At 45.0% G+C, this 49257-nt stretch carries 41 protein-coding genes, 1 tRNA gene and 1 riboswitch; of the genes, 19 read left to right on the forward strand and 23 right to left on the reverse strand.

Annotated features, from left to right (window positions below; translation table 11 throughout):
- The first annotated feature begins 136 nt into the window (after positions 1 to 136).
- The 5 genes from QUA25_RS21470 to QUA25_RS21490 all read left to right on the forward strand — a co-directional run bounded on the left by QUA25_RS21470 (position 137) and on the right by QUA25_RS21490 (position 4067).
- On the forward strand, positions 137 to 526 hold the full coding sequence (locus tag QUA25_RS21470; protein WP_333041167.1) for an ABC transporter substrate-binding protein: 390 nt from the start codon (positions 137 to 139) through the stop codon (positions 524 to 526).
- A 207-nt stretch (positions 527 to 733) separates the two neighbouring features.
- Positions 734 to 1312, forward strand: coding sequence for a Uma2 family endonuclease (locus tag QUA25_RS21475; RefSeq protein ID WP_333041168.1), 579 nt, complete (start codon positions 734 to 736; stop codon positions 1310 to 1312).
- Positions 1313 to 1350: 38 nt separating this feature from the next.
- A riboswitch (cobalamin riboswitch) is annotated at positions 1351 to 1495 on the forward strand.
- Positions 1496 to 1656: 161 nt separating this feature from the next.
- Positions 1657 to 2097 carry a hypothetical protein gene (locus QUA25_RS21480; RefSeq protein ID WP_333041169.1) on the forward strand — a complete coding sequence of 147 codons (441 nt, stop codon included), beginning with the start codon at positions 1657 to 1659 and terminating at the stop codon, positions 2095 to 2097.
- A gap of 19 nt (positions 2098 to 2116) precedes the next feature.
- Positions 2117 to 2983 (forward strand): methyltransferase domain-containing protein, encoded by an 867-nt coding sequence (locus QUA25_RS21485; protein ID WP_333041170.1) that lies wholly within the window; start codon positions 2117 to 2119, stop codon positions 2981 to 2983.
- Positions 2984 to 3218: 235 nt separating this feature from the next.
- The gene (locus tag QUA25_RS21490) at positions 3219 to 4067 is read left to right on the forward strand and encodes an ABC transporter ATP-binding protein (protein ID WP_333041171.1); all 849 of its coding nucleotides are present in this window, start codon (positions 3219 to 3221) and stop codon (positions 4065 to 4067) included.
- A gap of 155 nt (positions 4068 to 4222) precedes the next feature.
- Here QUA25_RS21490 and QUA25_RS21495 read toward each other — a convergent pair whose 3' ends face one another.
- Complete coding sequence (locus QUA25_RS21495; protein WP_333041172.1) at positions 4223 to 4924, reverse strand: diacylglycerol/polyprenol kinase family protein; 702 nt, start codon at positions 4922 to 4924, stop codon at positions 4223 to 4225.
- A gap of 175 nt (positions 4925 to 5099) precedes the next feature.
- Here QUA25_RS21495 and QUA25_RS21500 point away from each other — a divergent pair, with 175 nt between their 5' ends.
- From QUA25_RS21500 to QUA25_RS21515, 4 genes are read left to right on the forward strand one after another with little or no spacing between them, the layout of a single operon-like run.
- Positions 5100 to 5291, forward strand: coding sequence for a hypothetical protein (locus QUA25_RS21500; protein WP_333041173.1), 192 nt, complete (start codon positions 5100 to 5102; stop codon positions 5289 to 5291).
- The gene (locus tag QUA25_RS21505; protein WP_333041174.1) at positions 5284 to 5628 is read left to right on the forward strand and encodes a type II toxin-antitoxin system PemK/MazF family toxin; all 345 of its coding nucleotides are present in this window, start codon (positions 5284 to 5286) and stop codon (positions 5626 to 5628) included. Before QUA25_RS21500 ends, QUA25_RS21505 begins: the two co-directional genes overlap by 8 nt.
- A 44-nt stretch (positions 5629 to 5672) precedes the next feature.
- Positions 5673 to 5954 carry an antibiotic biosynthesis monooxygenase gene (locus QUA25_RS21510; protein WP_333041175.1) on the forward strand — a complete coding sequence of 94 codons (282 nt, stop codon included), beginning with the start codon at positions 5673 to 5675 and terminating at the stop codon, positions 5952 to 5954.
- A 53-nt stretch (positions 5955 to 6007) separates the two neighbouring features.
- Complete coding sequence (locus QUA25_RS21515; RefSeq protein WP_333041176.1) at positions 6008 to 6514, forward strand: DinB family protein; 507 nt, start codon at positions 6008 to 6010, stop codon at positions 6512 to 6514.
- A 232-nt stretch (positions 6515 to 6746) separates the two neighbouring features.
- On the opposite strand, the gene QUA25_RS21520 is transcribed toward QUA25_RS21515, so the two are convergent.
- Positions 6747 to 7712, reverse strand: a complete 966-nt coding sequence (locus QUA25_RS21520; protein WP_333041177.1) for a glycosyltransferase — start codon at positions 7710 to 7712, stop codon at positions 6747 to 6749.
- 147 nt (positions 7713 to 7859) lie between these two features.
- On the reverse strand, positions 7860 to 8330 hold the full coding sequence (locus QUA25_RS21525; RefSeq protein WP_333041178.1) for a tetratricopeptide repeat protein: 471 nt from the start codon (positions 8328 to 8330) through the stop codon (positions 7860 to 7862).
- 76 nt (positions 8331 to 8406) lie between these two features.
- Between QUA25_RS21525 and QUA25_RS21530 the strand changes: the two genes are divergently transcribed.
- Both QUA25_RS21530 and QUA25_RS21535 read left to right on the forward strand, forming a co-directional pair.
- Positions 8407 to 9750 carry a glycosyltransferase family 4 protein gene (locus QUA25_RS21530; protein WP_333041179.1) on the forward strand — a complete coding sequence of 448 codons (1344 nt, stop codon included), beginning with the start codon at positions 8407 to 8409 and terminating at the stop codon, positions 9748 to 9750.
- Between the two features lie 37 nt (positions 9751 to 9787).
- Positions 9788 to 11707 (forward strand): hypothetical protein, encoded by a 1920-nt coding sequence (locus tag QUA25_RS21535; protein WP_333041180.1) that lies wholly within the window; start codon positions 9788 to 9790, stop codon positions 11705 to 11707.
- Between the two features lie 304 nt (positions 11708 to 12011).
- Here QUA25_RS21535 and QUA25_RS21540 read toward each other — a convergent pair whose 3' ends face one another.
- Both QUA25_RS21540 and upp read right to left on the reverse strand, forming a co-directional pair.
- Positions 12012 to 12158 carry a hypothetical protein gene (locus QUA25_RS21540; RefSeq protein ID WP_333041181.1) on the reverse strand — a complete coding sequence of 49 codons (147 nt, stop codon included), beginning with the start codon at positions 12156 to 12158 and terminating at the stop codon, positions 12012 to 12014.
- A gap of 319 nt (positions 12159 to 12477) precedes the next feature.
- Positions 12478 to 13113 carry a uracil phosphoribosyltransferase gene (upp, locus tag QUA25_RS21545; protein WP_333041182.1) on the reverse strand — a complete coding sequence of 212 codons (636 nt, stop codon included), beginning with the start codon at positions 13111 to 13113 and terminating at the stop codon, positions 12478 to 12480.
- Between the two features lie 601 nt (positions 13114 to 13714).
- Between upp and QUA25_RS21550 the strand changes: the two genes are divergently transcribed.
- The gene (locus tag QUA25_RS21550; RefSeq protein ID WP_333041183.1) at positions 13715 to 14287 is read left to right on the forward strand and encodes a DUF4360 domain-containing protein; all 573 of its coding nucleotides are present in this window, start codon (positions 13715 to 13717) and stop codon (positions 14285 to 14287) included.
- A gap of 35 nt (positions 14288 to 14322) precedes the next feature.
- On the opposite strand, the gene QUA25_RS21555 is transcribed toward QUA25_RS21550, so the two are convergent.
- The 4 genes from QUA25_RS21555 to QUA25_RS21570 all read right to left on the reverse strand — a co-directional run bounded on the left by QUA25_RS21555 (position 14323) and on the right by QUA25_RS21570 (position 18206).
- Positions 14323 to 14568 (reverse strand): hypothetical protein, encoded by a 246-nt coding sequence (locus tag QUA25_RS21555; protein ID WP_445242245.1) that lies wholly within the window; start codon positions 14566 to 14568, stop codon positions 14323 to 14325.
- On the reverse strand, positions 14543 to 15790 hold the full coding sequence (locus QUA25_RS21560; RefSeq protein WP_333041184.1) for a URC4/urg3 family protein: 1248 nt from the start codon (positions 15788 to 15790) through the stop codon (positions 14543 to 14545). Before QUA25_RS21560 ends, QUA25_RS21555 begins: the two co-directional genes overlap by 26 nt.
- Complete coding sequence (locus tag QUA25_RS21565) at positions 15787 to 16869, reverse strand: adenylate/guanylate cyclase domain-containing protein (RefSeq protein ID WP_333041185.1); 1083 nt, start codon at positions 16867 to 16869, stop codon at positions 15787 to 15789. The genes QUA25_RS21560 and QUA25_RS21565 overlap by 4 nt, the downstream gene beginning before the upstream one ends.
- 89 nt (positions 16870 to 16958) lie before the next feature.
- Entirely contained in the window at positions 16959 to 18206 is a 1248-nt protein-coding gene (locus QUA25_RS21570) for a GTP cyclohydrolase II (RefSeq protein WP_333041186.1), read from the reverse strand.
- 412 nt (positions 18207 to 18618) lie between these two features.
- Between QUA25_RS21570 and QUA25_RS21575 the strand changes: the two genes are divergently transcribed.
- Entirely contained in the window at positions 18619 to 19953 is a 1335-nt protein-coding gene (locus tag QUA25_RS21575; RefSeq protein WP_333041187.1) for a cytosine deaminase, read from the forward strand.
- A gap of 312 nt (positions 19954 to 20265) precedes the next feature.
- A complete protein-coding gene (gene queC / locus QUA25_RS21580; RefSeq protein WP_333041188.1) occupies positions 20266 to 20940 on the forward strand; it encodes a 7-cyano-7-deazaguanine synthase QueC in 675 nt (224 codons plus the stop codon).
- 140 nt (positions 20941 to 21080) lie between these two features.
- On the opposite strand, the gene QUA25_RS21585 is transcribed toward queC, so the two are convergent.
- Together QUA25_RS21585 and QUA25_RS21590 are read right to left on the reverse strand one after the other, a co-directional pair.
- On the reverse strand, positions 21081 to 22559 hold the full coding sequence (locus QUA25_RS21585) for a hemolysin family protein (RefSeq protein ID WP_333041189.1): 1479 nt from the start codon (positions 22557 to 22559) through the stop codon (positions 21081 to 21083).
- A gap of 68 nt (positions 22560 to 22627) precedes the next feature.
- Positions 22628 to 23317 carry a hypothetical protein gene (locus QUA25_RS21590; RefSeq protein WP_333041190.1) on the reverse strand — a complete coding sequence of 230 codons (690 nt, stop codon included), beginning with the start codon at positions 23315 to 23317 and terminating at the stop codon, positions 22628 to 22630.
- A 184-nt stretch (positions 23318 to 23501) separates the two neighbouring features.
- Between QUA25_RS21590 and QUA25_RS21595 the strand changes: the two genes are divergently transcribed.
- Positions 23502 to 23574 (forward strand) — tRNA-Ile (locus QUA25_RS21595).
- A gap of 365 nt (positions 23575 to 23939) precedes the next feature.
- Here the strand turns inward: QUA25_RS21595 and pyrR are convergent.
- From pyrR to QUA25_RS21615, 4 genes are all read right to left on the reverse strand, one after another.
- Entirely contained in the window at positions 23940 to 24473 is a 534-nt protein-coding gene (gene pyrR / locus QUA25_RS21600) for a bifunctional pyr operon transcriptional regulator/uracil phosphoribosyltransferase PyrR (protein ID WP_333041191.1), read from the reverse strand.
- A 266-nt stretch (positions 24474 to 24739) separates the two neighbouring features.
- Positions 24740 to 25819 (reverse strand): adenosylcobinamide-phosphate synthase CbiB, encoded by a 1080-nt coding sequence (gene cbiB, locus QUA25_RS21605; RefSeq protein WP_333041205.1) that lies wholly within the window; start codon positions 25817 to 25819, stop codon positions 24740 to 24742.
- Between the two features lie 108 nt (positions 25820 to 25927).
- On the reverse strand, positions 25928 to 26329 hold the full coding sequence (locus QUA25_RS21610) for a GFA family protein (protein ID WP_333041192.1): 402 nt from the start codon (positions 26327 to 26329) through the stop codon (positions 25928 to 25930).
- A 37-nt stretch (positions 26330 to 26366) separates the two neighbouring features.
- Positions 26367 to 26810 carry an Rrf2 family transcriptional regulator gene (locus tag QUA25_RS21615; RefSeq protein WP_333041193.1) on the reverse strand — a complete coding sequence of 148 codons (444 nt, stop codon included), beginning with the start codon at positions 26808 to 26810 and terminating at the stop codon, positions 26367 to 26369.
- Positions 26811 to 27075: 265 nt separating this feature from the next.
- Between QUA25_RS21615 and QUA25_RS21620 the strand changes: the two genes are divergently transcribed.
- A complete protein-coding gene (locus QUA25_RS21620) occupies positions 27076 to 27468 on the forward strand; it encodes an AbrB family transcriptional regulator (protein WP_333041194.1) in 393 nt (130 codons plus the stop codon).
- 659 nt (positions 27469 to 28127) lie between these two features.
- A complete protein-coding gene (locus QUA25_RS21625) occupies positions 28128 to 31793 on the forward strand; it encodes a PAS domain S-box protein (RefSeq protein ID WP_333041195.1) in 3666 nt (1221 codons plus the stop codon).
- A 552-nt stretch (positions 31794 to 32345) separates the two neighbouring features.
- On the opposite strand, the gene QUA25_RS21630 is transcribed toward QUA25_RS21625, so the two are convergent.
- A complete protein-coding gene (locus tag QUA25_RS21630) occupies positions 32346 to 33449 on the reverse strand; it encodes a site-2 protease family protein (RefSeq protein WP_333041196.1) in 1104 nt (367 codons plus the stop codon).
- 511 nt (positions 33450 to 33960) lie between these two features.
- Here QUA25_RS21630 and QUA25_RS21635 point away from each other — a divergent pair.
- A complete protein-coding gene (locus QUA25_RS21635; protein WP_333041197.1) occupies positions 33961 to 35037 on the forward strand; it encodes a DUF3616 domain-containing protein in 1077 nt (358 codons plus the stop codon).
- 140 nt (positions 35038 to 35177) lie between these two features.
- Here QUA25_RS21635 and QUA25_RS21640 read toward each other — a convergent pair whose 3' ends face one another.
- Complete coding sequence (locus tag QUA25_RS21640; RefSeq protein WP_333041198.1) at positions 35178 to 36815, reverse strand: AAA family ATPase; 1638 nt, start codon at positions 36813 to 36815, stop codon at positions 35178 to 35180.
- Between the two features lie 187 nt (positions 36816 to 37002).
- The gene (locus tag QUA25_RS21645; protein WP_333041199.1) at positions 37003 to 37287 is read right to left on the reverse strand and encodes a DUF2470 domain-containing protein; all 285 of its coding nucleotides are present in this window, start codon (positions 37285 to 37287) and stop codon (positions 37003 to 37005) included.
- Between the two features lie 304 nt (positions 37288 to 37591).
- Between QUA25_RS21645 and QUA25_RS21650 the strand changes: the two genes are divergently transcribed.
- The gene (locus QUA25_RS21650; RefSeq protein WP_333041200.1) at positions 37592 to 37909 is read left to right on the forward strand and encodes a transcriptional regulator; all 318 of its coding nucleotides are present in this window, start codon (positions 37592 to 37594) and stop codon (positions 37907 to 37909) included.
- A 206-nt stretch (positions 37910 to 38115) separates the two neighbouring features.
- Here QUA25_RS21650 and QUA25_RS21655 read toward each other — a convergent pair whose 3' ends face one another.
- The 5 genes from QUA25_RS21655 to QUA25_RS21675 form a co-directional block, all read right to left on the reverse strand.
- A complete protein-coding gene (locus tag QUA25_RS21655; RefSeq protein ID WP_333041201.1) occupies positions 38116 to 40278 on the reverse strand; it encodes a flotillin family protein in 2163 nt (720 codons plus the stop codon).
- A 142-nt stretch (positions 40279 to 40420) separates the two neighbouring features.
- Positions 40421 to 41050 (reverse strand): response regulator transcription factor, encoded by a 630-nt coding sequence (locus QUA25_RS21660; protein WP_333041206.1) that lies wholly within the window; start codon positions 41048 to 41050, stop codon positions 40421 to 40423.
- An 86-nt stretch (positions 41051 to 41136) separates the two neighbouring features.
- Positions 41137 to 42168 (reverse strand): response regulator, encoded by a 1032-nt coding sequence (locus QUA25_RS21665; RefSeq protein ID WP_333041202.1) that lies wholly within the window; start codon positions 42166 to 42168, stop codon positions 41137 to 41139.
- Positions 42165 to 48794 carry an AAA family ATPase gene (locus QUA25_RS21670; RefSeq protein ID WP_333041207.1) on the reverse strand — a complete coding sequence of 2210 codons (6630 nt, stop codon included), beginning with the start codon at positions 48792 to 48794 and terminating at the stop codon, positions 42165 to 42167. The genes QUA25_RS21665 and QUA25_RS21670 overlap by 4 nt, the downstream gene beginning before the upstream one ends.
- Before the next feature lie 129 nt (positions 48795 to 48923).
- The gene (locus tag QUA25_RS21675) at positions 48924 to 49070 is read right to left on the reverse strand and encodes a hypothetical protein (protein ID WP_333041203.1); all 147 of its coding nucleotides are present in this window, start codon (positions 49068 to 49070) and stop codon (positions 48924 to 48926) included.
- Positions 49071 to 49257 lie beyond the last annotated feature (187 nt).

The raw sequence follows: 49257 nt of genomic DNA on the forward strand, positions 1-49257 counted from the left end.
TTTGGCTGGCATACATTCTAACTAATGAGCGCTTATTTTATATTTATATTATACAATCTAGCTGCGTATCAGCTTAGCACCCCACGTCGATCGCATTGACCGTGCGATTTCTCTGGCTCGCATCAATCGAGGCAAATTGCCACTCTACGGCAGCACTACGCTCTACACCTTTCAAACTTTAAAAGACGGACAAAAAGACGTTGACGGGCTTGTTTTGCCCGTTCCCTGGCATCCTGACACTAATCCCGGTAGCCGTTTCCCAGAAAATGCCCGCCAGCGTTGGGGAGGCATTGTGAATTGGCGAACAGCAACGAGTTTTGACGCGACTCAAGCTGTGATCGCTGGCTTGCGGCAAAGCAATACGCGGGAAGGATTGCAACAAGCACTCAGAAATGCGAATTTTTCGACAGCAGGATCGAGCGAGGATGTGAAGTTTTTGCCGACGGGCGATCGGGCTGGTAAGCCGATTTTAGTGCAAGTTAAACAAGGAGGAAGCACTGGCTATAACTTTGTGCCGCTGCGGTAAGTTTGTTAAGTGCGATCGGGCTCACATCTTGCACATTCTCAATCAGCCTTTCAGGGGCGGGCAGAATGCCCACCCCACAATAAAATTCCCTCTTTGTGGAACAGGCGTCTTGCCTGTTTCTTAGCATGATTAAAATCTATTTTTCTGTTGAATTAGCCAAATTTTTAAGATAAAATGAAATGAGTAGATTAAAGGAGAGCGTTGTGTATGATCGCGCCCGTTGAAACCAAAACCTACACCGCTGAGGAATATCTAGAATTAGAAATCAATTCTCAGGATCGGCATGAATTTATCAATGGGGAGATTGTTCTGATGGCTGGCGGCACACCGGATCACAATGAAATTACCACTAATTTAGTTGTTGCGCTGAAACTGGCGTTAAAAGGGAAACCATATCGGACTTTCAGTTCGGATCAGCGGCTGTGGATTCCCCAGCTTAATAATTATACTTACCCGGATGTGATGGTGGTTGCGAAACCGATCGAGCTGCAATCTGGACGGACGGATACAATTACTAATCCTGTGTTCATTGCTGAGGTGCTATCTAAAGGTACTAAAGCTTATGACCGCGATGAAAAGTTTGCTGCCTATCGGAGTATTCCTAGCTTTCAGGAATATTTATTAATCGACCAATATCGACTACGGGTGGAGCAATATTCTAAAACAGATGCGAATAAGTGGATTTTTTCGGAATATAGCTGTATGGGCGATCGGCTGAGTTTAACATCTGTTGCTGTGGAAATTTTGCTGGCCGATTTGTATGAAAATATTGAGTTTGGTGAATAGGCGGACGCTTTTTTGTCAAATATCGCAAATAGTGGTAATATCCCCGTATATTGATCGGCTCTGATGGAGAACAGCCATCAGACGCAAGGGGGAAAGTTCGGTGCGAATCCGGCGCTGTCCCGCAACTGTAATGAGATCGTTGGAGCTCTGAGTCAGGATGCCCGCCGATTTGTTTACCTGTTGTTTTTCATCTGCGAGGTATGGATGATGGTGAGTTTATTATTTTTTTTATTATTGGATTGGGTTTTTTTAACCGCAGATATCAGCAGATAAACACAGATGAACGCTGATGTAATTTGATCTGGGTTCTGAAGCGTATTTTATTTTAATGGAAATGAAAACAAATGCGAATCGAAGATAGTGTTTGGCAGGGTAGTTTTGGCTACTGGCAAAACTTGTTTATTCATCAGAATATTTTGTCGATCGGACATACTGCTTGGAATGGCTTTTTGCATCGAGGACGAGGCTTGGTTGCTTGCAAAATCAATACTCCCATTAACGGCTCGGTGAATTGGAGCGTAGATACTATCAAGTACGATCTGCAATTTATTTCCGACTTGGAGGCAACCGTTTATTTGCAGCAACTAGAAATAGAGGAGAACACTGTTTCAAATTTGCTCCAAATCATTGATAGCTACGAACCCAAGGCAGCAATTATATTTTTGTCGAGCGCCAACGGTCAGATTGATATAAATTTGTTGCAAAACTTGGCAATTTCTCCTGTTGAGTGCTATGAACAAGTATGCAAGCGCTGGGAAGAATTTCAACTCTCCCCTAAATCCTAAAACTTACTAAATTTTCCGAATGTCGCAGCCAAAATCCATCGAAATTTCCAAGGTAACTCGCTACCAAAATGCAGCGCTTAATTACTATTTGGGCCTGACAGATTCGCCCTACCTTCACTACGGCTATTGGGAAACCCTACCTGTGCCCGCTGACGAACTAACGATCGCACGATTGCGCCTGGCTCAGCAAGCTTATACTGTAAAACTGTTGGATGCGATCCCCAAAGGCACTCATACGATACTGGATGTGGGCTGCGGAATTGGCGGAAATGCGGCTTATTTGCTCGATCGAGGTTTTGCAGTGGAAGGGCTCGCACCCGATCCGTTTCAACAGCAGCGCTTTCTTAAGTGTACGGGCGATCGGGCAATCTTTCACCTCACGAGGTTTGAAGACTTCAAAGCAACCCATTTCTACGATCTTATTCTCTTTAGCGAAAGTAGCCAGTATATGTCGGCTGTTGATATTGCTAACGGTGCCGCCAAAATCCTCAATCAGGGCGGTTACGTTTTGCTGGCTGATATGCTGCGATCTGATGCTAATTATAAAGAGGGAATGTTCTCTAATTGTCATGTTGTTACGGAACTTCATGCAGCATTAAAGCAGGCTGGATTCACTTTAGTAAAAAGTGAGGATATTTCCGCTCATATTTTGCCGACTATCGATTTATATGTCGATACTTTTCGCAGGTATGGACTGAATACGATGATTTATGTTGCAGATTTAATTGCGATAACAGTTCCGCCCGTCCACAAATTCCTGCGCTGGATATTTCGCCGCTGGTTCAAGAAGCTGGTGGTTGAAGGATTGGAAGCGGGCAAACTTTTTGAGCAACATCTCTGTTATGAAATGCAACTTTGGCAGTTGTCAAAATCAGATCGAGGCTGACACAAATATAGCAATCCTAAATCATTTGTGAATTTCTTACTCCCTCCTTATCAAGGGGAGGGTTGGGGTGGGGTAAAAAGTTGACGACTGCTGCAAGGATTGCTATACAATGGAAATCGGTAATCGGTAATTGGTAATCATTCATCGGTAATCGGTAATTGGAGGCATAGCCTCCGGGTATTTATTCCCAGGCAGAGCCTGGGAACAAGGCTATAAAAAATAAAAAATAACGAATATGTCTGAATGGATTCTCGAATTCGCTGGCACTTCCTACTCCTATCCCTGCGGTTCGCGAGTGGCAATTCAGGGTTTAAATCTAAAAGTCCCCGCTGGGAAACGGTGCGGGCTAATCGGTCAAAATGGATGTGGCAAAACTACCTTTTTTTTGTTAGCAAATGGCTTATATCAACCGCAACAGGGAATTATTAGCTGGCAAGGTGAACCCTTTCGCTACGATCGCAAATCTTTGATGCAACTGCGCCAACAAATCGGACTCGTCTTTCAAAATCCCGAACATCAATTAGTAGCTTCGACGGTAGAAGAAGATATTTCCTATGGATTGTACAATTTAGGCTTAAGAGAATCCGAAATTGCTCAACAGGTGCAGCAAGCGATCGAGCAATTCGATCTAAGCGAACTCGCCCGCGAACCAATTCACAATCTCAGTTTGGGCCAGAAAAAGCGGGTTTCCATCGCCGATATCATGGTTCTCAAGCCCAAACTACTCCTGCTAGATGAACCTACCGCTTATCTCGACCCGCGTCACACCCGACAACTGATCGGTTTACTTCAACAAATTCACAGCGCCGGAACCACTATCCTTTTAGCAAGTCACGACCTCGATTTCATCTACCGCTGGGCTGATTGGGTTTTTGTAATGGATCGGGGAAAATTGATTTTAGAAGGAACACCGGAAACCGTTTTTGCTCAGCGGGATGTCTTGGAACAATTGCAGCTTGGCGTACCGCTGGCGATCGAGCTTATGGAGCAAATCAGGGCGATTTTTCCAACAGAAGATCGCTCAAAAATCCCTGCTTTCGAGCAATGGCAACAACAAATTTTACAAGCACGTCGGCTGCTTTAACGAGACTTAGACCATTGATAATTGGCGTTGCTGATTCACGGGATGACTCACCTGTGATCGGAAGTTACAAAACTCACCCGATTTCGTTTATAGCAATTGCGAAATATTGAATTCATACCTGTATCCAGCAACGTCCCCGTGGGGGTAAGTTCAGATTACACATTACCAATTATCAAAAATTGATTTAGGAAAAAGGCGATCGCCCCACTGCCGATGGGCACGGTCAGATTGTCAATTCCCAGCTTGGAAACCGACTCCAAAGTAGCAGCAGCCAAAGCTACAACAGCAGACACAGCCCAAGTTTGCCAAATATTGCCTTGAACCGCCAGCAAAATCAAACTGCTAACAGCAAAACTCACCAAATACATAGTTGCAGAACCTTCCCAACTCTTCTGGATTCCCCAAACTCGATAAATATGTTTGCCGTATCTCTGGCCGATGACAGCAGCCAATCCATCGCCCCAAGCCATGACTAAAATGCCTAAAGCAGCGTACTCCTGATGCTGTAGCGGCCAAAACCAAGCTACGAGAACGCTGATACTAACAGCATAGAAAAAAGTCCCCAAACTCTTCCGGTTGATACTGTTAAGACTGGGCAAAATCGGAACTTGGTAAGAAATTAGGGCGATCGCGCCTGCTAAAACCCCCGCCGAAATCCCCACCCAACCGGGTATTTCCAGCCACCAAGCCAGCAAAATCACGTTCCCAGTACCGATGTGAACCACCTTCCGCGATACCTCAGCATCGACAGAAGTAAAGCGATTTAAGCCCTCAGCTACCAGTAAAATCAAACCCAACCAGACTCCCACGAGGGAAATTTGCAACCACACAGTCGGAATTTCAGAAAATATAGACACGATATTTAGGAAAAACTTATTAACATCAGGCACTCTTTACTACTTTAAACGTAAAGCGCGATCGAGGTTATAACCCCGCAGGCTTAAAGTGCTGCGGGGAGCTGGGTGTTATGTCTTTTTAGATGGGTCTATTTAAAACCTGTGCTATGCTATAAGCAAGTCTAGGGAAAAAGCTATGACTATTTTAGTAGAAGAACTTTTGAATACCTTTGAGCGATTAACAGACTCAGAGCGGTTAGATTTGGTATTGGAAATTTTGAAACGGACTGTTTATTTAGACTTTCCTCCCCTTTCTGATGAGGATTTAGTTCTGAATGCTGAGGGACTTTTTCTAGAGTTAGATGAGGAAGAATCCCTATATGAATAGCCCCGATCGTGGTGATATCTGGTTAGTCGATCTAGGTTATATTGCGAAAGTCAGACCATGTTTGGTCGTGAGCATTCCTGCTCTAAATCAAGACAGGGCATTAGCGACTCTAGTGCCACATACAACAAGTGTACGCGGCTCAAGATTTGAGGTGAAAGTCAAAAATAAGTTCCTCCGAGAAGGAGTATTTGACGTACAAAATATGATTACCATCCCTCATGCAAAGCTTCTACGCAAATTGGGAAGTCTGACATCCGAGAAAATGCTCGAAGTAGAAGAGGTAATACTCTTGTGGTTGAGATTTAAAGAGGAAAATGCTGAGGAAAAAGAGGAGTAAACCGAACCCTTGAAGTTTTGAAATTATCAGAGAATCTGACTGCTATGCAATATGTATTAATTATTCATGAAGTAGAAAATTATGAAGCTTGGAAACAGGTATTCGATCGTGCTGAAAGCATCCGAAAAGAAGCTGGCGAGCGCTCCTATCAGCTCTTGAAGTATGACAACGATCCGAACAAAATTGTTCATTTCTCCGCGTGGACATCAATCGCAGATGCTAGGGCGTTTTTTGAGTCGCCTAGACTGGTTAAAATTAGAGAAGAAGCAGGAGTTAAAGCTCCTGAGTTTATTTATCTAGACCCATTAGAGTCAGGAGTATTGTGAAAGACCTATTTGTATAATGTAAGTTGTTCAAACTATGTGATTGTGTTTTGAGTATGTACGACGGTAGCTACTACCAGCTAATGGCTGAGTACAATTGCTGGATGAATCAAAATCTATATTCGGTCTGCTCGGCAATTCCTGATGAACAGCGCAAACAGGATATGGGTGCCTTTTTTAAGTCGATTCATGGCACTTTGAATCACTTACTGTATGGGGACAAAGCATGGATGGGTCGTTTCACTCTTCACCCATTTTCTGGTACCGTTATCGGTCAAGAACTTTATGCTGACTTTGAGGTTTTGAGAGCAGAACGGGAGACAACGGATCGGCAAATTATAGAATGGTCTAGACACCTTAATTCTGAGTGGTTGAGTCAACCGTTTGAGTACACAAGCAATGTAGATGGTAAATGCCGCGTGCTACCGACTTGGGTTCTGGTGACACATATGTTCAATCATCAAACTCACCATAGAGGGCAAATTACCACACTACTGAAACAACTTGGCTACGACCCAGGCGTTACAGATATTCCGTGGCTACCCGCTATATCAATCGGATAATTTCTGCTTGTAAACCGACACGCCAGAACACTCGGCGGTTAAAACCTCATCTACACTTGCCTCTCGTCCCAGCAGAGGGGGACTCAAGAAAATCAAGAATTTAAACCTGTTTCGGTGGGTTTTGTCTGTATAAACGTGATTTTAATCCCCGACTTTTCAACCCTTGCCTTGTGAGTTTTGTGTGTATAGACGCGGTTTCAACCGCCACGTATTCTGTAGAAATCCTCCGCCTTCACAACTCCCGTTTCATCAACTTTCGCACAAACTCAAAGGCTTTTGGACGCAACTCGACGGGCAGCAACGACAATCCCAAACCCGCCCACATTTTCGCCTCAGAAACTGACTTTCCAGCCCGCACCATCAGGCGCCCTTTTGCAGTTTCACCCACCTCAATCAGTCGCAAACCTAGCGCTAATTGAGTTTCGGCAATCCTTTTGAGCCTGACTGTTTCCAACTTCTCCGACTCAAACTCGTAGCCGATCAAATAGCACAATTTATCGCTTAAATACGGAATTGCCCGATCGACTCCTTGCTGTCCTGCATGAACTCGATACTCCATCAACAGCTCCGGCAAGTAATAGCACTTTTTGCCAGCAATCGCAAGTCTCACAAACAAATCGTTATCTTCGCAATTTTGCAAATTCGGTCGCAGAAATCCTACTTCTTCCAGGGCGCGGCGCCGAAACAAAGTTGCCCCTATTTGCAAACTCTGTCTCAGAAAAACTGTGGAGAGCAAATCTTCAATAATTCCAGCCGACAACTCGGTGCGGCCCCACCGCTGCGAATTGAGTTTCGTCTGGTTTTCGTCAATATAATTGTTAATGTCAATCACCCAGTGATCTGTACTGACAAAATCGATGCTGGGGTCTTTATCTAAAATAGCAGATGTCCGCTCTAGAAATTGCGCGCTCAGGCGATCGTCATCGTCAAACTTAATAAAATACTCACCCCTTGCTGCCGCAAAGCCCGATCGCATATTATTACTCTTGCCAATATTCTGCGGGTGGCGAATGTAGCGAATCCCGCGATCGACAAATTCCGACATCAACAGAGGAGTGCTGTCAGTAGAACCGTCATCACAGATAATTAATTCAAAATCTGTATAAGTTTGATCTAGCACGCTGGCGATCGAACAAGCCAGTAGATGCACTCGATTGCAAGTAGGAATGCAAACGCTAATTTTGGGTACTTTAGACAATTTTAGATTTGAGATTTAAGATTGCAAAAAAATTCTGAAACCATTGATTTTCTTCCTTCTTCCTTCTCCCTGACATCAGTTACATCAGTTACATCCCGTACATTGCTCGTTGCCGAACTTCCTTCTTCCTTCACTCCACAGTTAACTTTAACTCAAACGAGCCGTACATTCGAGAATTAACTTTTGATTCACCAAAGCAAACGGTTGAATTTCCAAAGCGCGACGAAAAGCTTGAATAGCATTTATGTATTCTCCCAAGGCAGCGTAGCACAAACCCAGACCGTGCAACGCCCCAAAATGCACCGGGTTCAGTTTGAGGACGATTTCGCAGTCGTCGATCGACTTTTTATAATTTCCTTGGGTATAGTGAAGTACGGCGCGTCGGTTCCAAGCTTCAGCAAAATCCGGCGCTTCCGCAATCAGTTTCGTCAGCAAATCCAAAGCGTGGTGAACATCGCCTGCATCCAGCGAAACTTGCGATCGCCTGAGAATTTGCATCCCATAGTCACCCTTCTGGTTAAACCAAGTGCGCCAGAGTTCTGTAGTTGCTCGATCGCGCACGCTTTCGTCGGACTTTTTCAAGTCTTCGAGCAGCGCCTTAACAGATAATTCGTCCATAGGTGCGAAGATTGTTAAAAAGATTTTATCAATCAATTTTATCGCGCAAGCGGCAACTTTATTTATTCCACATCCCATGAAGATTTTGATGCTTTCCTCGACTTTTCCCTATCCGCCAAGCCGCGGAGGAACTCAGGTAAGGACGTTTAATTTATTACAATACTTGAGCCAGCGGCATGAGGTAATTCTCGGCACTGTACGATCGCCCGATGTCACCGATGCACAAATCGACACATTGCGCCAGCAAGTCACAGAATTGGCAGTTTTTCCCCATCCGCAGACACCCCCCCAACCCCCCCTTGCGAAGGGGGGGCTAAGACTCCACCAGGAGACTGAGGAAGGATTTTTACCTCCCCCCCTTAATAAGGGGGGAACTGAGGGGGAGTTCTCTAAAATAATAGGAAAATTCCACAGATTCAGTCGATTTTTGCAGTCTGGCACACCTCCGAACGTACTCTCAAGCTACTCCCAAGCAATGCAGAATTGGGCAGACGAATTGGTAATAGCAGGCAAATGCGATGCTGTCACCTGCGAACACAGCGTTAACGAGATTTACGTGCGTCCAGAATGGCGGCAAAAACTGCTGACAGTGGCAAACATTCACAGTTCCGTTTGGGGAACTTGCAGGGAAATGTTAGCAACCGGCACCTCGGAAAAACCCCTGCGCGATCGACTAAATTTACCGCTACTCGCCCGCTACGAAAAACGCTACTGTTCCAAATTCTCCCGCATTGTTGCGACAACATCCACAGACAGAGAGCAACTCCTAGAATTACTGTTGCCTCCGGTTCAGGTGCGAGGAAAACAAGATTTTTTTGTACCTTCCATAGATGTAATTCCTAACGGCGTAGATTTAACCCAATTTCCGTACCGGTCGATCGATCCGGGAGGACACACCTTAATTTTTGCAGGCGCAATGAACAATTTGCCCAATATTGACGCGGCGCGGTTTCTCAGTTTGCAAATACTGCCGCCTTTGCAGCAGCGCTATCCCGATGCTACCCTCACCTTAGTAGGGGCTTCGCCAGTCCCGGAAGTGCTCGCCTTGGGGGAACTTCCGGGAATTCATGTAGTAGGCCGGGTGCAAAGGGTGGCAGAATATTTGCATCAAGCTGCTGTTTGTGTGGTGCCGATGCGGATAGGTTTTGGGATTAAAAATAAAACTTTGGAGGCGATGGCTGCGGGAACCCCCGTGGTTGCGAGCGATCGAGGTTTGGAGGGTTTAGCCGTCGATGGCGGCCCACAACCGAGAAGGGCCTTGCGGGCGAACAAAGTTCAGGAGTATGTTGAGGCGATTACCAATTTGTTTGAAAATCAGCAGCTAAGACAGGATCTCTCTGTCAGCGCGCGATCGCTCGTTGAAAGCCAATACACTTGGGATATCATAGGTCGGCAGTACGATCGGCTATTGCAATTTTAAACCCTAAATTCTAAAATCTAAATTCTAAAATGGGACGATGGAACACAAAATTAACCCCTCAAAAAATCGAGCCTTACCCCCAGAAAATCGAAAAGTTGCTCCTCCTCCGACAAGACGCCGGCGCCAAGCCCGACGCCCCAAAAATCTTCAAGAGTCCCAGCTTCTAATACCTACTCCCCGAACTCGCGCCAGATATCCCTGGAAAAGACTGGTAGCTAATTTGACAGCCCTCAGCGTCTTGGCTGGCTGTGCAGCTTTGATGGGAGGCGGCGCTTGGCTGAGTTATCAGCTAATTGTCGATCCCAATGGCAACAGGTTGATCTCTCAGTTTGTGCCGGAATGGTCGCGCCTGCCTACAGGTAGCAGAGATTCGATCCAAACTCTCGATCAAATCAAAGCCAGCATCCGCAAATTGGGATTCGTAACCGGAGAACCCCTGCCTCTTCCCGTCGATCGATCCCGCGATAATTCTATTTCCGATTTGCTATTGCCGGTGATGGTAGAAAGAAGTGTTAAGGCTTCTACGGTTTGCAAAAATCCTTGCCGTCAAATTGTCGAACTTCGGGTGTACAAGCGGGTGCAGCTTCCCGATCGCAGTTCCGATAAAGAGCAGTATTTTCAGTTAGCAAGTTCTGTGAACGTAGAAGGCCCGGCGGAATCTTTTGTCATTACTTCTTTAGCTGACTCTACATCTGACAATCAAGCCTCGAATCAGTCCCTACCCCTAACAGAACTGCGCCGCTTTGACGGAAAGCCCCCCGCCTCTGGCATTTGGTTTAATGTCAGCGGTCAACTAAAGCGGGGCGACAGGAAAATTCCCTACGGACAAGTCGTTCGCTACAACCCCAGCCAAAATCATTTAATGCCGCTGTTGGAGTGGGCGAGTGCGGCCGGACAACCGCCGAATTGGCAGCAAATTGTTAAGGGGGAAAACCCGCAGTTGGCGATCGACCAAACAGTGGGTTTAGAGCCGCAATTTACGCTTTATCAAATTGGCCCGCGCAAATTTTTGCCGAACCCCGTTCAGTTAACTGCGATTTCTTTAGAAGAAATTGCTTTCAATGACGAGACTTACCAAAATGGGCTGCGACTGGCGAAAAGCGGGCTGTGGTCTCCAGCATTAAATGTCATGCGTGTGGCGAAGGGGAAAGCGGGCAAAAATTGGCCTGCCGTCGCGCAAGCTCAGCTAGAAACGATCGAATTTCACGCTAAAATTACTCGGGCTCAGGCGATCGCATCTTGGGCCAGTCCCGGTCAACAAGTTCTCGCAGAATTGATCGACGGCCGCTGGAGCGAAGCTTTGCAAGTATTTGAAGCCGATCCGAGCAACAGTAACGAAATAGCCACAACCCTCAAAAATGACAGCGGGCGGATCTGGAACCGCATAGACGCCGCCTTGAGAGTGAATGCCGCTGACGCCGATGTCAAGGCTTGGGGCGCCCTGATTGTAGCTTCTCAAGACGGAACTCGCGAGGCGATGAATTGGCTCGACCAGCAATCAGATACTGACAGCGAAACCAGAAGTCGAATTCGGAATTTGGTCAACAAACTTCAGGAAGCAGTTTCTCAAGCTGAAAGTTTAGAAGCCCACAAGAGTCAAATTATGGGTTCTGCTACTTTAATTAACAGTGTCAATCCCGCTGAGTGGCTGGAACCCGAACCGAACAACGAGTTAAAATTGGCGGGAGAACAAGTTTGGTATCAGGTGCAAGTAGCGAGTTTTTACGACGGTAGCCGCTGGGTTAATTCGCCCTTTTCAGACGTAGAAGTGCGCTCTTTTCCTGCTACTCAAGTTAAGTGGCTCTGGGGGCGGCTGGGATTACTGGCTGACCCCAAGATTAAGATTGAGGTAGCGATGGCTAACGGTCAACAAAGAGTTGCTGTGGGAACGGTGAAAGCAGTGCAGGTTCAAGACGGAAGTCTGCGCTTGCTGGCGGCGGTTGACAAGCGATCGTAATCTGCCAGAAAGCATTCGGCAGACAGAACAGTCCCGGAGGCACTCTTGACACGAAGAAACCGGGGTTTTTTACCATTTCTGCCGATTGCAACAGAAGTATTTTCGTAAAAAAACCCGGTTTCCTTCCACCCGTGCGTCCAAAACTAGGAATAAGGAAAATGCTTTCTTCTTCCTCTTGGGCAACTCATCGAGAGGCGCAATCTCAAAACTTTTCCCCTCCCCACTTATCGCTCTTGAACAACAATGCAGACAAAAATTTTGTTAAGTTAATTAACACAAGTTGCACGCAAAAAACCCAGAGCTCTCAAATCGCGCCCTTTTTAGAAAGTGCTGCAATCATCTGGCGTTTCACTGCTTTAGCCCAAAGCTCAAACTCCAAACTGTTGATATTCTGAATTTTCACTTCCTCAACAGGCTGAGTTGCGGCTTCTTTCTGTGCTGTAGTCTCCATTGTTTTTTCCCTCGTCAAAAAATGTTAGTAGTCTATCGCAAACGGTTAGCATCATACATCTATTTTATGAACTAATTCTTGCGATTAATTACACTAAAGGCAGAGATTTTACCCATAAGATGCAGTAAATACATTGAGATAATGCAATTTACGAATTAAACCTAAGAAAATCCTACAACCCTTGCTATATATAGGCTTTCCCTGACATTAAAATCTTACAATTTACATTGTCTGCCACTATCAAACCACTACTTATGTTATAAAACTTACTGTTAAATGAATGTATTGGCATATACAGCAGAAAATAATTTTATTGAATTCACATAGTGCCGTAAAGCCGATCGCCCGCATCTCCCAGTCCGGGTACAATATAGCCGTGTTCGTCCAAACACTCGTCAACTGCCGCCGTATAAATCTGCACGTCAGGGTGTTGTTCGTGAAAGTGCTTAAGTCCCTCCGGTGCCGCCAGCAAGCACAAAAATTTAATAGACTTCGGATTAACTTCTTTAAGCCTATCCACTGCCGCGACTGCTGAATTACCAGTAGCCAACATCGGATCGACAATTAAAACATCTCGCTGTTCGATATCCTGGGGAACTTTGAAATAATATTCGATCGCCATCCGAGTTGTCGGATCGCGGTACAAACCAATATGTCCTACCCTCGCAGACGGAATCAGTTCTAAAATACTATCTAACAGTCCCTGACCGGCACGCATAATCGAAATAATAACAATTTTCTTTTCTGCAGCCAGCACCGGTGCATTCATTTTGGCGATCGGCGTTTCTATTTGTTCGTATTTTAGCGGCAAATCTCGCGTCACTTCATAGGCTAGCAGCATTCCAATCTCTTTCAGCAATTGGCGAAATTTCGCCGTGCTCGTTTGAGTTTGCCGCATGAGAGTTAACTTGTGCTGTATCAAAGGATGGTCAATGACAGTAACTTTAGCACTCATTTTTTTGAATAATTACTTTGCTTTATTCTAACTTATCAGCCATCGAGGCATTCTTGACGCAAAAAAAGCAGGTTTCTGCCGCCCTTGCGTCCTGGACTACTTATCTCAAACCCCTATTGAAAACACAAATACCGCGCGAATAAAATTACTTCTACACTTGCCTTTCATCCGCCCAGCGCGACACTAAGTATGCGAGGTTTGAAAATACACAAATATGTCATTATCTCATTTCCTCTCCTTCCCGCACTCTTCCTAAGAACGCAGATCCGGGCCCAAAAGCCTCCCCACTGGTTTCGCTGTCTCGCGCTCCATCTAAGCCGATTAACACTGATCCGGAGTTTCGCCCCGAAATCTTCCGGAACTTTTACCAACAGATATGAATCTTAAGAAGTATCAACAGAAAACCTATTTTTTCGATTAGTGAACTAATCGAAAAAACCTGAATAGGAACTGCACATGAGGTCATAAGGTTGGCTTGACTGGCTTTTCATCTTTCATCATGAAGGCGGTTATATCCAACTTTAAAACGCATTACCGAAATTCAGTTCCATTTTTTTAGGGTGCTCCTAACACACAACTGAAATTATTAAGGAGAACATCCATGAAGTTTGTAAAACTATTGCTAGCTACGGCATTAATGACTGCTTCTATCAGCCCCGCCTTGGCTAATCCTGCCGTTCAAATTTTAGGTGCAAGCTACGGCGGTAGCGGTTGCCCCGATCGCTCCGCCAGCGTCAGCGTCAGCCCCGACGGTCAAGAACTGACCATCCTATTTGACAAGTTTGCAGCCCTGGGAAATGTCTCAACAGAAAGCCGGAAAAGCTGCAATCTGAGCATTCCCATCAAAGTACCCCAAGGCTACCAAATTTCTATCTACGATGCTGATTACCGCGGCTACGTTGCTCCTAAAACCACAGGCAACCTGCGAGCAGAATACTTTTTCGCTGGAGCCCGCGGCCCTGTTTTTAATCGAAATCTCAGCGGCGAAACTAACTACAATGTTCGAGATAGCTTAGCCACTGTAGCTAATGTTTGGTCTCGCTGCGGTGACAGTGTAAATATGAGAGTAAATGCTGCAATGACAGCCCGCGGTGCCGGCATGGCAACCGTTGACTCCTTCGATTTGGCTCATCGCGGTTTAGTTTATCACGTCAAATATCGCACTTGCCGGTAAGCAGCTTGTTGGGAGTGTAGTGTGAGGTATAGTTTTCAGGTTTGAATTTTGAATTTTAAGTTGGAAGAGGGGATAATTTTCCCTCTTCCTTCTTGCTTCTTCCCTCTTCCCTTTTCCTTCTTCCCTTTTCCTTCTTCCAGACATCCGTTACATCCGTTACATCCGTTATAGAATCCGTTGCCGAACTTCCCTCTTCCCTCTTCCTTCTTCCCTCTTCCTTCTTCCCTCTTCCTTCTTCCTTCTTCCTTCTTCCCCCTAAAACACAGTGCCGTCACTTTCAATCTGAATTGGCGGCCCTCCACCAGCCCTCAATTCGCCCGCAATTTTCCGCCCCGCCGCCCAAGTTCCTCCCTGCAAAATCTTCACCAGCGGCAAGTCTGTCGCACTCAAATGCAGCTTTTCCCGAATAGCTGCAGCAATTTTATCTAAAAGATTCACAGTCAGCGATCGCCATTCCACTATAACTTCCGAACCCGGCAAGTAACTCTGCTCAAAAATAGCCGAATCTTTTGCCCGCAGCAGCCCGATATCCAAACATAAACCGCCGTTGCGGTACTCCGGCAATCCCGTTAACTCATCCAATCCGGCGACTTCTAAACCAAGTTCTTGCAGGGGTTCCAACAGCGAATAAGTCAACCACTGCGATAGTTTGTGAAACGGCACGAATTCATCTCCCAAATTTTCTCCTGTTAAAGCCGGATGCCGCCAAACATCGCCTAAATTAACGCCACCAATTGCATATCTTCCCGGCCAAATTTCCCCAAAACCTGTCAAAACAGCGCTCAATACTTCAGCAGCCTTCACAGTTTTGGCTCCAGAAACCCGACTGTCGAGCAAGTATTTTGCCAAATTGCCGGGACGCGGGTTGGCGCTACCAAATAATAATGGATGTTGGCAAATCGCCTTCCCCAAACGCTGCAATAATTCTAATCGGCCTGTTAAACCAACTAGCGGATTATCTCGACTTACCTGAAATCCCGCAGCTAAGGTTTCGAGTTTTAATTGAGAAAGTCCGCGAGAATCCGCTTGCCAAGTAAAATCTGGATTGCTGGAAAAAATACCTTGACAAAACATCCGCAAGCTGGCTATTGCTAACCCTTCAGAACGGCGGTAAACCTGTCCGGTTTCAGGTTCGCAATACTGCCAATCGGCACCAGCACCGGCATCGATCAAAACGCTGACAATTGCTAAATCAAATTTGATCTTAGCTTTTTCAACCGGTGCAAATTCTGCTAAAGCTGCATCCAATTCGGCGAGTCGCGGCAGGTTGCCAGCTTCAAAATGTCGCCAGCGACTGTGAAAGGGAATGTTAAAATCGGGATACTGTTGGCCCGTTGTGGCAATTACATAATTTGCTGCGTTGTCGAGTTGGGATAAATCGACGCGGAAGTAGCGGAGTTTGTCTAGGCGGGCTAAATCAAAAAGCCGATCGCACTTTTGGCGAATAGCAGCCGGCGTTCTCAGATATTCTACAGTCTCAAGTTCAATATTGTGCAACTTCATACAACCAAACAGCGGTAAACATCGTTTTCTTGAAAAAAGTCAAACTGACTGTAATCTAAAAGATTATCTAAAATCGCATTTTTATCGATTTTTATCAGCTTATATTCCCACTTCGACCCGCTGACTTCGCGTTTTATTTGATCGGAAACTATCACCGAGTTTTTTTCTTTCCCCGGAGATACTATTTTACTTAAATCTTCCAGCCTGTCGGCTATGTGAATATCTTTTCCGTAAGTGCAAGACCTAAATATATATAGATTTCCCTTCGCAACTCCCACCGACAAGCCACAAGGTATTTGATTGGCGTCAATAAAAAGTTTCCAATTCTCGCACAGACTTTCCATTGCCGCTAAGGCTGAGTGAGCTTCCGGGAAAGTCAACAAATGCGAATCACCAACAATACTCCGAATTGTGCCGCCGTATTCTTCGCAAATTGTTTTTTCAAAAGTATCAAAGTTCGTGAGCAAATATTCCACATCTTTGATAGAATTAGATTCTTGATAAGCTATAAAACCCCTCAAATCAGCTTTAATTATGGCTTGATTCTTGATGATTCGCGTTTTGTAACTTTGGTCAACTTTGTATACTTTTTCAGGTTCGCTCATCCCTTTCAAAGAAAACTCGTTGACAAAAGACGTTTGCACTTCTGCTTTGTTGAGCGCGAGCCATGCTGCTTGGGACAAATATATTTCATCCGGCGGAGTTACTGATTCTATGCGCGCTGTTAAATTCACAGTATCGCCAAAGATATCTTTATCTTGATGCAAGACATCTCCTAATGTAATCGACACGCGAATAGCCAATCGTTCGTCGTTCGCCTTGCTAGATTGTTGCGCTCTCAATTCTTGCTGCATTTCTATGGCTGCTACTGCCGCTGCTGTGACGCTGGGGAAAATTATCCAAAATGAATCACCTTCCCCTTTAATTACGCTGCCTTCATTTCTGGCGCTAATATCTGAAACAAAATTTTTATGCTCGTTTAACAAACTACTCAAGTCCGACTGAGATAATTTTTTGACTCTGGCGGTATATCCGCAAATATCTGTTTTTACGATCACACTAGAACGCAAATTAGCCATAACCTACCCTGACTGATCAAAAACCAGCAATAAATTTTATTTAGCAAAGACGCGATTGTTCGCATCTCATCGGTCGCGTCTTTGCCATCTTAATCTCCTAAATCGCGTCCGATCGCTTCTGCAAGAATTGTAGCATCTGGCACCGGGTCTGGCGTGTAGTAGCCGGCGGCTTTTTTGGCGACAATTTCGACTTGTGCGTCTGCAGGAATCCAATCTTCTGGAATGGGAATGCGATCGATTACCTGAATGCCAGAATTGATAATCGCATTGTATTTCATATCGCTCATAGAAACTAAACTGTCAATTCGAGAGATCCCCAACCAGTGCAGCACGTCTGGCATTAGTTCTTGAAACCGCATATCTTGAACTCCCGCAACACATTCAGTGCGCGTAAAATAGGCATCAGCGCGATCGCCGCCTTCCTGCCGTTTTCTGGCATTGTACACCAAAAACTTAGTCACTTCCCCCAAAGCTCTCCCTTCCTTGCGGAAGTAAACTATTACCCCAGAACCGCCTGATTGTGCCGTTTGGATGCAAATTTCCATCCCGTGTACCAAATAAGGGCGACAAGTGCAGATATCGGAACTGAAGACATCTGAACCGTTGCATTCATCATGTACACGTACCGCCAACTGCTTATCCGGGTCAGAAATATTCGCGACATCGCCAATAATATAAACCGTAGTTCCGCCAATTGGCGGCAAGAAAACGTGTAAGTCTGGCCGCGTCACTAAATCCGAGAACATTCCGCCTGTTTGCTCAAACAGGACACGGCGGAGAACGCTTTCTTGAGCCCCAATCCGCCGAGCAATTCCCGGCAAATACCAAACCGGGTCGATCGCAATTTTAGTTACTGCTAAATTGCCACCTGCTTTGACTATTTTGCCATCAATTTGCACTCGCCCCTTAGCGATAGCATCTTGCAATTCCGGCATATTAATGTGAGCTTTAGTGACAGCAATTGTCGGTCGAATATCATATCCTTGCTGGAGAAATGAAGTATAAACTTCGCTGACTAAACCCCCAAAGGGATCGAGAGAAACAATCAAATTGCGATCGCCCCAACTCGGGTGCGGCCCGATGTGTGCGGCCGGAGAGGTGTTGGTAAAATCGGGGCGGTGATCTGCTTGCAATGCCCCGGAAGCCACTGCTAGCGCGCGATAAACAGAGTAGGAACCCGAATGAGTGCCGATCGCATTCCGGTGAGACGATTTGGTGAGGCTACCAATCACAGGCCCCCGTTTCAGCGGATCGATTTCTCCCCAGTAAATTGGATGAGGTTTTGTGCCAGATCTGTCGGGATGGGATGTTAAAACTATATGCTTGGGTTTTGACACAGTTGTTTTTGGCTCTTGCTATGGATGCTGCTGTTAGTTGAAAGTGAAACTGCAATTTGAAGCAGTAATTTATGATAGCAAAAGGATTCAGGCTCTGGAAGTATCCGGCATAGCAAAACTCGTGACGCTGATTTTCGCGCTGTCCTGAAAATATAAAAATTTTGCATAAGTGCTTCAGTGATGAGGGCGGGAGTACCAACAGCAAAGCTACCTATTTAATCGAAGTTTCTCTAACATTTATATTTTTTTGCTGCATGATATTTGTTTAACTAAACGCAGAGGGCGCAGAGGGCGCAGAGAATCTAGAAAAGAGAGAAAAAGGAAAAGAGAGATGTTCACAATTCCTGCAAGGGTTGTTATAGTTACAACTGGTAGCCAGTAATTATCAACAAAATACTAACTCACAAAATTAATGTTGCCAAGTACATCTAATTATTTGCTCAAAAATGGTCGCGTACCCGCGTCTCTTCTAGAGATGAAATCGCTCGCGCCCTCAGCTTCTACTGTGGCGACAACGGGGAGTGAGAACAATTTTTGTTTGGTGGATTTGGAAATTGCAGCAGGGGCGATCGCCCAAATCATCCCAGCAGGTACAAAACCTGTATCCTCCTCTGAAAATATCCCGGTTGTAGATTTGCAGGGCGACTTAATCTGGCCTTGTTTTGTGGATATGCACACCCATTTAGACAAAGGCCACATTTGGGAACGATCGCCCAATCCCGATGGAACTTTTGCCAGCGCGATCGAAGCAGTGTGCGCTGATGCCCAAAAAAACTGGAATGCAGAGGATGTTTACCGGCGAATGGAGTTTGGCATAAAGTGCAGCTACGCCCACGGAACCAAGGCCATCCGCACTCACATCGACAGCGCGGGCGAACAGGGAACCGTTAGTTTAGAAGTATTTGAAGCGCTGCAAGCCGAATGGGGCGATCGGCTGATCTTACAAGCAGCTTCCTTGGTTTCCCTCGACTATTACCTGACACCCGCAGGCGAAAAATTAGCCGATCGCATTGCCCAAATTAGCGGCATTCTCGGCGGCGTCGCCTACATGAATCCCGATTTAGACAAACAACTCGATCGAGTTTTTGCCTTAGCCAAAGAACGAAATTTAAACCTCGACTTCCACACCGACGAAAACGACGATCCAGATTCAGTAACATTGCGGGAAGTCGCAAAAACCGCCATCCGCCATAAATTTGGGGGTCAAATAATCTGCGGACACTGCTGTAGTTTAGCCGTACAACCGTCAGATTTAGTAACAGAAACTCTGGAATTAGTCAAGGAAGCAAATATTGGCATTGTCAGCTTGCCGATGTGCAACCTTTACCTGCAAGACCGAGAATCTCAGCATACACCGCGCTGGCGGGGAGTGACACTGCTGCACGAACTCAAAGCAGCAGGAATTCCCGTTGCAGTTGCTAGCGATAATTGTCGCGATCCGTTTTACGGATTTGGCGACCATGATGTTTTGGAAGTTTTTAATATGGCAGTCCGCATCGCTCATTTAGATAGACCTTATGGAGACTGGCCCTGTGCAGTTACAAAGACTCCAGCCGATTTAATGGGATTGCCGAATTTAGGACGAATTGCAGTGGGTTTACCTGCTGATTTAATTTTGTTTAAGGCGCGGAATTTCAGCGAATTGTTATCTAGATCGCAGGGAGATCGCACAGTTTTGCGGCAGGGCATTAAAATTGATACAACTTTGCCCGATTACCGTGAACTCGATGATTTATTAGCAACTTAAATCTGACATCCTGCATCAATCTCAAGAACAGACAAGATGCCTGTTCCACAAAAGATGAATTTTCTTTCTACTCGTTACTAGGCTCTGCCTGGTAACGTATATCTGGAGGCTCTGCCTCTAATTTTCCTGGCCGTAATGCGAGGCAGAGCCTCTCAATCTCGGTTTCCAGGCAGAGCCTAGGAACCAGTTAATTTTTAGGTAAGCTGTGCAGTGCCTAAGCTACATTTAGATGTTCTACACAACTATTATTATTGTCAATTTGCGACTAATTTGATATAAATATAAAAGCTAATTTTATTGAGGATGTTTTAAGTGAAAGCAGTTATTTTATTGTCGGGAGGGCTGGATTCCTCAACAGTTTTGTATCAAGCCAAAGCCGACGGCTGCGAGTGTTACGCTATTTCCTTTGACTACAAGCAAAGGCATCGGCGGGAGTTGGAATCAGCAAGGGCGATCGCACTTGCTGCAGGCGTTAAGGCACATCAGATAGTAAACTTTGACTTAACACTGTGGGGCGGTTCGGCACTGACGGATAATGAGATGGAATTGCCGATCGATCGCAATCTTGCAGAAATGTCCCAAAACATCCCAATTACCTACGTTCCTGCTAGAAATACGATCTTTCTCAGCTTTGCCCTCGCCTACGCAGAAACTCTAGAAGCCGATCGCATTTACATCGGTGTCAACGCTTTAGATTATTCTGGATATCCCGACTGCCGCCTCGATTACATCCAAGCCATGCAGGAAGTATTTCGGTTAGGAACAAAGCAGGGTCGAGAAGGAAATGCTATTAATATTATCACACCTTTGATCGAACTTAAAAAGACAGAAATTATTCAATTAGGCAACAAATTAGGAGTACCTTGGGAGCAAACTTGGTCTTGCTACGCAGGCGGGGAAAATGCCTGCGGTGTTTGCGATTCTTGTCGGTTGCGGCTGGCGGCTTTTGAGGAATTGGAATTAAAAGATCCGGTGCCTTATGCTTAAACAGTATTCCGACTCGGCGGTTGAAAGCGTTCCTCCATAAACTCTCGTCCCTCTCTAAGAGACTAAAGAATAAACGGGGTTGCTAACTCAGATTTGGTATAAAAAGTTGCGCTATTTCGATCGCCATTTTCATCAAAATCTTAATGAGACAATTTTGCCACACTACTCAACCCGCTATTCTTTCGCCCTTTCCCCACAATTTCCCCATCGGCTGCTGCAATTTCATCTAAAGCTCGATCGCCCGCAGCGTCTTCCAACAAGTGAATTTGAAGTTGATCCAACCGCGGCCCGGACACAGAAACAACCGTAAGTTCCACATTTTCGCCCCGCCAAACTTCCCCAGCAGCAGGCATTCTTTGCAACTGATAACTCAGAAAACCTCCGATTGTCTGATATTCGTCAGTTACTGGCAAATCCAAATTCAATATTTGATTCACATCATCTAAATTTAACTGCGCTTGCACTAAATAAGTGCGATCGTCCAATACTTGCAAAGCAATTTCTTTGCTGTCGGGCGACTCGTAGCTGCGGCCGATAATTTCGGCTATCAAATCCCTCAGCGTGACTAACCCGGAAATGCCGCCAAATTCATCGACTACGATCGCAATTTCTTCCGACGAACTCTGCATCAAAGGCAGCAGTTCCCCCAGCAGCATCATCTCCGGCACAAACCTCACCGAATCCATCCAAGTTACAATTGGCGTGTCGGGAGATAGCAAACCTTCAGCTAGGGGTTTCGCAAGTTGTTTGAAGCCAATAATGCCGATAATGTCGTCTAAAGAATCTCCCGTCACGGGATAGCGGGAATGGTGAGAAATAGCCATTTCGTCGAGCAAAGTTTGAAAGGTTGCTGTCTTGGGAAGTGCAACAATGCTAGGCCTCGGCACCATTACTTCTTCTACCCAAACTTCGCCAAATTCAAACACGTTGTTGAGCAATTCTCGCTTTTCTGCTTCCAAGCCGCTGGATTCGCTGGAAGTAGCTATAATTAGTTGCAGTTCTTCGGGAGTAACCGGGCGATGCCTTAGATCGTATTCGATGCCCGCAAACCGCAAGAGCGATCGAGTAGATTGATTGAGAAACGACACAAAGGGATTGAACAAACGGGCAATCAATAAACTCGGAGGCCCTAAACTTCTGGCTAGCTGTTCGGAATACAGTAACGCTACAGATTTGGGAAAGAGTTCGCCGAGTACGATTTGCAGGTAAGCTAGCAACAAAAAAGTTACTATTGGTATGCTAAAAGAATGAGCGATCGCCGACTTGATGTAAATTGGCAGCGGCAAATAGCCGATCGACATTCGGACTAGCACGGCAATCGTACTTTCCCCAATCCAGCCGAGAGCTAAACTAGAAAGAGTGATTCCCAACTGCATTGTCGAGAGCAATCGCTCAATACTTTGCTGCAAAGATTGCACAGTTAAAGCTGCAACGTCGCCAGCTTCCACTAACTGATTGATGCGCGATCGGCGTACCGTCACCATCGAAAACTCAGCCGCCACAAAAAAAGCATTAATCGCAATCAGCAACAGCACTGACAGCAACCGCGACAGCACCTCTGTCGAACTCATCGCGGGTAAATCAGATATCTCCTGCACTCTCGCCCCTAAAAGTGACACAATGCTCCCTAAAAAAACTTTCTCGATCAAACCTGAGAATCCGTCTGCAGGTTTGGTCTTCTTTTATTTTACTTCGCCACTGGAATGCCAGATATTTGCAACTGAAGTTTTTGACCTGGATAATCTGTCAGCGTCAGTGAAACTTCTTTAGCATTTTCCAGCAAAGCTGTGGGAATACTCACCGTACCGTAATACACCTGCCCGTTGGGGGGCAGTTCCGAGGGCAAATCCTCGGCAGTCGCGCTCAGGGCCCGGCCACGATCGTCAGTGACGTTCAAGAAACTGTAGAGAAACCTCACAGCTTGCGATCCTTCATTTTTCATGCTCACGTCTAGCAGCATGGAATTGTTGCGCTGACTGGCCGCGCTCACTTCCAGAGTTATTCCCCCGTCGCGACTGTTCAGAGGAAACTTGGCGCTAGCATTTTGTGCAGCGGGTTTTTTGGCTGCGGCTGGTTTAGAGCTTGCCTTCTCTGTTTTAGTATTTGCCCCGGCCGTTTTTTCTGGATCGCGACCTTCTACCCGTGCTTTGACGGTTGTGAGAATGTCTTTTTCTTTCAAAATGCTCACTTGGTCTTTGCTAGCCGTCTTTCCAGGCTTGCCACTGCCAGCATTGTTGCTGGGACGAACATCGGGTTGAGTCGTTCCTTGCAAGGCTTCGCGACCTATAGTAAATCCCCAAACAGAACTCGTCACGCCTGCTCCAAACATCAGAGCGAGCAGAATTAGAGTCAGCACTACCGTCGAATTCACTGCCATTGCCTATAAGTTTATGCCGAGTCCTAGAAACTGCTTTGTCCGGTCGATCGGCTCCAGCACATTGGCTAACAGGCGATCGGGACTCAGCAGATCTAAGAATTTTGATTTTTGTTCTCTAGTTCTAGCACGGACTGAGAAATTATGTTATAATTCATTTTGAGTTAGATCAAAGAAATAGATTTAACGGCAGTTGGCCGAGCGGTTTAGGCAGCGAACTCATAATTCGCCCCAGGCAGGTTCAACTCCTGCACTGCCGATTTAAAATTAATCATGACGCTCCGCGCTCTGGCTAAAAACCAGGTTTCTTCCCAGATACCAGTCCTGGACGGATGGGGGCCAGAAACCCGGTTTATACGAAAAATTTGCGACCAGAAACGAAAAATATCCGAATAAACCTGGTTTGTGAGGTCGCAAGTGCGATCGCCAACTAGAAAATTGGTTGAGCGCGAGATCCTGAGCTCGCATTCCACTCGAAAAATTATTATTCTGATGCCAAGGTCAACGATATTAAGCCTTAATCAATTCCACATTATATCTGCTCGCTTCTGAGATGGCGGGCGCTGCGCGGGGACGATCGTACTGCACTCCAAAAATTATTATTCCGATGCCAAGGTCAAGGATATCAACCCTTAATTAACTCCACTCCGTCGCGCCCGTCGATCTCTTGAACGTAAACCTTAACTTGTTCTTCCTTTGCAGTCGGCAACTTTTTACCCGTAAAATCCGGCTGAATCGGTACTTCTCGGTGGCCACGATCAACTAATACCGCCAACCAAATTTTCTCCGGCCGCCCGTAATCGTTGACCGCATTCAAAGCCGCTCGACTCGTTCTGCCTTTATATATAACGTCATCTACCAACACCACGGTTTTGCCCGTCAAATCGAAAGGAATTTCTGTTTTAGCCGGTGTCCGCATCGCAACTCGATCCAAGTCATCTCGGTAAAAGGTAATATCCAAAGCGCCCACGGGTACTTTGACTTGTTCGAGAACTTCAATTTGATCGGCCAAAATTTGAGCTAAAGGCACTCCTCTACTATGAATGCCCAACAGCACTAACTCCGAGGGATTCCCTGATTTTTCGACAATCTGGGAAGCGACGCGGGTGAGAGTGCGCCTCACTTCATCAGGCGATAAAATTTGGATAATTTTAGTCATTGGTTGCTGCGAGCTAATTGTTGGCTGTTGGCATATCGAACAATTTGAGATTTGAGATTTGAGATTTGAGATTGACTTGACAGATGAATCTGGGGGTTTGAACAAAGGTCAAAACTTTTTTTGCTGCTGTAGGTGGCTGATCTGTGTCTTCTGCAGGACTTACCCCGAACGGATGAAAAGCAGATGCTGCGATTGCTTAGCCGAAGGCGAACAATGACAGAAATACGTTATTTATGTCTCCTGGACTGTTCTAGTGAGGTCATAAGTTAGCGGCTCAAACCTAATAAGGTATAAAAAAGCAATGATAGTCCCAACCAAATCAGAAAGCAATACCGAGTTAATTGCAATGCTTGGCAAATTAGCGGCGCTGAGATCGGGTGAACCGGCTCGCCTAACAGCGGTTTGTGTTTGAGAACTCCGCGATAGGAATTAGTACCTCCTAGTTGTACTCCCAAGATGGCGGCGTAAACGCACTCGCTCCAACCGGAATTGGGACTGGCATCTTTAACAGCATCTCTCTGACAAATCTGCCAAATGTAAATCGGTTTGCCAGATATAACGGCTAAAGTAATCACTGTTAGCCGGCAAGGAATCCACGTCAGCACGTCTTCTAGTTTGGCGCTAAACCATCCTAAATCTGTGTATGGCGCTTCTTTGTAGCCGATCGTAGAATCTAATGTGCTGGCTGCTTTGTAAGCGATCGCCAAGGGGACTATAGCACTCGCCCACATCGAGTTAGGATCGATCGGGGCAGCGGTAACACTTAATAATAGATGCGGCAGAGCGAACCCAAGTAAGGCATAAAATAGCGGTGCTGTCACGCCATCGACTGCATTCTCTGTTACAGTTTCTAACAATGCTCGCAGAATTTCTGGCTCGGATAAGTTTTCGGTATCCCGGCCTACGTAAAGGCTCAACCTTTCTCGCGCCTTGACTAAATCTCCAACATTTAAAGGTGCTAGCACATCCTCCGCAGCCGCCCTCAAACTGCGGCATGCAAAACAGCTTGCCAGCAAAATGGTCTGTATGGCAATACCTAAAAGAGGATGCACCCAACTAGCAGCTTGGACGATCGACCAACTGACAGTATAACTGCCTACAATCAGCCCGATCGCTAGTATTGTACCAGCACATCGTAGCAGCAGTTTGTGCCGGTCGCCAGCGGGACGGTCCTCTGCTTCAGGCATTTTGCCTACGGGATTATTCCATATATTAAAGACAAGTCGAGTATAGCGGTCGATCGCCCAACCCATCGCCTGCACGGGATGTGGCCAACCCCAAGGATCGCCGATCGAATAATCCAACACCGCAGCTAAAATCAAAACAGGAAATTCATCCGGCATCATTATATATTTTGTCAAACTTGATAGTCCGTCCGACCAGGAGCGATCGTCCGGGTAGCGCAGGTTTTAACTGCTGCTACCTTTGGGGACTTTAATTTTTTAGCAGCAATTTTAACTGCTGAGATTACTTTCGTCGCGCAGCAAGTGTACGTTCTCCTCCCAATTAACACCGTCAAAGGGTAGAATCTCAAAGTGTTTGATGGCATCGTCGTCAAGACAGCGGACGTTGACATCGAATTGATCGGGATGCGATCGGGGGCGATAGAACGAGTGAATGCCGCAAATTCCGCAGAAAGTATGTTGAGCAGTTCCTGTATTAAATGTATAGGTGGTCAAAACATCTTGGCCACTGAGCAAGGTAAAACGTTCCGGCGGCACAATGAGGTGCAAAAATCCCTTCTTTTTGCAGATAGAGCAGTTGCAATCTGATGCTTCGTGTTTGTCAACGGCGACACGGAAGCGGACAGCTCCGCAGTGACAGCCGCCAAAGTAAGTAACAAGTGTTGCGTCCATGTGTGATTGCTGGCGATCGAATGAATGAACTTACCATTTAAATGATAAAGCTAGTTTCTTCCCCAAGAGCCGCTTGCCAACTGCGGACATCATAGTATAAGTCTTCGAGGGAAATACTGTACAGCGCTTCGGCAAGTTTTTTGTGCAATCGGTTCCACAAACTGAATGTTACCCAGTCCTCTGCTTGCGTCGCGTCGGGGAAATGTCGAGGTAAAGGTTCAATAGTTTCACCTACAGCCTCTAAGATTTGTCCTAAAGAGATTTGAGCGGGCATGCGGGCTAATTGATATCCTCCTTGGGAACCCCGAACAGATTGGACTAAACCGGCTCGTCGCATTTCAATCAGCAATTTTTCTAGATACGGAGCAGGTAACTCCTGTCGCTTCGCTATCGATTTCACCGATGTCGGGCCATAGCGAGGTTGCAAACTTAGATCCAGTAATGCTTTGACACTGTAGTGTCCGCGTGTGGTTAACTTCATGGGATTTTAAGAGCGGGGCAAATATTTAGCTAGCTGATAGCTGATAGCTTATGCTACCGAGTTTAGAGATTGCTCGCACCGGCTGCAGCTACTCCTCAAGAAAGACTGCAGGTTATTAAAAATATTTAGATAATAGTGGTTAACAATTGAGCCGATCGGTGTAATATGGTTTTACGACCAGCTATAAAGCTAAAGTTTCTTGGTCAAACCAAAAACCAACCGAGAAAAAATCCGTACACCAGTTGAATATTTCAGGACTCAGTAAATGGCTAAAAAGAAAAATATCGAACCCCTTGAAGGCGAAGATCTGATCAAAAAGGTCAAAGACCTAGAGAACCTTACCAAGGAAGAAAAAGCTAGAGCCTGTGGCTACTACACCGTTACCAAGAACGGCGTAGAACGGGTCAACATGATGAAATTCCTGAATGCGCTGATTGATGCAGAAGGCATTCAGCTAGACGGGAAGCAAAACGGCAATGGACGCGGCGGACGCTCTGCCAGCTATCGGATTAGCGTTCAATCTAACGGCAACTTACTGATTGGAGCTGCCTACACCAAACAGATGGAACTCCAGCCAGGAGATGAATTTGAAATCTCTCTGGGACGCAAGCACATTCACCTGCGCCAAATTGATCGAGAAGAAGAAGAAGTAGCCTAGGCCTTTACGACTTGCTTTGACTTCTTGCTTGAACAGGTTGGTTTGACTTCAAGCATTGACTGCAAGCAGAGAATTGGCTCTGAAATCTTTCTGTGAGCCTCAAACAGTATGGCTTCTATAGATGGCAATGGCTGGACAAAAGCCACTGCCACTACTTTATATTTTCCGAGAATACCTATTCTAGCCCCTCGCTATATCCGTGTGGACAAGCGGGGGATTTTCCGCGTAGCTGTTAAAGAGAAGTTCTGCCGCCGATTGTGTACGGGATTTAACGGATGTAATGGATGTAATGGATGGATGTTCTGCCACCAATTGTGTACGGGATTTAACGGATGTAATTGATGAACCGAAGAGGTTTGAGGGAAGAATTAGGTTTGGTTGAGCTAGGAAACCCACCAAAGCAAGAAAATGGCAGAGGTATTCTCAGCTAAGAGTGCGTCATACCAGTTGAAAAAAAGAAAGAATGCAACTGTAGCGAAGCTCGAAAGCACGAGCTTGATCATCATTCATTCCCAATTATTTAACCTAAAATCTAAAATCTAAAATTTTATGTGTCTGTGTGGGAGGTGTTTTGAGGGCAAGGAAACACCTCGATCGCCCCTCAGTGAAATTACAGGCTGGAACAGTTAAAGTGTTAGGGAGCAATTAGTCATCAGCCTATGCCGTTGCCCCGATTCGCGAGTAAAACTTCTCAACACCAACCAAAAATCTCCCTGCGTCGCCTTCTAGTGGCCTCTTTTGTGCTGCAAATCGTCGCAGGAGTGGGGATTGTCGGGTATCTGTCCTTTCGCAACGGAGACAAAGCAGTCGAAGAGCTCGCCGAGAAATTGATCGCGGAGACGGGAAAGAGAGTTGAAGAAAAGCTGATTTCTTTTCTCGAACATACCCAGTGGGTAAATCAACTTAACGCTGAAGCGATCGAGCGCGGTGAATTAAACTTACAGTTAGAAAAGTCACAGCCTCGGGGAGAGAAGTTCCTCTGGCAGCAAATGCGATCTTTTAAAAGCATTCAATGGATATCCTTCGGTGCTGAAAAATCAGGAGAATATCTCGGCATTTGGCGCAACCCCACGCATAACAGCTTGCAAATTGTCGCGGCGAACAAGTCTAGCAACTTTCACAGCATTTACTACGCTACAGACGGCAACGGCACTCGCACCGCTAAATTAAAGGCAGAACCCAGAACCTACGATGCCCGTCTCCGCCCCTGGTACAAGGAAGCTGTCGCAGCTAATAAACCGATTTGGACGAGCATTTATCCGGGTTTTACTCCTGGGACTGTTTTTATTGCTGCCAGCCAACCGATTCGCGATCGAAATGGTAAATTGCTGGGAGTTAGTGCCGTAGACTTTTCGCTCTCGGATCTTCAGCAATATCTCCATCGCATCAAGCTTAGCAAAACGGGACAAATTTTCGCGATCGAACGATCGGGCTTGCTGGTTGCCAGTTCGAGTCAAGAATCACCCTTTAGAAAGATGTCTGGAAAGCCGCAACTGCAGCGGGTGAATGTTTTAGACAGCCAAACTCCTGTCATTCGCACTGCAGCTAAATATTTGTACGAAAACTTCGGGGGCTTTGGCGACATTCAGCAGCGGCAGCAACTGCAATTTAGCCGAGACGGGGAGGAATATTTTGTGGAAGTGCTGCCCTTTTCTGATGTTTACGGTTTGAACTGGCTGATTGCGATCGCAGTTCCCGAATCAGATTTCATGGGGCAAATTAACAAAAATACGCGCACTACAATTTTACTTTGTTGGGCGGCGCTGCTGCTATCGACAATTGCTGGAGTGCTGACAGCTAGGTGGGTAACGCTGCCGCTGCTGCGGCTCAACGAAGCAGCTAAAGATATTGCCGTCAGAGAGTTCGATCGCCCTGTTGCTGTCAGTAGGCTTGAGGAAGTCGGCGAATTAGCGCACTCTTTCAACGAGATGGCAGCTCAACTGAAACAGTCTTTTCAAGCTTTGGCAGAAAGTGAAGAAAAATTTGCCAAGCTGGTAGAAAATTTGCCTGTTGGAGTCTCGGCGATGACTCCGGGTGGTGCATTTATTTTCATCAATTCGGCGGGAGAGCAGATATTGGGCAGGGGAGAAATGCCCGATGCCACCGCAGCAGAGCTAGCAGAAGCTTATCAAATTTATATAGCAGGCACTAATCAACTATACCCGGTCGAGCAAATGCCGTTTGTGCGGGCGTTGAGTGGCTTGGAGGTGATTGCTGAAGATGTGGATATTCGCCGAGACGGGAAAAATATTCGTTTGGAAGTGCGAGCGCTGCCGGTGTTTGACGGTGCGGGGAATATCCTTTATGTTCTTACTGTTTTTAAAGATATTACGGCTCGCAAACAGGCAGAGCAAATATTGGCTGACTACAACCGTACCCTCGAAATTGAAGTAGTCGATCGCACGATCGAGCTAGCCTCGATCAATGCCCGCTTGCAGCTCGAAATTGAGGAGCGCAGGCAAGCTGAAAAAATTATCCGTCAAGAGCGCGACTTTAACTTAAAGATTATCGAAAATTCTCCGATTTTTTTTGTGGCGATCGACTCTGAGGGTAAAATCCTGCTGGCGAATAACAGTATGCTGGAAGCTGTGGGCTATACTGCCACAGAAGTTGCAGGCAAAGATTACTTAGCGACATTTGTACCCCCAAGCGATCGAGCCGGATTACATTCGATTTTTACGGGCGTAACAGCGCGGGAGCAAACGGTTAACGAACATCGCATTCTCACTTCGGACGATCGGACTTTGTTAGTCGAGTGGCACGGCACACCGGTGCTAGACGAAGGTGGCCGCCTGGATTTTTTGTTTGGATTTGGGATTGATATTGGCGAGCGCAAACAAGCACAATTAGCCTTGCAAAAAAGCGAAGCTCTGTTTCACAAATTAGCGAACACTGTTCCCGGAGAACTTTACATATTCGTGCAGCATCCCGACGGCTCAGTCAAGATGGAATATATCAGTCCTCTATGCCGAGAAATTCAAGAATTAGAGCCGGAGGAAATCCAGAACAACTCTGCTTTACTCTACGAACAAATACACCCGGACGATCGATCCAGTCACTTCCAGGCAATTGTCAAAAGTGCCACTGATCTCGAACCATTTTCCCACGAGTGGCGGATTGTGACAGCATCGGGAAAACTCAAATGGCTGCAAGGTTATTCTCGACCAGAATTGCGCGAAAATGGAGATATTGTCTGGCACGGCATAATCATTGATACGAGCGATCGCAAACAAGCAGAACAAGAACTCCAACAAGCCAAAGAAGCCGCAGAAGCTGCCAACAAAACTAAAAGCCTTTTTCTCGCCAACATGAGCCACGAATTGCGAACCCCCCTCAACGCCATTCTCGGCTTCGCTCAATTAATGGAACCCAGCGCTAATTTAACTTTGTCGGAGAAAGAAAATATCAAAATTATTCGTCGCAGCGGAGAACACCTGCTTCAACTGATCAATCAAGTCTTAGACTTATCTAAAATAGAAGGTAGGCGGATGGCACTCAACGCCAAAATTTTTGACTTGTACCGCTTGCTGGGGGACGTGCAAAATATGTTTCAAATTACGGCAAAAAATAAAGGATTGCAAGTAATTATTGACTGCTCTTCCGATGTTCCCCAATACGTGCAAACTGATGAGGTTAAGTTGCGACAAGTGTTGATAAATCTATTAGATAATGCGGTTAAATTTACCCAGTATGGTTCAGTTTTAATCACCGTAGGCTCCAAGCAAGAAGGAATCATTAAGCCTGCCGAAAACGAATTTTTAAATAGTGGAGAACCTCAACGAACTCTTTTTATAGGTTTTGAAATAGCCGATACAGGAGTTGGTATTTTCCCGGAAAAATTAGAAAGCATATTTGAATTATTGGTGCAAACTTCATCAGAAAAGAAAGTTCAAACAGGTACGGGTTTAGGATTAAACATCAGCCGCGAGTTCATAAGATTAATGGGGGGCGACATTACTGTCGAGAGCGAAGTGGGACACGGGACAGTCTTCAAGTTTGACATTCAAGTTGTTACCGCAGCGGGTGCTGGTGAAGTCATCAATAAATATGTTGAAGTCAATGATTTATCGCAAAGTTCAAGAATGGTACAAGAAAAAATATCTGATAGTGCTGCAATATTTACGCTGGACTCCAAGCCGAAAGTTCCCCCAGAATGGACGAGCAATCTAAAACAGGCAGTCCGTGAGGCTGACTTCGACTTGATTGCCACAACAATTGAGGAAATCGGCAGCGATAATGATGTTTTTGCGGAAGTTATGATGAATCATCTATATAATTTTGATTATCAAAAAATACTAGATTTGATTGATGAAATTGAGCGTTAGGGGGCGCAATGTGCATCTTCTCCTATAAATTTGCTGAGTTATCGGGTGTGGGTACGCTCACCTTATATCAAATCTGTTAGCATCGGAATTATTCCTATCTCTCTTCTCGACATCTGCGTGAATCTCCGTCAATCTCTTGTCATCTGCGGTACGATAAATTCTCTTTTTTGACCGCAGATACAGGCAGATTAACACAGATTAACGCAGATGAATTAGATGGATTTCGGTTGTACAGTCCGTGGTTGACTGTTGACTGGATGTTACTATTCCGATGCTGCCGGAATTGATATTACCTATAAAGTTGCTGTAGAAAGCATCTCTGCATAGGTACTCCCAGAACAGTTATTTTAGAGACCGCCCCAATAGTCATGAGGTGGCAAAACATCCTCGCTCACAGGTCAATACACTTTGATAATTATTATGCTTGATTTGCTGCTAATAATTTAGTGTTTGACTTGACTTTTGTGAAGCTAGAGTTAACCCCCCCGATCGCCCTTTTGGTAAGGAGAAATCGAGGGGGTTTAACTATTATTTGTCAAGTATCTGAGAAGATCAAGCAGGGTTCGCTTCGGCTCGTCTTTGTAGCAGGCGGGCAATTTCAGCTTTTTCTACAAGTCCGACGAGGACACCGTTTTCGCGAATGACGGGGAGTTCTTGTACTTTTAGCTGTTCCAGAAGGGTGACGACTTCGAGGAGGGATAATTCTGGTTTGACGGTGGTGGAAAATTCGATCGGCTTCAGGAGTTCTTTGACTAAAACTTGGGGCCAAGTTCCGGTAGGAATGGTTTTGAGGTCATCAAGGTCGATCGCACCTACCAATTGTCCGGCATCATCTGTTGCCAGGAACCTGCGCCAGGTTTGAGTGCTACCGATCACGTAGTTGTTGGCAAATTCTCTGAGGGACAAGTCTTGGGAGACGATCGGACTTTCGGGGGTCACAGCATCTGCCGCTGTCAGGCCTGCCAGTTGATTTTGGACTGTGGCATATTGGGCAGATTGACCGGCATTTTGCAGTAAGAACCAACCGATTACTAGATTCCAAATATTGCCGAATACGCCTGTAGCAATGGCAATCCAACCAATTATTTGACCGACGCGGCTAGCAAAAATTACACCTTTGTAAGGGTTGCCAGTAATTTTCCAGACGATCGCTTTGAGGATGTTGCCGCCGTCGAGGGGCAAACCGGGAATTAAGTTAAATAAGGCTAGAACTAAGTTGATGGAAGCTAAAAGTCCGACGATGGCGGCTGCGGGTCCTGTGAGACCAGCACCGATGCCGATCGCTGTTAACAAACCGGATAACAATAAGCTGACCAACGGGCCTGCAATTGCTACCCAAAATGCTTCTGCGGGGGTTTTAGATTCTCTTTCCAAATTAGCCAGTCCGCCAAACAGAAATAGCGAAATTGATTTCACGCCAATTCCCTGTTTAATGGCTACCCAACTGTGTCCTAATTCGTGGGCTAAGACCGAAGCAAATAACAGTAACGCTGTCAAGAATCCCAGCATCCAGGGCGCTACGGGGCCCAATGTGGGAAACAGGGCAGCTAATGCGCCGCCGTACTGCCAGGTTACTAAACCCAGAACTAAAAACCAAGATGCGTTGACAAAGAAGGGAATCCCAAACAGGTTGCCGACGCGAAATGTACCGTTCATAATGGCTACCTCTGATTTTACGAATGAGAGGTTTTTCTCTCTGTCTCCTTATCGTAACGAAAGGTAACGGCGATGTTAATGCTTCAATTAGGGTGTTATCCGTCTGTGAAGGTTCGGTTTGCGGAATAATTACCGCCGACTGCGGTTTGACCCGCTAGGGGTTAAAAATCCTTATCTCAAAACGGAAGTTCTTGCTATGAGGCTTGAGGAGGATATCTGTTTTAGTTTTCTGTTTTAGTTTTCTGTCGGTTTTAACTCAAATCTTGCACCTCTGTCATGAACAGGCTTTCCGGGCTGTTCCACAAAAATTAAATTTTATTGTGGGCCGTTGATCCTAGCCCGCCCATAAAAGCTTTATTGAGAATGGTGCAACATTTCAGTTTTAACTGAATGCAAGCTTTGAGACGGAGAAGGAATTCCCGGCGGACTACTACACCTGTGGCAAGATATCAGTTTCAAGCAGGTTTAACTATAATGACTTACCCTAAGAATAGTTTTGATCCTAATAATTATGCCAGAATCCTTTTTGCTCGGCCGGCTAATGCTGCAATTAAACAGCGAAGTCGCTGATATTATTACAGACTTATCCGCTGTTGCTTTAACTCCTGATGGCCATTTGTGGCTGGGTTCCGATGAAACGACTTCAATCGAGCGTTTGTCGCCTGTCGCGCCTCATATTTTTGGAGAACATCAAAGATTTGCGATCGCAGATTTTATCGATCTACCTGGAGAATGCGAAATCGATATTGAAGGAATTGATTTCAGCAGCGATTATCTTTGGGTGGTGGGTTCTCACAGCACCAAACGCAAAAAAGCTAAAGGCAAAGACCCCGGCAAAGACATTGAAAGATTAGCACAAATCGTGACAGAGGTCAACCGCTATTTACTGGCGCGCATTCCTATGAAAGACGGGATTTTGTGCGAGTCAATTCCCGATTCAGACAATCCCGAAATTCAACTGACAGTGGGATGCCTGCAGCGGACAGAAACAGGCAATTTGCTGACAGACGCGCTCAAAGATGACACCCACCTCGGCTTGTATTTATCTGTGCCGATTCCGAGTAAAGAAAATGGCTTTGATATTGAAGGGTTGGCGGTGCGGGGCGATCGCATTTTTCTTGGTTTGCGGGGGCCGGTGCTGCGGGGTTGGGCGATAATTTTAGAAATAGAAGTTGAAGAGGCAGAAGCGGGAGTTTTAAGGCTTAAGGAAATTGGGAAAGGAGGGAAATTGTACAACAAACATTTTGTTGATTTGAATGGTTTGGGCGTGCGAGAATTGTGCTGGAACGGGGATGATTTGATTGTTTTAGCGGGGCCGACGATGACTTTATCTGGGGCGATGAGGGTTTTTCGGTTAAAGGGGATTTTAGGGCGATCGGGCGACAGTATTAGTGGGCAAGATGGGGGAGATTTGGAGGTATTGTTTGACTTACCTTTTAAGGTTAATACGGACAATGCTGAGGGATTGAGTCTGTTTCCCTATTTGGGGGAGGAGAATTCGCTGTTAGTGGTTTACGATTCGCCGGATGCAGGGAGAATGGTTGAGCAAAATGCTATTTTTGCGGATATTTTGAAATTAGGTTCGTAGTAGTAGGGTGCGTCATAACGGGAGATATTTGGGCTAATTAATCAGCCATGAACTGACGCACCATGCGATTAGGAAGGTGCGTCAGATGTAATTTTTCCGAGAATTAATTAGACACTAACTGACGCAGCCTACAAGTGGGGTTAATTGTCGGCCGCATCCCTCCGCCGCTGGCTGTAGCGTTTCAATTCATCAATTAAGTGAGTATCGTTAGATGCTGTTCTCGCGCCCGCTTCCGCCGCCCAGCGCTTCAAATCTTCAATTTGCGATCGCGCGATCGCAGCTAAAGGTACTGTATCCTCGATCGACCTCAAAATATCCTCCGTCATCAAATCCCGGCGCTGTCCGTTTACAAACGTTCCAAACGCCCGATACAATCCATCTATTACAACTTGCTCGATTTCTGCACCGCTAAAATTCTCAGCGCGTTTCGCCAAAACCCCCAAATCAAACTCCCGCAATCTAGTTGGTCGCAAACGCTGCAAATGCACTTTAAAAATATCTTGCCGTTCCGATTCAGAGGGCAAATTCAAAAAGAAAATTTCATCAAACCTGCCTTTTCTCAGCAACTCTGCGGGCAAAATCCTGACGTTATTTGCAGTTGCGACGATAAACACCGGACTGGTTTTTTCCTGCATCCAAGTAATCAAACTGCCGAATACCCGGCGCGAAGTTCCCGAATCCCCGTCGCTACCGCTGATAATGTTGCCGAAGGCTTTATCTATTTCATCGATCCACAAAACGCAAGGTGCGATCGCCTCTGCTAATTGTATCATTTGCCTGACGCGGCTTTCGCTTTCCCCTACCACGCCGCCGAACAATCTCCCAGTATCCAACCGCAACAGCGGCAAACGCCATTCTGAAGCTATTGTTTTCGCAGATAAAGATTTGCCCGTTCCTTGAATTCCTACTAACAAAACTCCTTTCGGATTGGGTATGCCGTAGCGACGCGCTTCGTCAGTAAAAGCATCTTGCCGCATTTTTACCCACTGTTTCAAATTCTCCAAGCCGCCCACACTTTTTAGGGATTCTCGGGAGTTGAAAAACTCCAAAATGCCCGTTTGGCGAATTGCTTGCTGTTTTTCCTCCAAAACTCCGTCAATATCTGACTCGTTAATTTGCTGTTTGGCGGCCAAAGCTTTAGCCAAAACCCGCCCGATTCTAGCGCGGCTCAAACCCTGACAAGCTTTAACCAACTGTTCCCTTGCTAAACCGCTAACTTGCAACTGTTGCGGCTTTTCCACAACGTGGGAAATTAAACTGTCGATTTCTTGCACGTTGGGCAAAGGAAAATCAATTACTGTTACTTCTTCTTTCAATTCCTCCGGCAATTCCAGCGTGTGAGAAGTAAGAACTATAGTTTTTTTGCTGCGCTTCAATTCCCGCGTTAAATTCCGCAATTCTCGCACTACCGCCGCGCTTTTTTCGCTGTATGGATATTTCAAAACAGGGTGCAAATCCCGCAGAACAAATATGGTATATTCTTCAACAGCAGTTTTGCTGACGCGATCGAGCGCCGCCATTACCGAACCTTTCCCAGAACCGTTATCCTCCCAGCCACGCACAAGATCCCAGAACAACACCCGGCGCGCGGGAGTTACTTGCAGCGCTACTTGGTCAATTACAGCCTCGACCGGTTCCTCCTCCGCGCTGACAATGTACAGCAGCGAATAGCGGGCGCGAATCATCAAATCTAGTCGCTTTACCAGTGCCTCGAAATGGTTATTTTTACTGCCATTGACGACATCTAATTCTTTGGGGTTTGGGTAATTTTCTGTCATTTTAGTAGATATTTTAGAGTAAAATTAAACTTTATTAAATATTTTTTTTGCAGTACGGACTTTAGTCTTTAAAAAAATTAACCTAACTAAAGGTTTTCACTAAGGACTTGAGTCCTTAACAACTATTGAACCAGACTAAAGTCCGTACTGCAAACGTTAAAATTATAACAGAATAGTACGCAATTGACTACTTAGCAACTTTTCGAGCTTGTTTCACCATATCAATGAGAGTGTGGTGAGCATCTTCGGCGTCTTTTAAAGTGCGATCGAAATTTACTCTAACAGGCACTGTTTCGTCGTTGACTTTAGCGGTTAAATCCATGCCGTTGGCATCAATAGCGAGCATTTGAGCTTCCGTTGCCTGCGGTTGGTCGCCAAATGCTTGAGCGTACAGCACTACAGCACTAGCGTGGTCTTCGTTCATGTGAGTGCAGATGCGATCGCTAATCTCAGTGGAAAACTGTTCTGACATGGGGAGATTCCTCAGATGCAATATCGATCGATTGTACTGCGATCGGTACAAAGTTTTCAAGAGCGATGAATTACCTCAAAAGTTATGAGTTATAAATAAATAAATTATATCCGCATCTATCGGCGTTCATCTGCGGTTAAAAAATCACATTGTTCAACTACAATAATAAAATATTACTTGCTTAATATTACCTAGTTACACGAACAACTCTAGCGCTTATATCGAACTACTCAAAACATTTCCTCCCCGACCCATAGCTGCTGAGGAGGAATTAATTGCAACTCAAAAAGCGATCGATTCTCTGTTGGACAAAGGCGAACTGACTTCAGACGAACGCGACTATCTCAACGTACTTAGAACTCTGGTTTATGAATACGAGCAAACTTTAGAACCCATACCTGACATTTATGGGATAGAACTGTTAAAAGCTTTGATAGAAGAATTTTGCCTGAGACAAAAAGACCTAGTTCCTATTTTTAAAGCCGAGTCTATTGTCTCAGATATCCTTCATGAAAAGCGTCAACTTCCAACAGAACCTATACAAAAAATTGCAGAGTTTTTTAGTGTCTCGTCGGCTGTTTATTTCCACTGCATCCAACACCTAATAACTCGCAATGAATAAAAATGGCGTCTACACAAACATAGAATTTACGGCGGATAGAATTCGCCTCTACACAAACAAAGTCCGCCTTCGCGGACTGAAATAAAAAAGACTAAATTCCGTGTAAGGTGCGCAATGCGCACCCTACAAATCTGGTGTAGTATAAGGTGCGCATTTCGCACCCTACGAATGATGAAATACGAATCATTTAACTTGCCAAAAACTACCTAACTAAAAGATCGAGCGTCAAACGGCAATTCATCAAACCGCGAATCAATATCAGCCTCAGAATTCGCAACAGGGGAATTAGCGCGAGATGCCGACGGCTTAACAGAATTCACCTGGGCTACTGATAACTTTGCCGCAGGTTCCGATTTCTGTAGGTTAACTACAGGTAACTCCCCGCCATTTTCTCCGTTTTTGCTCGTTTGATTCCACATCATCATTCCCAGCAAACCATCAACCAAACCGCCGCCGCTACCGTTGCCTGTTACCGCAACATCCGGCACAACTCGCACGTTGCGATCGCCTATAATTTGCATTAACTGCAAAGCCGTATAACCGGAACCTCCCAAAGCCACAACACCCGCGCGATAAGCTTCAGCTTGAGCATTTCCCTTCACCCGAATCGACTCAGCTTCGCCTTGAGCTTGTTTAACCTGAGAATTCGCTTTCAACTCAGAAATTTTCACGCCTTGTTCCGATTTCACCATCTCTTGTTGAATCTCAGCCAGCGCCGTTTCCCGCACCAATTGTTGCCGCTGAGTTTGTGCTAATTGCTGCACCTCATAAGTCTTGCACTGTTCCTCAGCAATTTTGCGATCTGTTTGAGTTTGCATCAACTCTGCTGGCGGCAAAATATCCCCGATTAAAGTATCAATTGCCTGCACGTCGTAGGTACGCAAAGCTGCTTTGATATACTCGGCGGCTTCCGCTTGCCTGCCGCTTCTTGCCGAGAGAAAATCTAATACAGAATAAGCTTGAGCCGAATTGCGGAAATAATTGCCAATTGTGGGCTGCAAAACGTGATCAACTAAGTTCTGCATGGAACCGACGCGAGAGATAACTTTCGGAGCATCCAAAGCGCCGACGTGAATAATCTGAGCTACTTCTAAATCAAAGGCAAAACCGTCTTGAGAACGCACGGTTAAAGACGAAAGTTTAGAATCGTAGCTGTGCCTTTCTGTTTTGCCAGACCAATTCAATACTATATTAGTAGTCGGCACTAACTCTACTTTCAAAATGCGCGTATTCAGCGGATGTTTCCCCGGATAAAGAGGAGTCACCCATACCCCTTTATTGCCGACATTTACTAAATTTCCGTGAGTGAAAGCAGCACCGCTCACATCTTCTGAGGTTTTGCCGACATAGGAAATCACCGCGCCGACATAGCCGATCGGGATTTCGGTCATCGGCACTTGTTCCACCCCGACAAACCAAGGATTTAAATTCCAAGAACCGGAAAGCAAAACCTGTTCCTGCAAACCGCGCCGCCCGCCGCCGCTGATAAATTTCTGCGCGTTTTGGAAGTTGTCGTGATTGGGAATAATCGGCCCTGCAATTTCGCCATCTTGGATCGGAACGCCGTCATAAGTTGTCACAACTCCCACTTTATCTGGAGCAATTTTGTACAGTTTCAACTGTTCCGCTGTCATCCCGTGTTTGGGAGCATTAGTTGCTGTAATTACCGTAAATAATGCCGTATTTATCCGATAGCTGCCGCCCGTCAGAATGCCGAGTTGGCGACCTTTTTCGCCACCGCTTTTAAGAAATTTGCGAGCATCTTGAAAATTGTCGCATTCTGTGATTTTGCCGAGGATGCGCTGCGGCGGAATCGACTCGCCGGCGGCGGCGATAATTAAAGCAATTTCACCTTGGGGAACTACAGTTAGAGACTCTTTGCGAACGTTGTACTGCAAAGGCCAATAACCCCAGTGCCAACCGGGGGGCAAAGTATCAGCTTGATATCCAGCTTCTCCGTTTAAGGCAATTAAATCTCCGGGGGGTAAAGACTTGCCGCCGAAGGTAAACTTTTTACTGACAATTCCGACTTCACGATCGCCAATTACTACCAATCCGCCAAAAAATAGTGGCAGCACCAGAATAATTATCATACCGCCGATCGCGATCGGGATAAATCCACCCGGATCGAGCTGCATTGTCTGCACGGGAACAGTGCTGCGTAACTGCCCTAGCTGCAAGCTAGAATCAGGTTTTGCTGTTAGCTGAGTCGAGGTTTGATTTGCGGGGGGGATATTGCTAGCTGCTAATACCGGCGAGGGTTTCAAACTGGTTATTGCACTGAGGGCTAAAGACGCCGAAACAGCGGCTGCAAACTGTTTTAAAACGCGGACTTTGACTTGAGATTTGGACAAAAATGAATAAAGCATTTTTTTGATGAGGGCTAATTTGTCCTAGGAGTTCCACCTTAGCCTTACTAAAAAGTTTTTACATAAAACTTAAGGTCTTATTTATCATTATTTGCCGTCATAATAGTCATATTTATCAGTAACAAAAATACCCCTCATTAAACTACAGGCTGACAATCCCCCGTTTTAATGCGGAAATCGCGGCCTGCGTGCGATCGCTAACTCCCATTTTGCTCAAAATATTGTTGATGTGAAACTTGACGGTGCTTTCGCTGATGTGCAAAACTTCACTAATCTCGCTGTTACTTTTACCAGCGACTATGAGGCGGATGACTTCTAATTCGCGATCGCTCAATTCAGGCCCACTCAGGCGATCGGCTAACTTAACACCCACTGCCAGCGGAATGTACTTTTTACCCTCAAAAACCGCCCGAATTGCTGCTAAAAGCTCCTCTGGTTCCGCATCCTTCAGCAGATAGCCCTTAGCGCCTGCTTGCAATCCGCGATAGATGTTTTCATCGCCGTCATAAGTCGTCAGCACCACAATCCGGGCGCTGGGAAACTCCGCACAAATCGCAGCAATGGCGGCGACTCCATCCATCACCGGCATCCGCCAATCCATCAGCGTTACATCGGGCTGATGTTGGCGAAACATTGTCACAGCTTCTTCGCCGTTGCTTGCTTGCGCCACAACTTTAATATCTGATTCGTGCTCCAGCAGCGCCACTAAACCTTGTCGCACAATATAATGATCGTCGGCAATTAAAACGCGAATAATATTTGATTGGTTAATCATGTTTACCCTGTTAATTTTATTTTAAAAAAAATGAAGCTCTCACTACAAATTTACTATGTATGGTGCGAAATGTGCACCTTACTTTACTGGCAATTAACTGAAACTATAACTTCTGTTCCGTTTCCGGGGCGGCTGTTTACTGTTAGCTGCGCGTTAATGCGATCGGCGCGTTCTCTCATTCCCAATAAACCAAAGCCATTCCTAAAACCGATACTTTCCGTATCAAAGCCCTGTCCGTTGTCTTGCACCCGCAAAATAAACTTGGATATTTCGTAAACAAACTCAATTTTTATCGCCGTAGCTTTGGCATATTTAAAAGCATTTGTTAATGCTTCCTGCCCGATCCGCAACAGATTATTTTCTACCTCTAATGGTAGGAAATATGCCGTGCCAACCACTTCAAAAATAGTGCGCGTATCCGTATCTGATGACATTTGTTTAGCAATTTGGTTGAGGGCGCTATACAAATCGCCATCTTCTAACAGTTGCGGGCGCAAAGATTCTACGGATCGCCGCGCTTCAGTAAGACCAGAGCGAGCCAGTTCGCAGACTGTTTTCATGTGTACTTGTGCTTGTTCGGGATTGGCTGATATTACCCGTTCTGCGGCTCCCAAATGTATGATAATACCTGCAAAAGTTTGCGCTAAAGTGTCGTGAATTTCCCGCGCCATGCGGTTGCGCTCTTCGAGAATATTTTGGTCTATGAGTTGTTTAGACATCCTTCTCAGACGCAATTGATTTTCGACGCGAACTAAAACTTCTTGTTGTTGAAAAGGTTTTGTAATGTAGTCTATTCCGCCCACAGAAAAGGCTTTTACTTTATCAAAAATTTCTTGCAAAGCGCTGATAAAAATTATTGGGATGTTTTGAGTTTTTGGAGTAGATTTGAGCTGATTGCAGACTTCGTAGCCATCCATGTGAGGCATCATAATATCGAGTAAAATTAAGTCTGGTAAGTTGGCATTGATAAAGTTAAGAGCTAATTTCCCACTGGGAGCCAGGTGAACTTTATACCCAGCCGCCGATAGTATCCCGCTTAAAAGTTTTAAGTTCTCAGGACAATCATCAACAACTAAAATACTTTCGTGGCAGGTAAAACTGAGGTTTTTGTTCATGTCTCATCCCTCAATGTGTGTATTAAATTTAGCAACTGTTCGTACTGAAAATTTTTAATGCAAGCTGCGCTTGCCCTAGCTAAGGGCTGATTGATTTCGCGAATTTGACTGATGACTGCTTGCATCTGTTCGACATCGAGGTTGCTAATGGCTTGCTGGAGATTGGCTACTAACTCCGGAGGCAATTCAGAAAAAGCGGTTTTTGTCAATACATTTATTTCATTTTCTGTGAAATTGGGCGCAGCATTTTGTTCTTCAAAAACGAATTGCACTCCGATATGTTTGTGCAGAGCATCAAATATATTTGCTTCTCTAAACGGTTTGCAAATAAAATCCTCGCACCCGGTAGAAAGGATAAGAGCTTTCTCTTCCTCAAAACTACTTGCTGTTATAGCAATAATTGCTGTTGCTTGACTTTCGATACCCCCGCCGCCGTTAACAAGGGGGGATCTTGATGATGCTTTGGCTTTAATTTGTTTGGTTGCTTCATACCCATCCATCACCGGCATCCGCATATCCATAAAGATTAAGTGCGGCGAATATTGCTCCCACTTTTCTATTGCTTCTCTCCCATTTTTGGCTTCGTAGACTTCTAAACCGATCGCGGAAAGCAGTTTAAGTAGCAATTGGCGGTTGTCAAAAGCGTCGTCTGCAACGAGAATTCGATAGCGGGGTTGATTCGGTGCGATCGCAATAACTCGTCTAGTTGGCTGTTCCCGTTGGCGATCGGTACTTTCAACTGCATTAACTTTAATGTCAAATTTGAAGATAGTACCGCCTCCCGCACGAGAACTGACTGTCATTTCACCTCCCATTAACTGCACAAAAGAACGTGCGATAGTTAAACCTAATCCTGTTCCTTGTTGCGATTCTTCTCCTGTTTTTGTTTGCACAAAAGCTTCAAAAAGCTTGTCTAATTCACTACCATCAATTCCCTCTCCCGTGTCTTCTATCTCAAAGCAGATTTGCCGATCAAAATCCTGATTTTTAATTTTCACATAAATGCCACCTTTCGATGTGAATTTAATCGCGTTAGAAATCAAGTTAATCAAGATTTGGCGCAATTTAATTTCATCAGTTTGCACATATTGGGGAAGGTCTGACATCCGTTCGACTAAGAACTGCAATCCCTTATTTTCGGCCGGCAGTTGGAACATATTTTCGATGTCGTCCAGTAGGCGGTGGAGGTCAAAATTTGTCGGGTTGAGAGTCGTGCGCCCCGCTTCAATTTTGGATAAATCTAATACTTGGTTAATCAGTCCGAGCAAATGTTCTCCACTGCGGGTGATAATATCCAGGTGTTCTTGCTGTTCCTGCAATAGGTTAGAACCGCGATTCAACAGTTGGGAAAAACCCAGAATTGCATTGAGGGGAGTCCGCAATTCATGGCTCATATTTGCGAGGAATGTGCTTTTTGCTCGGTTGGCTTCTTGTGCTGCGTGTTCGGCTCGTTGTCGCTCGATAATTTCTCGCTGGAGTTCGAGAGTGCGATCGCTCACTTGCTGTTCTAAAGTGCGGTTGTAATCAGCTAAAACTTTTTCTGCTTGTTTGCGCTCGGTGATATCTTGAAATGTGGCGATCGCATAATTAATTTTACCTGTTTCGTCAACAATTGGAGTGCTAGAAACCTCTAAAGAAACAATCTTATCAGGTCGGTGGAACTCGATATCATCTACTTTGATCGTTTCACCCGCCAGAGAACGCACGATTGGCATTTGTGCGGTCGGATATAACTCGTTAGTTCCCGCTAGATAAAGTTGACAAGCTTCTGCTAGTTTCTCAGTATTTGCTTCGGGTATTGTAGGAATAGCACTTAGTTGATGTGCTGTCTGATTTGCGTAGGTAATTTGCCCGGTGGTGTCATGCACGGCTACCCCAATTGGCATAGCGTCGATAAATTGAGTCAGTCGGTTTTCGCGTTCCTTGACTTCCGCGTAGAGTTTAGCATTGGTAAGTGCGATCGCCGCTTGTCCCGATAGCAATTGCAAAACTTCTAAACGTTCGGGAGTAAAAGCTTGTGTCGTGAGGTTATTTTCGAGATAAACAATAGCAGCCAGTTGACCTTGATTCATCAAAGCAGCACACAAAATAGATTTGGGCTGACGAGCTTTGATGTAAGAATCATTCGTAAAATTGCCTTCACGAGGGGCATTATTTAAAACCACATTTTCTTTGGTTCGGGCGACATAATTGATAATTGTTTCGGAAAGTTTCTGGCAATTTTCAACTGGTTCAGATTGCAGCACCGTTATCCGTTCGTCGTTCACTGCACCTTCAGCTTCAATCAGCAATTTGCCTTGACTTTCTAAAAGTAAATACCCTTTTTGAGCTCCGACATTTTCAATCAAAATTTTCATCAATCTGGACAGTAATTTATCCTGTACAATTTCCCCAGCAATTGCTTCAGAAGCTTTCATGACTGTAGCGATATCCAAGGAAGAACTAGAACGGCTGTTCGTAGTAGATGTAGTTGAACTTTTTTTACTTGCAGGTCGATCGAGCGTAAATAATTGCGGATATCGCGTTTCTAAATCTTTAACTTTAGCCTCCGCACCCCAGAGTTGATAGCAGTAACAGGATTCCTGCATATAAGCTTTGGCTGTTAATTCTTTCCCCCTGGATAAATAGAACTTGGCAGCGAGTTCGTAAGCGAGAGCGGCTTCGTGGATGTACTCGTTTTCTTTGGCGAGGGAGATGGCGCGATCGTAATAGTCGATTGCTTCCACAACTTGACCCAAAACTTCACTCCGAAGTGCCTCTACTAAATAAAATTTATGCAAGTGATTCATGGGAGCATGATGCGCCCACGTACGCATTTTCTCTTGGCTGCTATTCACGCGATTCAGTATAGCATTTCGTTCCGAGTTTGAAGATTTATTAAATATAGTTAAATGCGCGAGAGAGTCATAAAAATAAAAAATAGGAACAGCAACCATTCCTGTCACACCAATTAAATACTGTTCTGCTATTACTGCATTATTTGCTGCCTGATGAGCTTCATCAAATAAATAGTGTAAAATTAATTTATTTAAATAAAATAAAGCTAAACCTTGTTTATCTTGAGTAGCTTGATGTATAGATAAAAACTCGTCTTCATTGTAATTATCACTATTTAAATCAAGAGTGTTTTTAGATTTTTTTTGTAAATTACGAACAATTTGTAAATACATTAATACCCAATTAAAGCTACTTTTTTGTCGATTCTTGCTAAGAATTTCACAATAATTTATTATTTCCTGTTCTAGTGCCACAAGTTCATAACCCATTGAATATGAATTAAAGCAGCGATCGAATAAAGCATAACCAATAAATTCAAAATCTCCTGTTTCCACTGCACTATAATAAGCTTCAAGTAAAATTTCTCTACTTTCTTTTAGATGCTTTTTCCAATGTATAATGTGATTGCCAAAAGCATCTAAAACTCTAGCCTTAACTTGGCGAGCATTAAAGCGTTCTATTAACTTTAAGGCGAATTGGGAGAATTCATAACCTGCCTCAATATCTACAACAATTCCACACAAAACAACGCCGTAGGCTGCATAAGCAAAAGCAGACCAGATTGAATTTCCGTATTTGATGGATAAATTGACATTAGCTAAAACAATTAGTGTCATTAAATCAGGATTAGTTAAATAGGTAGTACCTATCATTCTTGAACAAATAAATAAAGCGGTTCTAGCTTCTGGTTGCGTCATTTCAGGCAACTCAAATAATTCTTTTATTTTCCGTCCCTTTAACAGTGTATTTGTTTCTTCAAAACCCTTTTTAATATCCTCAAATTTTGGCTGTTCTGGCAAATTAATTCCTAATAAATTAAGAAAAAATAAACCTGTTTGCACTCCTTCTTTAAAGTTACCCTGAGACATATGAGCTTGAATAATCACATCGTAAATTTTTGCTTTTGAAATTACTATTCCTGTAGATTTTAATGCAATCTCTGATAACTTATTCATTATGATAAAATTACCTATTAGATAGGCTGTCTCTACTGCTTCTTCATAGAGGCACAAAGTTAAGTTATAGGAATTTTTCCAACTATCTGTACTCAACATTTTTAGACCAACATTAAAATGCTCAAACGCTGCTTCATAAGCAGTTGATGCTTTAGCCTTTTGACCTGCTATCAGGTTTAACTGAGCCAGTTCATCTCTTTCTCGCTGATGGGAAATTAGATCGCAACCGAAATTTAGTTGATTGACAATTTCAAAAATTTTTTCTTCTGTAGAATAAGCATTTGGACTGTCATCTACGAGGCTATTTTGCAGCAAAAACCGCCCAATTTTTTGATGCAAAATCGGCTTATCCTGTTCGGAAATTAGCGAATACGCCGCTTGCTGAATTCTGTCATGGACAAATTTGAATTCTAGGAATTGGGACTTGGGTAATTTCCCTGCAATTTCTAATTCCATATCTCCCATGTTCCCCAGCAACACGACTAAATTTTCAGCAACGGCTGCGTACAACTCATCCGCCGTTTGTCCCACAGATTTTCCGCAAAGTGAGGCGAGGGTTTTCAGATCGAATTGATTGCCAATGCAGGCTGCTATCTTTAACGTTTCCTGCGTATTCTGTGACAGTTGTTTAATTTTGCCAGCCATCAATTCGACAACATTATCAGTGAAATTTCTCGCTTGAATTTTATCTAAATCCCACTGCCAACTCCCCTGGCTCCCCTCTTGGTAAGACTGGTCTGTTTCATTCTCTTGTATGGGCAATCCCCCCGTGGTTGCCCCAATATCTGAAAGCCCTGTAGGGGCAATCTCCCCACGCGCAGCGAAGCTATCCCGTAGGGAATCGCCCTCGTCTATCGGCTGGGCGGACACGGGGGCACCGCCCCTACAAAACCCTGGTTTTTCTGAGAATGAAACAGCCCTGGAGGTAAAGTCGAATTGTAATAGCCCTTCTGTATAAAGCGATTTGAGAAATTCATTCATAAAGAAAGGATTCCCACCCGTTTTGAAAAAGACTAACTCGGCAAGGGAGTTGACTCTTGCTTCCTGACAATTCAGGGCATCTGAAATTAGTTGAGTAACAGAGGCTAAATCCAAAGGTGACAGGAAAATGCGATCGACATTTGCCCCTGTTTTGATAATCTCTGCAATCGTTAGCATTAACGGATGAGCTGCAGAAACTTCGTTATCCCGATAGGCCCCAATTAAAAATAGTCCCGTTGACGAAGCGCCGAGCAGCAGTTGCATCAGTTTCAGAGATGCTCCGTCAGCCCACTGCAAATCGTCTATAAATATCGTGAGAGGATGTTCGGGTTTGGTAAAAACTTTAATGAAGTTTTGAAACACAAAATTAAAGCGGTTTTCCGCTTCTGCCGCACCCAATTCGGGTAGCGCGGGTTGCTTGCCGATAATTAATTCAATTTCAGGAATTACATCAATCATGACTTGACCGTTGATTCCCAATGCGTCTAATAATTTTTCCCGCCATTCTTTGAGATTTGCTGCGCTTTCTGCTAACAGTTGTTTGGCTAAATCCTGAAAAGCATTGATAATTGCGCTGTAGGGAATGTTGCGCTGATATTGGTCGAATTTACCGGAGATAAAATAACCGCGCTGTTGAGTAATCGGTTTGTATAATTCTTGCACCAAAGCTGATTTCCCGATACCGGAATATCCCGAAATCAACATCATTGAACTTGTGGCTGTGGCATCTTGCCCTTGTCCGCTGACTCGTGCAAAAGCTGTCAGTAAGCTATCAATTTGTCGCTCTCTGCCATAAAGTTTTTGTGGAATTTGAAAACGGTTAGAAATATCTTGACTCCCTAGGGTAAAAACTGATATATTGTTATGGCTGTGCAGTTGATTTAAACATTCTTCTAAATCCGCTTTTATTCCGATCGCACTTTGATACCGCTCCTCAGCATTTTTCCCCATCAACTTCATCACAATATCGGAAATAATTTGCGGAATTTCGGCATTCACGTCACAGGGAGATAAGGGCTGTTTAGCGAGATGACTGTGTACTAATTCCAGCACATCGTTAGTGTCAAAAGGCAATTTGTTTGTCAGCAGTTCGTAAAAGGTAGCGCCCAGGGAATAAAAATCTGTGCGGTAATCTAAACTTCGATTCATTCTGCCGGTTTGTTCCGGCGACATATAAGCAAGAGTTCCCTCTAAAATGTTGGGATTTTTGATGGTGTAATTCTCCCGCGTCAACTGCGTGGAAATGCCAAAATCGATAATTTTGAGTTCGCCGCTAGCTGGATTGAAGACAATATTTGAAGGGTTAATGTCTTTGTGAATGATGTGGGCGCTGTGAATTTGTTGTAAACTTTCTGTGGTGGCGATCGCAATTCGCAAGAATTCTGCAATACTAAATTTTTGCTGCTGCATCCAAATTTTCAAGGATTCGCCACCAAAATCCTCGACAAACATCACCAGCGTGTTTTGATATGGCTGCAAATCATAGGCTTTTATACAGCCACTCAGATTCAGAGATTGTGTAATTTTATACTCTGTGCGATAGCGGGCGAGTTCTTGGGGCGTGGGATAATTTTCTTTGAGGATTTTGAGGACAACGGGGAGACTGTCGGGTTGTCGGAATGCTCGGTAAACCAGGGAGTTTGCGCTTTCGTAGATGAGCTCTGTGATTTCAACGCCCGGAAGAGTCAGCATATTCATACCGCTGTCAACTTTGCAGTTGAACATAGCATAAATTTGCTCCTCACACCAGATGTGCGTGAGCCATCAGTCGATTTTAGATTTTAGATTTTAGATTTTAGATTTGACTCCACATCTGAGATTTTAGATTTTAGAAGCCAAGACAGGCTTCCCAGTCAACACAACCTGTTCGATAATGTCAGCGGCGCGCTTGACTCCGCCCGATCGCCCGATCGCCTCTTGCATCTCGATCGCCCTTTGTTTATACGACTCTTGGGTTAGGACTTTCACAATTGCCGATCGGACTTTAGGAATGCTCAATCCTCCTATAATTAATACATTAGCTTGCCATCGTTATTATTAATTCCCAGTAATGTGACAGAAGAATGCCGATAATCACCGCTCATTTGTGACAAGTTAAGAAAAAGTGCAAATTGTCAAGGGGGTAGACCAAAAAAGGTAAAATAGGATGAAACCT

Origin of the sequence: Microcoleus sp. Pol17C6 (assembly GCF_036701145.1) — a bacterium.
Taxonomy (GTDB): domain Bacteria; phylum Cyanobacteriota; class Cyanobacteriia; order Cyanobacteriales; family Microcoleaceae; genus Microcoleus.

What these genes read in the sequence shown, in the direction of transcription:
- QUA25_RS21475 (WP_333041168.1), top strand. Translation starts at nt 734, where the DNA reads ATGATCGCGCCCGTTGAAACCAAAACCTACACCGCTGAGGAATATCTA.
- QUA25_RS21480 (WP_333041169.1), top strand. Translation starts at nt 1,657, where the DNA reads ATGCGAATCGAAGATAGTGTTTGGCAGGGTAGTTTTGGCTACTGGCAA.
- QUA25_RS21485 (WP_333041170.1), top strand. Translation starts at nt 2,117, where the DNA reads ATGTCGCAGCCAAAATCCATCGAAATTTCCAAGGTAACTCGCTACCAA.
- QUA25_RS21490 (WP_333041171.1), top strand. Translation starts at nt 3,219, where the DNA reads ATGTCTGAATGGATTCTCGAATTCGCTGGCACTTCCTACTCCTATCCC.
- QUA25_RS21500 (WP_333041173.1), top strand. Translation starts at nt 5,100, where the DNA reads ATGACTATTTTAGTAGAAGAACTTTTGAATACCTTTGAGCGATTAACA.
- QUA25_RS21505 (WP_333041174.1), top strand. Translation starts at nt 5,284, where the DNA reads ATGAATAGCCCCGATCGTGGTGATATCTGGTTAGTCGATCTAGGTTAT.
- QUA25_RS21510 (WP_333041175.1), top strand. Translation starts at nt 5,673, where the DNA reads ATGCAATATGTATTAATTATTCATGAAGTAGAAAATTATGAAGCTTGG.
- QUA25_RS21515 (WP_333041176.1), top strand. Translation starts at nt 6,008, where the DNA reads ATGTACGACGGTAGCTACTACCAGCTAATGGCTGAGTACAATTGCTGG.
- QUA25_RS21525 (WP_333041178.1), bottom strand. Translation starts at nt 8,330, where the DNA reads ATGGACGAATTATCTGTTAAGGCGCTGCTCGAAGACTTGAAAAAGTCC.
- QUA25_RS21530 (WP_333041179.1), top strand. Translation starts at nt 8,407, where the DNA reads ATGAAGATTTTGATGCTTTCCTCGACTTTTCCCTATCCGCCAAGCCGC.
- QUA25_RS21535 (WP_333041180.1), top strand. Translation starts at nt 9,788, where the DNA reads ATGGAACACAAAATTAACCCCTCAAAAAATCGAGCCTTACCCCCAGAA.
- QUA25_RS21540 (WP_333041181.1), bottom strand. Translation starts at nt 12,158, where the DNA reads ATGGAGACTACAGCACAGAAAGAAGCCGCAACTCAGCCTGTTGAGGAA.
- upp (WP_333041182.1), bottom strand. Translation starts at nt 13,113, where the DNA reads ATGAGTGCTAAAGTTACTGTCATTGACCATCCTTTGATACAGCACAAG.
- QUA25_RS21550 (WP_333041183.1), top strand. Translation starts at nt 13,715, where the DNA reads ATGAAGTTTGTAAAACTATTGCTAGCTACGGCATTAATGACTGCTTCT.
- QUA25_RS21560 (WP_333041184.1), bottom strand. Translation starts at nt 15,790, where the DNA reads ATGAAGTTGCACAATATTGAACTTGAGACTGTAGAATATCTGAGAACG.
- QUA25_RS21565 (WP_333041185.1), bottom strand. Translation starts at nt 16,869, where the DNA reads ATGGCTAATTTGCGTTCTAGTGTGATCGTAAAAACAGATATTTGCGGA.
- QUA25_RS21575 (WP_333041187.1), top strand. Translation starts at nt 18,619, where the DNA reads ATGTTGCCAAGTACATCTAATTATTTGCTCAAAAATGGTCGCGTACCC.
- QUA25_RS21590 (WP_333041190.1), bottom strand. Translation starts at nt 23,317, where the DNA reads ATGGCAGTGAATTCGACGGTAGTGCTGACTCTAATTCTGCTCGCTCTG.
- pyrR (WP_333041191.1), bottom strand. Translation starts at nt 24,473, where the DNA reads ATGACTAAAATTATCCAAATTTTATCGCCTGATGAAGTGAGGCGCACT.
- cbiB (WP_333041205.1), bottom strand. Translation starts at nt 25,819, where the DNA reads ATGATGCCGGATGAATTTCCTGTTTTGATTTTAGCTGCGGTGTTGGAT.
- QUA25_RS21610 (WP_333041192.1), bottom strand. Translation starts at nt 26,329, where the DNA reads ATGGACGCAACACTTGTTACTTACTTTGGCGGCTGTCACTGCGGAGCT.
- QUA25_RS21615 (WP_333041193.1), bottom strand. Translation starts at nt 26,810, where the DNA reads ATGAAGTTAACCACACGCGGACACTACAGTGTCAAAGCATTACTGGAT.
- QUA25_RS21620 (WP_333041194.1), top strand. Translation starts at nt 27,076, where the DNA reads ATGGCTAAAAAGAAAAATATCGAACCCCTTGAAGGCGAAGATCTGATC.
- QUA25_RS21625 (WP_333041195.1), top strand. Translation starts at nt 28,128, where the DNA reads ATGCCGTTGCCCCGATTCGCGAGTAAAACTTCTCAACACCAACCAAAA.
- QUA25_RS21630 (WP_333041196.1), bottom strand. Translation starts at nt 33,449, where the DNA reads ATGAACGGTACATTTCGCGTCGGCAACCTGTTTGGGATTCCCTTCTTT.
- QUA25_RS21635 (WP_333041197.1), top strand. Translation starts at nt 33,961, where the DNA reads ATGCCAGAATCCTTTTTGCTCGGCCGGCTAATGCTGCAATTAAACAGC.
- QUA25_RS21640 (WP_333041198.1), bottom strand. Translation starts at nt 36,815, where the DNA reads ATGACAGAAAATTACCCAAACCCCAAAGAATTAGATGTCGTCAATGGC.
- QUA25_RS21645 (WP_333041199.1), bottom strand. Translation starts at nt 37,287, where the DNA reads ATGTCAGAACAGTTTTCCACTGAGATTAGCGATCGCATCTGCACTCAC.
- QUA25_RS21655 (WP_333041201.1), bottom strand. Translation starts at nt 40,278, where the DNA reads ATGCTTTATTCATTTTTGTCCAAATCTCAAGTCAAAGTCCGCGTTTTA.
- QUA25_RS21665 (WP_333041202.1), bottom strand. Translation starts at nt 42,168, where the DNA reads ATGAACAAAAACCTCAGTTTTACCTGCCACGAAAGTATTTTAGTTGTT.
- QUA25_RS21670 (WP_333041207.1), bottom strand. Translation starts at nt 48,794, where the DNA reads ATGCTGACTCTTCCGGGCGTTGAAATCACAGAGCTCATCTACGAAAGC.